Here is a 55,295-nt window from a genome sequence, read left to right as displayed (position 1 = left end):
ACTCCTGGCCCTGGAACTCGGGCTGGATCTCGTCTTCGAGGATCGACGAGAGTCCGGTCACCGACCAGACCGGCTCGCTCGCTCCTTCGCGGGCGATGTCGACGTATGCGTCGCGATCGATGACCCAGGCGAGCGCCTGGCGGAACGCCACGTCGTCGAACGGCTTCTGCTGCAGGTTCATGAACAGCGTCGCAGAGCCGGTGGTCGGGGCCACGAAGAACTTGTTGTGCTCGGGGTCGGCGTCGAGGAACTGCTCCTGGATCTGCGGGATGAACGCCTGAGCCCAGTCGGCCTCGCCCTGAGCGAGGGCCGTGGTGAGCGCGGTGTTGTCGCCGTACGAGACGTAGTGAAGCTCGGGAACCGCGAGGTCACCACCCCAGTAGTCGTCGCGGGCCTCGAGCGTGACCGATTCGGTCGACCAGTTCGAGAGCGCGTAGGGGCCGGTGCCGACCAGGTCGTCGCCCTTGACGGGGTCGGTGGCCGGCTCGTCGAGGTTCTCCCAGATGTGCTTCGGCACGATCGGCACGTGCAGCACCCGGGCCTGGTTCACGTACTTCGACTCACCGAAGTTCAGGGTGACGGCGTCACCCTCGACGGTCGCGCCCTCGAACTTGAGGCCGGCGGTGTCGAGCTCGGGAGTCGAGACGAGTTCGTAGGTGAAGACGATGTCGTCGGCGGTGAAGGGCTCGCCGTCGCTCCAGGTGACGTCCTTGCGAGGCACGACCGTGAGTGCTGTGTAGTCGTCGTTCCACTCGATGCTCTCGGCGAGCCAGGGGGTGACCCCGCGGTCGCCGGTCTGGTTCACGAGGCCGAGGGTCTCGAAGATGACCTTGCCGTAGCCGTACTTCGACGCCGACGAGTCGCCGACGTAGGGGTTGTTCGACTCGGTGGTGATCGCGCCGTCGGGCTTGGCGATCGTCAGGGCCGCACCACCGGCTCCGCTGTCTGCGTCGTTCGATCCACCGGCTGCGCAGCCGGCGAGGGCCGAGACGCTGAGGGCGGAGATCGCCGCGACAGCGATCATGGACTTTCTGAGCTTCATTGCTTCTCCTTGGGCACGGGTCGTTGTGCTGTGTGGCTGTCGGTGCTCGGGCATCCGACCTCATTCGCTTACTGGCGAGAAAGTAAGCTGGTGCGAGGTTACTCGTTGGTAAGTAGAGTTGGCAAGTACGATCCAGTGCAGGCTTCCGTGCAGAAGAGGATGGACCATGTCGAAGGATGCTGTCGCCCACACGTCCGTCCGGCCTGCCACCCGCGAGAAGCGGGAGCAGATCCTCAAAGCCGCCGTCGAGATCTTCGGCAACAAGGGTTCGACGAACGGCACGCTCGCCGACGTCGCAGAGCAGGTGGGCATCACCCACGCCGGCGTGCTGCATCACTTCGGCTCGAAGCAGAAGCTGCTTCTCGAGGTGCTCGCCTACCGCGATCAGGCTGACGTCGCAGAGCTCGCCGAGAAGCACATCCCCGGAGGGCCGGAGCTCTTCCTGCACCTCGTGCGCACAGCAGTCGCGAACGAGCGACGCCCCGGCATCGTGCAGGCCTACACCGTGCTGTCGTCGGAGTCGGTGACCGACAACCACCCCGGTCGCGACTACTTCGAAGACCGCTACACGACCCTGCGGCGCGAGGTCACCGATGCGTTCCACCTGCTGTGCGCTCAGGAGGGCGTGACAGAGCCCGACACCGTGGCCACCGCCGCAGCCAGCATCCTCGCCGTGATGGACGGACTGCAGCTGCAATGGCTGCTGCACCGCGATGTCTTCGACCTGGGCGAGGCGAGCGAGTTCGCGATCCGCTCGATCGTCAACGGCGTGCTGCACCCCGGACCGGCACTGGAGTCGTACCGCCACGACTAGGCTCGGGGCCATGACGATCGACCTCGAAGCGCTGTACACAGACCTGCACCAGCACCCTGAACTGTCGTTCCAGGAGACGCGCACCGCCGGCATCGCCGCCGGTCATCTGCGGGATCTCGGCCTCGAGGTGCACGAGGGCATCGGCGTCACCGGCGTGGTCGGCATCCTGCGCAACGGCGAGGGCCCGGTCGTCTGGGCACGCGCCGACATGGACGCGCTGCCCGTCGGAGAAGAGACCGGCCTCGCCTATGCCAGCACCGCGACCGGCATCGATCCCTCCGGCAACACCGTGCCCGTCATGCACGCCTGCGGTCACGACATGCACGTCACCGCCATGATCGGGGCCGTCGAGAAGCTCGTCGCCGAGAAGGCCGACTGGTCGGGCACCGTGGTCGTGCTGATCCAACCCGCCGAGGAGTACGGAGCAGGATCCCGCGCCATGCTCGACGCCGGCCTCCGCGACCTCGTGCCGCACCCCGACGTCGTGCTCGGTCAGCACGTCACTCCCCTGCCCGCCGGCACGATCGGCGTGCGCCCCGGCACGCAGATGGCGGCATCCGATGGACTGACCGTCGTGCTGCACGGACGCGGCGGACACGGCTCGCGTCCGCACTCGACGATCGACCCCGTCGTCATGGCCGCGGCGACCGTCATGCGGCTGCAGACCATCACCTCGCGAGAGGTCGACCCGCGCGACGTCGCCGTGGTGACAGTCGGCTCGATCCACGCAGGCCTCAAGAACAACATCATTCCCGCAGAGGCGAAGCTCGAGCTGAGCCTGCGCTACCCGAACGACGAGATGCGCGACAAGGTGCTCTCGAGCGTCGAGCGCATCGTGCGCGCCGAGGCTGCGGCATCGGGAGCAGAGCGCGAGCCCGAGATCCGCACCGACCACACGCTGCCCCCGACGATCAACGATGCGGATGCCACCGCGCGCGTCACGTCGGCGCTGCAGCGCGCGCTCGGCGAGGCGTCGGTCATCGACCCCGGCATGTTCACCGGCAGTGAGGACGTCTCGTGGTTCGCCCGCGACACCGGGGCGCCCCTGGTGTTCTGGTTCTGGGGCGGAATCGACGCCGCGAAGTTCGCTGAGTCAGCGGCGGCCGGCACCCTCGACAAGGACATCCCGACCAACCACTCGCCGTTCTTCGCGCCCGAGATCCACCCGACGATCGAGGTCGGCGTCACCGCGCTGTCGGCGGCTGCGCGCGAGTTCCTCGACTGAGCCGGCAGGAGGTGGCCGTCCGTCAGCGCCGGTACGGCGGCAGCGTACCGACGAGCCGCGCCGAGAGGTCGATCATCAGGCCTGCCGCAGCGGCGGCCGCGTCGACGTCATCCGCTGTGATCTCCGGCGTATCGAAATCCGGATACTCGCTGTCGTTCCTCATTCGCCGCATCCAGTCGAACGGTTTGATCTTCGCCCCCAGCGGCGGGTCGAACTGCGCCATGGCAGCCTCGTAGACCGCCAGGTGCCCGCCCCGGGACGTAGGCCTGAGCCCCTGCACGGCGAGGCACGCGGTGAGCGACTTGCGTGCAGCGTCGTATGCCGACGTAAAAGCCTGGTCGGGATCATCGTCTCGAAGCGTCGCCGCCGACGCGACATGCCTCCGGGCACGCTCGATGAGCAGTTCGGCGTGCTCGACATTCGCCGCGACCTGCTCGAGGTGCTTCTTCTCCAGAAGAGCATCGATGGCGAGTCGACCCGTCTCCCGCCTCAGTAATCGATTCACGGAGCCTCCGACTCACTCTCGACCCGCAGCCTCACGAGCGGTCGATCCTTGACCGTGCGGAGGAAGGGCTCGTCTGCGTTCTGCCAACGCTCGGAGCTGACCACCCGCATGTTGACCTCTCGACCGAGTCGCGCCTCTGCTGCCGATGCTGCTTCTTGGATCTCGACCCGATCGGGACTGCCCACGACCAGAACGTCGATGTCTTGGGGGTCGGCGCCAGCCTCTCCACTCATGCGCGCAGCCCAAGAACCATAGACATAAGCTTCCTCGACCCCACCGACATCGGCGAGGAGCTCCGGAAGCACCACGCGGGGACCATACGCATACTCGATGATCTCTCGAACGGGGCGATAGAGCGGATGCTCGCGGTTCGCTCGGATGTAGCGATTGCGACCCGACCTGCGCTGGGTCAGAAACTCCGCCGTGACGAGCCGTTCGATCTCGCGATGCACAGTGGGCATCGATCCCCCGACCTCGGCCGCGATCTCCGTCACAGTGCGCTCTCGATCGGGCGCGAGCAGAAGGAGCGCGAGAAGGTGGCCTTGAAGATCAGATCGCAGCAGGGGCGAGATCACCGGCACGGATGCTTTCACATTTTGTATTAAAACAAACATTTTGTGAAAACATAAGGGCCGAGTTCACTGTCGCCGAGCGCTGCCTCAGCCGCCGATCGCGTTCATGCCGCGGGCGGGCTGCAGGAATGACGGGTCGTTGATCGCGTGCCCCGGCAGCTTGCCGTGCACGCATGAGCGGAGCATGTCGGCGATCCCGCCGGCACGCCGGTCGGGCTCGGATGCTCCTTCGCCGCGCAACACCCCGATCAGGTCGTATTCGGCGTTGGAGAACAGGCAGTTGCGCAGCTGACCGTCGGCGGTCAGCCGCAGTCGGTCGCACGCGCCGCAGAACGGTGCGGTGACCGAGGCGATCACGCCGACCTCGTGCGGCCCGCCGTCGATCCGCCACTTCTCGGCCGGCGCACCGCCGCGACCGGGAACGGGCTCCAGGCTCCACCGTGCGCTGAGCTTCTCGAGGATCTCCTCGCGCGTGACCATCGAGTTGCGATCCCACGTGTGCCCGGCGTCGAGCGGCATCTGCTCGATGAAGCGCAGCTGCGCACCGACCTCCATCGCGAACGCCACCAGTTCGGGAAGCTCATCGTCATTCACGCCGCGCATCGCGACGGTGTTGAGCTTGAGCGGACGGAGCTCGGATGCCGCCGCTGCCGCGATGCCCTCGAACACGTCGTCGATGCGATCGCGCCGAGTGAGGTCGGCGAAGCGCTGTCGATCGACCGTGTCGATGCTGATGTTCAGGCGCGTGAGTCCGGCGTCGATCAGATCCGGGAGCTTCTTCGCGAGGCTGATGCCGTTGGTGGTCATCGCGACCTCGACGGGGCCGTCCTCGCCCTCGATCGCGGAGACCCGACGCACGACCTCGACGATATCGGCGCGCAGCAGCGGCTCACCGCCGGTGAGGCGGAAGGTGCGGATGCCGAGGGATGCGGCGACCTGTGCCACCTCGACGATCTCGTCGGTCGACAGGATGCTGGTGCGCGCGAGCCATTCGTTGCCCTGCTCGGGCATGCAGTACGTGCAGCGCAGCGAGCAGCGATCGGTCAGCGAGATGCGCAGGTCGCGGTGCACCCGGCCGTGCGTGTCGATGAGGCCCTGCGATGCGGGCGCTGCATCAGCTGCGATCGCGGGATTCGGCGAGCGCACACCGATCACGACCGGCACGGCCGTCATCGCAGTCTCCCTCTCCCCGACATGTTCCGAGACTACCCGCGCGTGCGGCACGGGGGTCCGCACCGCCGGGAGCACCGGCATATTGCCAGGTCTCCACGGGGTGCCAGACGGTGCTGACTTCTCTGGTCGCCCGCGTCACCGGCGTCTCACTTAGGCACGCTCTACCGAAATGTATTGCGAACACCCCATCTGAGACGCCCAACACGGCGTGATGAGTTCGTGAGATGGGCCGAGGGAAGCGTCTCACGAACCGATCCCCAAACGGACAACCAGAACACCGCCTCGGCATGTCCCCCGAAGGGCCTACAGACAGCTGAGTTCGGCGCCCGCGATGCTGAGGGGACCTAGTCGATTGGAGAACCAACATGAGGTTTCGAACTCTCGCCAGCGGAATCGCCACGGCAGTCATTACCGTCGGCCTGCTCAGCGGGCCGACGGCTGCAACGGCAGAGGTTGATCCCTCGCCGACACCGGGCAGCGAGTCTTATCCTACTGAGCCGTACGTGAACGAGTACGGATTTACGTTCGATCCGTCGAACCCATTCGTAGATTCCAACAGCACTGGCCTGTCATCGACGCCGGCTTCCGGAACGGCCGCTCGAGGGGCGATTCAGGCGAACCCCTACGGTTGCCTGGGGCTGACTGAGAACGTCCACAAGAGCAACGGTATGGTCTCGCTTCATGCGCGTACTCATTCATGCTCGGCTGCCCCTGCGGAGATCGTCGTCTCGCCGGAGATCGTGAAACTCGGCCTATTCGGTGTGTGGCACAGCCTCGGTTCAACCCCGACGAGCTCCGCAGGAAAGGGTAAGAAGTCCCTCGATGGGAACAAGAAAATCGTCTGCGCCGACTACGGCTTCCAGACCTATCGCGGTAACGCATACCACCGCGTGCTCATCTCGGGGACGAACTATGTCGCTCAGACGTCGAGCCTGAATGAGTCTCGACTGGGATGCAACGCAAACTAGTTGTGCTGCTGGTTGGTCTGGGGCTCGTCGCTGTAGCCTGCGCAGCGTGCGCCCCCGACCAACCACAGCCCACGCCGTCGCCGACCCCCGGAGAAGACATGTCGTTTCAGGCCCTGCGAGACCTGCCCGAACATCCCCCTGCGCTCCTCGTCGAGGGCGAAACAATCGACCCGTACATGGTTGACTGGCGAACCGGTCAAGAACAGCGAGTTACGCCGGCAGAGAGCATCAATGGAGTGCCACAAATCAAAGCCGCTAACGCGGAAGAGATCCGCGCGGACCTCATCAACACCGCAACTCCATCAGGACTCACAATCGGCGTCTACCCCGGCAGCCTCATCGAGATCGATCCGACGGTTCCGCCTGAGATTACCTACGACTGTTTGGCGGCTGAACCCTGCCCCCTCACGATGGCAGCAGAAACGGGAACGGTACCCCTCCAGTCACTGATTCCCGACACACAGAGCCCGGCCGTGTTCGTAATAACCGCGACCTACTTCGCTGAGAGCGCCGGCACACCTTTTGCGAACACACTGGCATGGGTCTTCGAGCTCACCCCATGACCCAACAGTCCATCCGACCGGCTTGGAGACGCTAGTCATCCCTCCGAGCCGATCCCTTTACGGTCATCTACTTCGTCGACTCTTCCCTTCCCTCTTGCTCGCCCCCCGAGACCTGGATAGCTTGAACCCATATTCAGTGTTGAGGCTCAGGGGGAAACATGACCAGATTTCGGTCAGCTCTAATCGGGACTGGAGCTCTGGCACTGGTCGCAGCGACATTGGCGCCACTATCGGCTGATCATGCAGGGGCCGCACCTGGCGCTGCTTCGGGTGTCGCAGCCCAGGCAACACGCACACCGACTGCTGAGGAGATCGCGGCCCTCGACCAAGCTGCGGCGAAGAGTGGTGAGATGCCGTGGGCAGTTGAGTTCTCCTATGCCGTCGATCGTGTCAAGGAGGCGTTCCCGGACGATTTCGGTGCCGCTGAAGTGCACGCGGATCAGGCCTCTGGATGGATCGCCTTCGAAGGTGCTATCCCCGGCGACGCAAGGGAGGTAGTCGCGAACCTGCCTGGGGTCGAACTGCGGGGTGACCTCGGGATGAGCGAAAAGGACATATCCACGGCGGTAGATCTGATCTTCAATTCACTTCTGCAGACGCACGGCAGCGACTTCTATATCGCGGTCGTTCCGATGCCGGGGGACCATGAGATCGTCGTCGAGTACGCACAGTCGGAGACGGCGCGTGCGTCCACAGACAGCATCGAAGAGTCGATGCGGTCTGCCACGAAGGCGATCGAGCTCGGCGGATTCACCCTTCGTGCCGAAGCTGTCAACGAGGGCATGACGGAATAGCTTCTTCAGCACGGCGGGGTGCTTGAATACGAAGCTGGCTGCAGCTCAGAGCACCGAGACGAACCTCACCAGCGCCGGGTGGATCCACAGACGGATCCCGTCGCCGACGGCTAGGCCCCCGACAGCATCGAGCGACAGGTCGAATGCGCCGGCATCGGTGTGCACGCGCGCACCTCCCAGCGTGGGCTCGATCCGCGTCACCACAGCCGGCCACGACTCCTGGCCAGCCTCGGCGACCCGCACATCTCCGGGGCGGAACACCGCGGCGAGCGCGGCGCCGTCCGTCGCGGCGAGAGCCCGAGACGCGGCATCGGCACTCGTCAGCAGCACCTCGCCGCTGCGCCACCCTCCCCCGCTCGCGACCCCGACGAGGCGGTTGACCCCGGCGATGGAGGCGACGAAACCGGATGCCGGGGCGGCGAGCACGTCTCGCACCAGCCCCGACTGGGTGACGCGGCCCGACTCGACGACGATCAACCGGTCGGCCAGCGCGACGGCATCCGCCGCATCGTGCGTGACCGCGACGGTCGCGGTCGAGGCGAGCTGGTCGCGCAGCATCCGTCTGATGTCGCCTGCCGTCTCGGGGTCGAGAGCGACGAGCGGCTCGTCGAGCAGGACGACGCGAGGGGATGCGGCGAGCGCACGAGCGACGGCGACCCGCTGCTGTTCGCCGCCGGAGAGCTCGTGCGGCATCCGCGCTCCGGCGCCGGGGAGCCCGACCCGTGCGAGCCACTCGTCGGCGCCCGTCCGCGCCGCTCGTGCGTCGACACCCGCCGCACGCGGCCCGAAGGCGACGTTCTCACCCACCGAGAGGTGCGGGAACAGCCTCGGCTTCTGACCCAGCAGCACGATGCCGCGGGCCATGGGCTCGGTGCGCACCCGCGGCTTCTCGACGCGATCGACGACGCGTCCTTCGACCGTGATCTCTCCGGCATCGAGCGGCTGGAGTCCGGCGATCGCCTGCAGCAGCGTCGACTTTCCTGCGCCGCTCGGCCCCATCACGGCCACGGTCGCTCCGACGGGCACCTGCAGCGAGACGTCGACGACGAAGTGCTCACGCTGCACGACGACGTGGGCGCGAAGGCCCTCGGCGCCGGTCATCGCGCCGCCCCCGGCCGCCAGCCGCGCACCAGCAGCAGCACCGCGATCGCCGTGGCGAGCAGCAGCAGCGCGAGGGCGACTGCGGCCCCCTGCGTCACTCCGGCGCCGTTGAACGCGGTGTAGATCGCCAGCGGCATGGTCTGCGTGACGCCGGGGCGATTGCCGGCGAAGAGCGCAGTGGCTCCGAACTCGCCGATGGCGCGGGCGAAGCACAGCACTACGCCGGCGACGATGCCGGGGGCCGCGAGCGGCAGCGTGATGCGGCGCAGGATCGTCCAGCGTCCGGCCCCCAGAGCCGCCGCTGTGCGCTCGTACTCGACACCGGAGGTGCGCACGGCACCCTCGACGGCCAGCACGAGGAACGGCAGCGCCACGAAGGTCTGCGCGAGAACGACGGCCGGAGTGCTGAACGAGAGGCCCAGGCCGCCGAACCACCCCGCTCGCCCGAACAGGTAGAGCAGGGCGACGCCGCCGACCATGGGCGGCAGCACGAGGGGAACCGTGACGGCTGCCCGCAGCGCGGCGGCGAGACGGGGGCTCGAGCGGGCGATCGTCAGTGCCAACGGCACGCCGATCACGATGCACAGCAGCGTCGCGATGAGACCCGTGCCGAGCGAGAGGAGCAGTGCTGAGCGTGCGGCCTCCGACGTCACGTCGGCGATGAAGGTCGACCATTCGACGCGGGCGACGAGCGCCGCGAGCGGCAGGATGAGGAAGGCGAGCCCGATCAGCGCCGGGATCGCGAGTGAGCGCGGCGCGTATCCCTGAGCGCCCGCAGCGCTCACGGTGCCCCGAAACCGTGGTCGGCGAGGATCCGCTGGCCCTCGTCGGAGAGCACGAACGCGACGAACGCCTCAGCCCCGGCGGCGTTCGATGCCTCAGACAGCGCAGCGATCGGATAGTGGTTGACGACCTCGTCTGCGCCGTCGGGCACGATCACCTCGACATCGTCGCGGCCGACCACGTCGGTCGCGTAGACGAGTCCAGCGTCTGCTTCGCCTGCTGCGACCTTGGTGAGCACCGCGGTGACGTTCTGTTCGAGGCTCGCTGCATCGACATCGACTCCGGCCGACGACAGCAGCGCCGCGGATGCCGCGCCGCACGGCACCTCGGGCGCGCACAGCACCGTCGTGACGTCGGCCAGGTCATCGAGGGTGTCGACGCCGCCGGGGTTGCCCACAGGAACGGCGATCACGAGGGTGTTGGACGCGAACAGCGCGGGGTCGACCGCAGCATCCTCCAGCTTGTCCATGGTGGCCTCGTCTGCGGAGGCGAACACATCGGCCGGCGCACCCTCGAGAAGCTGCGTGACCAGCGTCGACGAGCCGTCGTACACGCCGCTGACCTTCACGTCGGGGTTCTTCTGCTCGAAGGCATCGCCGATCTCGTCGAAGGCTCCAGACAGAGACGCAGCGGCGTAGATCGTGAGCTCGCCACTCACCGAGCTCTCGGGCGCACCGCCTCCTCCAGCGGGCGTCGGCGAATCGGCTGCGCACCCGGTCAGCGCCAGGGCGGCGGCAGCCAGTGCGATCGCGATGGCTCGGCGCGGCGTGCGGGTCATGTCAGCCCTTCGGCACTTCGACGACGACCTGCGTCGCCTTGACGGATGCGGTTGCGAGGGAACCGACCTCGAGGTTCAGATCGCGTGCCGCTTCGGCCGACATGAGGGAGACGACGCGATGGGGGCCGGACTGCAGGTCGACCTGCGCCATCACCCCGTCGATCTGCACACGGGTCACGATGCCGACGAAGCGGTTGCGGGCGCTCGAGTGGGCGTCGCCCGACTCGTGCGCCTCGTCGGCCAGCTCGACCGCTCGTGCCGCGAGCGCATCGCCGGGGATCTCGGCGGGCACCGCATCGGTCGTCGGCAGCAGGCCCTGATCGACCCAGCGCCTCACGGTGTCATCGCTCACGCCGAGCAGCTGTGCGGCACGGGCGATTCGGAAGGTCTGCATGCGTGAACACTACCGCGAATGCGGATGCTAGAGGCAGGATTGCCCGCATCTGCGGAGTAACGATCGGTCCGGCGCAGCCGTTCGTTCCCGAACAGCGACGAATCTCTCTCACCTCACCGCAACGTCGCGCCCCGGGCATAGCCTGGTGCCATGCAGCCGCTCGTCACCCCCGTACCCGCCCTCGATCCGGCTGAACTCGTCCGCACCGCCCGGCACGCAGTGCTCGCGGGCATAGGAGAAGAGGGGCAGCGCCGACTCTCGGCCGCCCACGTCGCGGTCGTCGGGGCCGGCGGCATCGGCTCCCCCGTGCTGCTCGCGCTGGCCGCGGCAGGCATCGGCACCATCACCGTGATCGATGACGACGTGGTCGAGCTCACGAACCTGCAGCGCCAGCTCGCGCACCGGGTCGAAGACATCGGCCGATCCAAGACCGCGTCCGCCGCCCGCGCGATCTCCGCCCTGTCGCCCGACGCCGAGGTGCTGCTGGCCACCGAGCGACTCGACTCCGAGAACGCCGAGCGCCTGTTCGCCGGCGCCGACATCGTCGTCGACACGAGCGATTCCTTCCCGACCCGCCGCGATGTCGCCGCCGCGACCGAGGCCCTCGGCATCCCTCTCGTCTGGGGAGCCGTGCAGGAGTGGCACGCGCAGGCCACCGTGTTCTGGTCGAACCCACCCGAGCACGATCCGGTCGTGCTGACCGACCTCTTCCCGCTCGGCACCGAGGGCGAGCCGCCGAGCTGCGCGCAGGTCGGTGTGCTCGGAGCGCTCTGCGTGCAGGTCGGCGGGATGCTGGCGGGCGAGGTCGTGAAGCTCGTCACCGGCGCGGGCGAACCGCTGCTCGGGCGCCTCGCCATGATCGACGCCCTCACCTCGAGACAACACGAGATCGCGATCCGTTCGGCGGTGTCGGCATGAGCGCCGCAGGCGGCCGCCGGTCGGTCGAAGAGCAGCTCGCCCGCGTGCTCGACGCCGTGCGCCCGCTGCCCGCCGAGACACGGGCGATCCGCGACGCCGCCCAGCGTACGCTCGCAGCGGCCGCGTCGGCCGCCCACGACATCCCTCTCTTCGACAACTCCGCGATGGACGGCTTCGCGGTGCGAGCGGCCGACGTCGCCGCGGCATCCGAAGAGAACCCCGTCACGCTCCGTGTCGTCGCAGACCTGCCTGCCGGGGTGTCGGACGACCCGCCCCTCGAGGCAGGCGAGGCCGCGCGCATCATGACCGGCTCCCCGGCGCCGAGCGCGGCGGACGCGATCGTGCCCTTCGAAGACACTGCGGGCGGCCTCGCCGACTCTCTGGGCGAGGTGCGGGTGCTGCGCGCACCGGCCGCTCCCGGTGCCTTCGTGCGGCGTCGCGGTGCAGACCTGCGGGCCGGGGATGCCGTGGTGCTCGCCGGCGAGCGTCTGGGCGCGTTCCAGCTCTCCGCCGCGGTCGCCGCCGGAGTCGAGAGCGTGTCGGTGACCCGAGCGCCGCGGGTGGCCGTCGTGTCGACCGGCAGCGAGCTGCTGGCGCCCGGCGAGCCCGCGACCCGCGGCCGCATTCCCGATTCCAACGGCCCTCTGCTCGAGCTTCTCATCGCCGATGCCGATGCCGAGGTCGTGCTCGTCGCGCGGGTCGCTGACGACGCCGAGGCCGTGCGCACCGTCACGGCGACGGCGGTCGAGCGCGGTGCCGACGTGATCGTGTTCACAGGAGGCGTGAGCGCCGGCGCCTACGAGCCCGTCCGCGGAGCGTTCGACGGCCGCGGCCAGGTCGAGTTCGCGAGCGTCGCGATGCAGCCGGGCAAGCCGCAGGCGTTCGGCGTGCTCGACTCCGGCACGCTCGTGTTCGGGCTGCCGGGCAACCCGGTGAGCGTCGCGGTGTCGTTCGAGGTCTTCGTGCGGCCGGCGCTGCTCGCGTTGCAGGGTCGCACCGAGATCCATCGCCCTCGCGCATCCTTCACCGCGGAGGCTGCCTGGACGCCGCCTGCCGGCCGTCGTCAGTACCTCCCCGCGGTCGTCGACCTGGCGAACCGGACGGTGCGCCCGGCGACCGCCGGCGGCTCGGGCTCGCACCTCGCCGGCGGCCTCGCCAGAGCGCACGCGTTCGCGATCGTGGCCGCAGAGGTCGAGGCCGTCGCCGTGGGCGATGCGATCGATGTCATGCTGGTCGAATGAGCTTCACGCATCTCGACTCGGCCGGCCACGCCCACATGGTCGACGTGACCGCCAAGCAGCCGACCGTTCGCACCGCCACCGCGCGCGGCTTCGTTCGGTGCAGCGCCGAGGTCATCGCCGCGCTGCGTGACGGCACCGCCCCCAAAGGTGACGTGCTCGCGGTCGCCCGCATCGCCGGCATCCAGGCCGCCAAGTCGACTCCGACCCTGCTGCCGCTCGCGCACGTGATCGGCGTGCACCGCGCCAACGTCGAGCTCGACATCGTCGACGACGGCGTGCACGTCGAGGCGACCGTCGGCACGGCTGACCGCACGGGCGTCGAGATGGAGGCGCTCACAGCCGTCTCGGTGAGCGCGCTCGCGATCGTCGACATGATCAAGGGCCTCGATCGGTCAGTGGTCATCGAAGACGTGCGCATCGTCGCGAAGTCGGGCGGACGCTCGGGCGACTGGGTGCGCGAGGGAGAATCGCGATGACCCCGCCGACGACCCGCGTCCGCTACTTCGCCGCCGCCGCTGAGGCTGCAGGCGTCGACGCCGAGGAACGCGGCGAGAGCTCGCTCGAACAGCTCCGCGCCGGGGTCGTCGCCGATCACCCGGCACTCGCCGACATCCTTCCGCGCTGCGCGGTCATGGTCGACGGCGTGCGCAGCGACGACGACCGGTCGCTCGACGACGCCCAGCTGATCGACGTGCTGCCGCCCTTCGCCGGGGGATGACCGCTTCGCGTCAGCCGCCGATGCCCTTCCACGACGTGGAGCCGTCGGACTCGACCTGACGCTTCCACACGGGCAGCGACTTCTTGATGTCCTCGATCACTGCTCGGCACACCTCGAAGGCCTCGGCACGGTGCTCTGCGGCGACCGCGATGACCACGGCCGCATCTCCGACGTCGAGGCGGCCGATGCGGTGACTCACGGCCACCACCACCCTGGCGTCGCCGACGGCATCCGCTGCCGCCTCCTCCGCTATACGTCGCAGAGTCGACTCGGCGTCGGGGTGCGAGCTGTATTCGAGCCCGACCACCGCAGTCGTCGCGTCGGGGTCGTTGTCGCGCACACGGCCGATGAAGGTCGTGACCCCGCCCAGGGCAGGGTCATCGACGGCCGCGAGATGGGCGTCGACGTCGAGCCGCTCTTCGGAGATCGCGGCGATCCGCACCTCGTTCACGAGTGGTCACCGCCCGCGACCTGATCGACCACGTGTCTGGCGACGGTCAGCACGACGGGAACTCCGGATGCCACGGCCCGCGGGGATCCGGGAAGATTCACCACGAGGACTCCGGCGGGGTCGACGATGCCGGCCACTCCGCGAGAGATCACCGACAGCGGGGTGTCGGCCAGACCGCTGCGGCGCAGCTCTTCGGCGAGGCCGGGCACCTCGCGGGTGATCGCCCGGCGGGTTCCCTCCGGGGTCTCATCGCGCGGGCCCAGGCCGGTGCCCCCGGTCGTCACGATCAGTTTCACGCCGCGGGCGACCGCCCGGCGCAGTGCGTCGGCGACGGATGCCGCGCCATCGGCGATGACCTCGGCATCCGGGCAGTGCCACCCGGCGTCCCTCAGCAGGCCGACGGCTATCGGCCCGCCTCGGTCTTCTCGTTCACCCGCGAAAGAGCGGTCGGAGACGGTGATCACGCAGGCGGGGAGCGACGTCATGGCTCCCACCCTAGGGCGAGATCCAGACGGACGCACCGGCATCAGGCGACGCGGATCAGCGAACGCTGCCAGCCCGCCGAGCCGTTCGGCGCGATCGGCGCACGCTCTTCGATCTGCAGGTCGCCGTTCTTGTTGATCGCCCGCACGGCCACGTAGTGCGTGCCGGGAGTGGCATCCCACTCCATGAACCACTGCACCCAGGTGTCTTCGTTGATCGGCGCAGACAGCGTCGCCGCCACCCAGTCGCCCTCGTCGATGCGCACCTCGACGCGCTCGATGCCGACCGACTGCGCCCAGGCGACGCCCGCGATCGGGATGCGGCCCGCCTTGACGGCCTCGCCGACCTTGGGAGTGTCGACGCGCGAGGCGAACTTGATCGGCGCCTCGGCGCTGTAACCGCGGGGCGTCCAGTAGGCCTCGTCCTTGTCGAACGTCGTGACCTTCAGCTCGGTCAGCCACTTCGTCGCCGACACATAGCCATACAGACCGGGCACGACCATGCGCACCGGGAACCCGTGCTCGAGCGGCAGCGGCTCGCCGTTCATGCCCACAGCGAGGATCGCATCGAGGTTGTCGTCGGTCAGGGCCGACAGCGGCGTGCTGGCGGTGTAGCCGTCGACGCTCTTCGACAGCACCATGTCGGCACCGGACTTCACCCCGGCCTTCTTGAGCACATCGCGCAGCGGCACCCCGAGCCACTTCGCGTTGCCGACGAGGTCGCCGCCGACCTCGTTCGAGACGCAGGTGAGGGTGATCGCGTATTCGTCGAGGCCCATGTCGAGGATGTCCTGGAAGCTCATCTCGACCCGCTGATCGACCATGCCGTCGATCACGAGGCGCCAGGTGCTGGGGTCGATCGTGGGGACGGTCAGCGCCGTGTCGACGCGGTAGAAGTCCTTGTTGGGGGTGAACAGCTTGCTGAGGCCGGGGATGTCGAGCTCGGCGCCCTGCGGCACGGTCACGGTCGACTTCGGCGAGGGCAGCTTGAGTGCGTCACGGATCGTCGCGACAGAGCCGACGGTCATGCTCACCGCTCGCGAGGCGATGCCGACCACGACGGCGGAGGCGCTGGCGATGCCCGCGAGGATGAAGAACTGACGGCGCCCCAGAGCCTTCGGAGGCTGCTCGGCATCCGAGTCTGACATGCCGGGGCGATCCGCACCGAGGCTCTCGCCCTTGCGATCGACCATCGCGGCGGGAACGGCTGACGCCTTCCAGACCTTCAGACGGCGGATGAGGAGAACGATGAGGATGGAGCCCGCGATGGTTCCGAGAACGGGGGGCAGGAATGCGAGGGGGGTCACGCCTGCCCTGGTCACGATCGCCGCGGTGGAGAGCGCGCCCGCGACCACCAGGGCGATCACGCCGAGCGGGGGACGGAGCAGCTGAAGGATTCCGGCGATCGCAGACGCGATCACCACCGCGAGACCGAGTCCGGCCAGAAGGGCGATCTTGTCGTACTCGCCGAAGGTCGCGATCGCGAACTCCTTGAACGGCTGCGGCACGATGTCGATCACGAACCCGCCGACCGCGAGGATCGGGCTGGCGGATCGCGCGAAGATCAGGGCGAACAGCTCGGCGGTTGCGAGGAAGACGGCTCCGCTGATGACACCCGAGAGCGCCGCCCAGAAGATGAATCTTCTGCCCTTGCTGCCCTGTGTGTCTTTGCTGCGCTGTGCCATGGTCTGCTCCTTCGCACCGCCGACGGTAGTGGTCAGCGTTTGTTCGGAGCGGAGACGCGAACGGATGGTCGCGTCGTGGCCGCGGTCGTCAGAGGCGGCGCGCGGTGATGGTGTCGCGGTCCTGCAGCTGACGCAGGGTGCGCAGGCATCTGGAGCACAGGATCTCGACGCGACGAGGGTGGTTCTCGCCGCAGACGCAGTCGACCGTCACGCGCCACTTGGCCTTGCGGCCGCAGGCGGCGTACGCCTCGTCGTCACCGTGATCGCACTCGCAGAGCTGGCGGCCGCGGTCGAGACCCGGGAGTTCCACGACGGTTCGCTCGACATCGGCGACCGGGGGCTGCTGCGTTTTCACCACCTGCCCATGTTCCAGTGTCGTGGAGCCGGGCGCAACATCAGGGTCAGACCTGCACGACGTGCGGCGGGGGCGGCGGCGCGAGCTGACGCTGCGGCACCCCGTGAGCCTCGCGGTGCAAGCGCTCCATGCGACTGTCGAGCTCGGCGGCGGCCTCGGCCGCGTCGGTCAGGCTCTCGACCAGGTGCGACGGCACCTGGTTCGAGAACTTGTAGTAGATCTTGTGCTCGAGGCTGGCCCAGAAGTCCATCGCGATCGTGCGGAACTGCACCTCGACCGGCACCGACAGGGCTCCGGTCGACAGGAACACCGGCACCTCGATGATCGCGTGCAGGCTCTTGTATCCGTTGTCCTTCGGGTTCGCGATGTAGTCCTTGACCGTGACGACGGTCACGTCGTCCTGAGCGGTGAGCAGATCGAACAGGCGATACACGTCGGCGACGAAGCTGCAGGTCACCCGCACGCCGGCGATGTCGGTGATCTCCGAGCGGATGCGCTCGAAGTCGGGCTCGGCGATCCCCTTGCGGGCGATCTTCTCGACGATGCTGTCGGGAGTCTTCAGCCGGCTCTTGACGTGCTCGATCGGGTTGTATGCGTGGTGGTGGGTGAACTCGTCGCGCAGGATCCCGATCTTCGTCTCGACCTCCCGCATGCCGAACTCGTACTCGCGCAGGAAGCGCTGGAACTCGTCGCGGAGCTCCCGAGTCTGCTGGATCGCGTCGTCGGTGACCTGAAGGGACGTCATGCCTTCGACGTTATCCGTCCGTGATCGGAAGTGGCTGTGCATCTTCGATGGAGTCGAGAACCTTGACGACGTCGGAGGCCGGGTCTAGAACGGAGGACATGACCAGCGCAGGAGAGAAGTGGACCGAGGCGTACGTCGAGGCATGGAAGTCGAACGATCCCCAGCAGATCGCCGCGCTCTTCAGTGAAGACGCGATCTACCTCACCAGCCCGGACGCCGAGCCGCGCGTCGGCCGAGCGGACATCGTCGCCGGCTGGCTCGAGGATCTCGACGATCCGGGGACGTGGTCGTTCGACTGGTGGATAGTGCGCGAAGACGACGAGTTCGTCGTGATCGAGGGGCGCACGAAGTATCCGGCGGAACGCGACTACGTGAATCTCTGGATCGTGCGACTGGATTCGGAGGGGCGGGCGACCGCCTTCACCGAGTGGTACATGCCTCGCCCCCACGAGGCATGACGGAGCCCGGTCGTTGCCGTGAGGATTCCGTTAGGGACCCGTGAGCACCCGTAGGGATTCCGTGAGGAACCCGTGAGGGAAGCGTTCGGGAGCGTAATGTCGCCCGACGTGTCAGATGAAACCCGCGGCAATACCGACGCTCCTCCTCGCGTGAAGCGCATCCTGATCGGCGACCCGCTGACGAGCGCTCAGATCGAAGGCCAGCTGCTCCCCAAGAAGATGGCGCTGCCGATCTTCGCGTCGGATGCGCTGAGCTCGGTCGCCTATGCACCGCAGGAGCTCGTGATGATCCTGCTGATCGGCGGACTCACTTTCCTGTCGTTCACCCCGCTCGTCGCGGTGGCCGTCGTGGTGCTGCTGATCGTCGTGGTGCTCAGCTACCGCCAGCTCATCAAGGCCTACCCGTCGGGTGGTGGCGACTACGAGGTCGCCTCGAAGAACCTCGGCGAGATCCCCGGCGTCATCGTGGCGGCGGCCCTGCTGGTCGACTACGTGCTGACCGTCGCCGTGTCGGTTGCTTCCGGCGTCGACAACATCATCTCGGCCGTGCCGGGGCTCGACCCGGCGCGGGTCGAGCTCGCGGTCGGCTTCGTGATCCTCATCATCATCGTGAACCTGCGTGGTGTGCGCGAGGCCTCGCTCGTCTTCGCCATCCCCACGTACGTGTTCATCGGCTCGGTCGGCTTCATGATCGTGACCGGGCTCATCCGCACGTTCCTCGGCGATGCACCGGTGGCGTCGAGCGCCGAGTTCGCCGTGCACTCCGAAGACCTCGGCCAGGCCGCGGTCATCCTCCTGATCCTGCGAGCGTTCTCGAGCGGATGCTCGGCCCTCACCGGCGTCGAGGCCGTGTCGAACGGCGTGCCCGCCTTCCGCACGCCCAAGGTGCGCAACGCGCAGACCACGCTCGTGCTGATGGGCTCGATCGCGGCCTGTCTGTTCGCCGGTCTCACCGCGCTCGCGCTGATCACCGGAGTGCACTACGCCGAGAACCCGTGCGACCTGATCGGCTTCGACTGCTCGAACCCGCAGCCGAGCCTGATGGCGCAGATCGCTTCTGCCACGTTCGGGGGCGGCAGCATCCTGTTCTTCATCATCCAGGCGGCCACCGCCTGTGTGCTGCTGCTCGCCGCCAACACCGCGTTCAACGGATTCCCGCTGCTCGGCTCGGTGCTCGCCCGTGACGGCTACGCGCCCAAGGCGCTGAACACCCGCGGCGACCGTCTGGTGTTCTCGAACGGCATGATCCTGCTCGGCATCGCGGCGATGGTCGTGCTCGTGGTTTTCCAGGCGAAGCTCACCACGCTGATCCAGCTCTACATCATCGGCGTCTTCGTCTCGTTCTCGCTCGGGCAGATCGGCATGGTGCGTCACTGGAGGCGCGTGCTGCGCGGCCCGGCCGAGAAGACGCCGGGTTCGGGGGTCGACGGCGCCTCGGCATCCGATCGCCGCTCGGCCAAGATCGGACTGGTCATCAACTCGGTGGGCGCCGCGATGACCGTCGCCGTGCTGCTGATCGTGACGATCACGAAGTTCACGCACGGCGCGTATCTGGTGTTCTTCGCGATCCCGGTGCTGGCTTTCTTGATGATGGGCGTGAAGCGGTACTACCGCGACGTCGAGCATGAGATCGCGATCGACGACACCACGAAGTTCGGCGCCACGGGCGATCTCGCGATCGTGCTCGTCAACCGCCTACAGAAGCCCGTCATCAAGGCCATCGACTATGCGGTCGCCGCCAAGCACGGCAAGACCCTGGCAGTGCACGTCGCCGTGGCATCCGACGATGCCGCGCAGCTGCAGAAGGAATGGGCCGACCACCTCGTGCCGATCCCGCTGGTGATCGTCGAATCGCCCTTCCGGTCGTTCGCGCAGCCGGTGACGCAGTTCATCACGCAGTACCGCGAGAAGCACGGTTCATCCGTGGTCACCGTCTACCTGCCGCAGTACATCGTGGGGCACTGGTGGGAGACATTCCTGCACAACCGACGCTCACGTCGACTGGCCAACCAGCTGATGCTCGTGCACGGAGTGTCGATCACGCTCGTGCCGTGGCTGCTCGACTCGTCGGAGCTGATCTACGGTCGGCGCTCGCGGCCGCTGCCCGGGCAGGAGCGCGCGGGGCGCCCGGTTGTGGTGAGCGGTCGTCGCGCGCATCGGCCCGAGGGTCCGCCCGAGAGCTGACGAGAGTTCAGGATGCGGCGAGCACGCCCCCGAGTATCCTCGCCGCCTCCGGGAAGCGCGACGGGTCGGCGTGGGCGTAGTTGAGGCGCACATAGGCGCCCGAGGGTTCGGCCGGGAACCACTCGGACCCGGGAGAGATGATGAGACCGCGGGCCTCGCAGGCGCCGACCACGGAGACGACATCGGTGCCCTCCGGAAGCCGTACCCACAGGTTGAGACCGCCGGTGGGAACCACGTCGACGGTCGTGGTCGGAGCGTGCTCGGCGAGGCTCGAGAGCAGCAGGTCGCGTCGAGCCCTCAGCTGATCGCGGAACCCGCGCAGGTGGCTTTTCCATGCGGGCTGGGTCACCACGTCGAGAGCCGCCGCCTGCAGCAGCCCGCTCACGTACATCGACTCGGCTGCGCGGTCGGCCAGGATGCGCTCGCGCGCCGGCCCTCGGGCGATCACTGCTGCGATCCGCAGCGCCGGTGACACGCTCTTGGTCAGCGAACGGAGATAGACGACATGGCCGTCGTCGTCCATCGCCGCGATCGGCCGCGGATCGCCGTCGATCGCCAGGTCGTGCGCCCAGTCGTCTTCGATGAGGAAGGCACCGTGTCGTCGCACGCTCTCGAGAACGGCGAGGCCTGTCGACGCGGGCCACCTCGCACCGGACGGGTTCGCGAACGTGGGCTGCGCATAGAACGCGCGAGCCCCGGTCTCGGCGAAGGCGCGCTCGACGGCATCCGGATCGGGGCCGTGCGGACCTGAGGGGATCGGCACCAGAACGACCCCTGCCTGCTCCGCGGCGAGCAGCGCACCCCAATAGGTGGGCGACTCGATCAGCAGCGGCTGGCCTGCGCCGACCACGGCCCGGAAGATCGAGCTCAGCCCGCTCTGGCTGCCCGCGATCACGAGTGCATCCCTCGCGGATGCCGGAGTGACGTCTGCCGGTGCGGATGCTGCGAGCTCGGCGGCGAACCACGCCTGGAGTTCCGGCAGCCCGGCGGCGGGCGAACGGGTGAGCGCCGAGGAGGTGCGCGCCGCGCGGGTGATCGCCTGGCGGACGAGCCGCTCGGGAAGCAGATCGACGGCGGGGTACCCCGAGTGCATGCCGATCGCATCGGGGGCGACGGTGCGCTGCGTCGAGGTGAGGCCGGCGAGTCGAGCGGGAGGCGCGCCGAGGGCGGACGTCTGCCAGCCGTAGTCTGCAGCGCGGGGCGGTCGCTGCGCCCGCACGAACGTGCCCGCCCCCGGTCTCGACTCGACCAGCCCCAGTCGCGCCAGGCGTGCCATGGCCTTCTGCACCGTGACGGGGCTCGCACCGTACTCGGCGACGAGGGCTCGATTCGACGGCACGCGAGCACCCGGCGGGGCCGATGCGATCCATCGACCTAGTCCGGCCACGATCCGGTCACTGCTATCCTGGCTCATGAAAGAACAGAGTAGCGTTATCGCACACGCTTCCGCACCGCTATCTTCGCGCGCCGGACTCTGGTGGGGTCTCCTCGGCGTCACCGCCTTCTCCTTCACTCTCCCGTTCACACGCATCGCGGTCGGCGGCCTCTCGCCGCTGTTCATCGGATCCGGCCGCGCGGTCGTCGCCGCAGCTCTCGCCGCCCTGGCACTGGCGGCGACCCGTCAGCATCCGCCCACCAGGGCGCAGTGGTGGCGGCTCGCGATCGTCGCCGGCGGCGTGGTCGCAGGGTTCCCCCTGCTGACGTCGTTCGCCATGACCTCCGCACCCGCGAGCCACGGCGCGGTGGTGATCGGCCTGCTGCCCGCAGCGACCGCCGTGATGGTGGTGCTGCGCACCCGCGAGCGACCCGGACGAGCGTTCTGGTGTTTCGCTGCTGTGGGTGCCGCCGCGGCGGTCGTCTTCGCCTCACTGCAGAACGGCGGTCTCGGGAAACTCCACTGGGCCGATCTGCTGCTGTTCGGGGCGGTGCTCGCGGCGGCCATCGGCTACGCCGAGGGCGGGCTGCTCGCGCGGGAGATCGGATCGTGGCAGACCGTGTCGTGGGCGCTCGTGCTCGCGGCGCCGCTGATGCTCGTACTGACCCTGGCATCGGCGGTCACCGACCCGCCGACCGCCTCGCCGGTGCAGTGGCTCGCCTTCGCCTATCTCGCCGTGGTCAGCATGTTCCTCGGATTCTTCGCCTGGTATCGCGGGCTCGCCATCGGGCCCATGGCCCCTGTCAGCCAGATCCAGCTGCTTCAGCCCGTGATGAGCATCGCCTGGGCCGCACTGCTCCTTCACGAGCACATCGGCTGGCCCACCGCACTGGGTGGCATAGCCGTCATCCTCTGCGCCGCTCTCGCGGTGCGCACCCGCCTGTTCGCTCACCGTCCACCGACCGCCACCCCCTGAACGAGGAGTCCTGATGCGCCACACACCCCGCTACCTGATGACCGACCCGCTCGAGGTGAAGCGCCTCATCCGCGGCAATCCGTGGGCCACGTTCGTGTCGCCCGCGAGCACCGGGCTGGTCGCCTCGCACTATCCCGCTCTGCTTATCGAAGACGAGCACGAGATCGTGATCGCCAGTCACTTCGGCCGCCCCGACGAGCAGCTGCACGAGCTGGGGCGCCACGAGGTCCTGGTGATCATCCAGGGCCCTCACGACTACGTATCGCCGAGCCTCTACGCGCCGGGAGACCTGGTGCCGACCTGGAACCACGTCACGGCCCACCTCTACGGCACACCCGAGATCCTCAGCGAGGAGGAGAACTACGCCATGCTCGCGCAGCTCACCGACCACTTCGAGAACGGCATGCCGCACGGGCGCAGCCTGTCGGAGGACGAGGCCGACACGCGGCGCGCGGCGAAGGGCACGGTGGGCCTGAGAATGCGTGTCGACCACTTCGATGCGCGCGCCAAGCTGAGCCAGAACAAGTCTCCCGAGGTACGAGACAACATCACGGGGCGGTTCGAGCGGACGAACGCGCCGCTCGCAGCCGAGATGCGGCGCGTCTCCGGTGACTCGTCTCAATAGGCTGGAGCGATGACCGATTCGCACGCCGTCTGGCCCGTCCGCACCGATCGCCTGCAGATCCGGCCGATGACCGCACCCGACGTCGACGCGATGTGGCAGTGGCGGCGCCTGCCCGAGGTGAACCGCTGGCTCGGGCTCGCTCCTGATTCGATCGAGGCGTTCCGCGAGAGATACCTCGACCCCGACCGGCTCGCCTCGATGCACATCGTCGAGCTGCTGCCCGCAGGCGAGAACGCGGCGCCCGTGCCGATCGGCGACGTCATGATCAGACTCGGCGACGGGTGGGCGCAGCTCGAGGTCGCCGATCAGGCGAAGGGTGTCGAGGCCGAGCTCGGCTGGGTGCTCGACCCGGGATACACAGGTCGCGGCTATGCGACCGAGGCGGTCCGTGCAGTGATCGACGTCTGTTTCGGTCCGCTCGGGCTGCGCCGGGTTCATGCCGGATGCTTCGCCGACAACGAGCCCTCGTGGCGCCTGATGGAGCGTCTCGGCATGCGCCGAGAGGAGTTCAGTCGCAAGACCGCTCTGCACCGGTCGGGTGAGTGGCTCGACGGCCTGAACTACGGCATCCTCGCCGAGGAGTGGACGCCGACGGTCAGAGGGCTGTGACTCCGTCGACCACGAAGGTGTAGAGGTCTCTCACCAGGTCGGTCGCCTCGAGACGGTCGCGATCGCGTGCCGCGGCGACCAGCGCGTCGACGACCGATCGCAGCATCGCGGGGTTGCGAGGTCGGCTGAGCGAGCGGATGCCGAGCACCAGAGCGGGTCTCTTCGACGCGTGCAGGGCGCTCAGGTATCGATTGCGCGAGAACACCGCGAGCAGGTCGAGCAGCTCCCACAGCCCCTCTGCTCCGACGACCTGGTCGTTGTCGTCGGTCTCCCAGAGCTCTCTGACGGTCGCGGCCCTCGTCGCGAACTCGGCGATCTGCGCCTCGGTCGCCTGCGCGATGCCGAGGTCGGCCGCCGCGATCGACAGTCCGGAGCACTCGGCGGCGACGGCGACGAACCACGCGGGGGTCGGTGTCACGACGACCGACGCCCTGTTGAGCCGGTGGTCGATCAGGTGCATCGCCTCGAGTGCACCGAGGGCCGATCGCACGGTGCCGGCGGCGACGTTGAGGCGCTGCACGAGGGCCGTGACCGACAGGGGATCGCCGGGGGCCAGTTCGCCCGACTCGATCGAGTGCGCGAGCGAGTCGACGACGGCATCCGCTCTCGAGGTGATGAGAGGCAGTGGCTGCTCGACCCCTCCCAGCAGTCGCGTGGAGTTCAGCTTGTCGATCCGCCGGTCGGGCATGTCATTCCCCGGGTGATCGGCCGATGCGTGTCGGATCGCTGGATGCGGATGCGGCGGCGAGCGCAGCCGCCGCTCGGAGCGGCTCGATCGTCGATCTCAGGAACAGAGGTTCGATGACCTCGCGCACCCCCACGCCATCCCGTCGCTCGAGCAGCGCGCGCAGCTGTTCGAGACCCGTGCGCATGAAGTCGACGAGCTCGGCGGCGACCGGTTGCGCTGGCACGGTTCTGGTCAAGTGCAGGGCGAGCTGCCCGTCGAGGATGTCGATCATCGTCTGGTTGTGGGCGCTCAGCACGATCTCACCCCACAGCGCGTACCAGAGACTGAGGCCCTCACGGCTGGAGGCACCTGCCAGGCCGGCGGCGAGCAGACCGTCGATGCGCCCCTGCAGCGACGCGACCTGTTCGTCGGTGTAGGTCGGCACCGCTTTGATCGCGCAGTATCCGATCATCGCGACGGCGGTCTCGACGCGGTCGGCCTGCGCATCGAGGTCGACCGGGGCGACGCGCGTGAACCGGTTGGTGCTGACTTCGATGAGTCCGAGGTCGGCGAGGCGGTTCAACGCCTCGCGGATGGGCGTGCGGGAGACACCGTACTCGGCCTGCAGATCTTGGTCGCGGATCTCTTCGAGGGGCTGCATACGCCCAGAGATGATCTCTTCGGCGAGCGTGGCGAAGACCTGGTCGCGGATCAGCTGCCGCGGCCGAATCGGCAGAGATGCGCTGATGTCGCCCACGGGCACACTTTATGCCGGTGTCATGCCGTCGCACCATACATCAGGCACTGAAGTTTCACCGGATCCGGCGACATGTGCGTAGCGTTGAGGCGTAGGGCAGCGACCCTCACCCGGCACACACTCCCCATGTCGTGCTGCGGACCTCCCCCAGATCCCGTGACCTGAGTCGCTGCCCTTTTCCCTACCCCGGGGCCAGCGCTGGGATGAACGGTCTCAGCCGGCGACGAAGGCGAGCACAAGCGTTGCCACCAGCACCGTCGGCACGGCGACGATCGCGCCCCAGAGCATCAGGCTGCCCCAACGGATCTCGACACCCAGCGACACCACCCTGTGGTGCCAGAGCAGCGTGGCGAGCGACGCCCACGGTGTGATCAGCGGGCCGAGATTCACCCCGATCAGCAGCGCCATGAGCGCGACCGGATCGCCGGCGGTGGGTTCGAGGATCAGGTACGCGGGAAGGTTGTTGACCCCGTTCGCGGCGAGCGCGCCCGCCGCTGAGAGACGCAGCAGCTCTGCCGGCGCGTGTCCGCTGGTCGCGAGGACCGACAAAAAGTCGAGGATGCCGTTCGCGTGCGCGGTCTCGACCACGACGAACAGGGCCGCCGCCAGGCCGATCGCCTGCCACGGCACGAGCGACAGGCGCAGCACATGGCGACGCCGGATGCCGAACACGACGATGAGCACGAGCGCTGCGACCGTCGCGGGGATCCACACGTCGTGGGTCAGCGCGAGCAGGGGCATCAGGAGCAGCAGGATCCCGGACGCAGCCCAGAAGAGCACCCGGTCGGAAGGGTCGCCGCCTGCAGGAGTGCGATACCCGCCGAAGAGCGTGCGCCGATGTCGCAGTGTGAGGATCACGACGGGCACGAGCACCCCGACGAGTGTCGGCGCCCAGCTCAGCGCGAGGAACGCGAGCGGGTCGTCGCCGATCGACCGTGCCGCGAGCAGGTTCGTGAGGTTCGAGACGGGCAGGGCGAGGGATGCCGTGTTCGCCAGCCACACCGTGACGAGGGCGAACGGCAGCGGAGGGATGCCGACACTCTGCGCGAGCACGACCACGACCGGCGTCACGATCACCGCCGTGGTGTCGAGCGACAGGAACACCGTGCTGATGACGGCGAGCACGACGACAGACAGCCAGAGCAGGATGACCCGCCCGTGCCCCCATCGAGCCAGACGCTGCGCGACGACGTCGAACACCGCGGCATCCCGGGCAAGCTCGGCGACGATCGTGATCGCGATGACGAACCCGAGCACGGGTGCGATGCGGGCACCGAGCGCCCCGGCATCCGCTGATGGCAGGACGCCCGTGACGATGCAGACGAGTGCCACGGCGATGAGCGCCAGGACGACGATCGTCCCTGCTCCCAGCCGCCGTCGCGTCGCACTCACTCGCTGAGTGTAGATCCGGTGGGGATGTGATCCGGTGAGCGTCCGGCTCGCGGCTTGTCAGCCGTGTGTGGTCAGGCGTCCCAGGGGAGCTTCACCACCGGCAGGATGTAGACCCTCCCCATCACGGCGGTCGGATGCTTCGCCATGAAGCTCGCCGCCTCGGCTATCGTCTCAGCGGTGACGATGTCATAGCCCGCGAACCACTCCTTGAACTCCGGGAACGGGCCGTCGGTGACGAGCACCTTGCCGTCTCGCACAGCCACCGACTTCGCCTCCTCCGGTCCGGCGACCGGAGCGCCCTCGCCCAGGCTGCCGGCCGCCCTGCCCTCGTCAGCCCAGTCTTCGAGCAGGCGCTGATCCTCTCCCTGCGGCATCGTGCCGCCGGTCGGGTCGGTCATGTGGATCACGAGGTACTTGTTGCTCATCTGCTCTCTCCATTCGGCGTGCGCCCGGGCTCCCCGGGTGCGAAGGGGGCCGCGAGCTCGTCGCGGCCCCGGGTCAGGTGGATGATCTCCGCGCTGTTGTCGGCGAGGGCGATCGCGCGCTCATAGGCTGCCCGAGCATCGTCCGGCCGGTCCGCAGCGCGCAGCAGCTCTGCGCGCGTCACGTGGAAGGCATGGAACTGATCCAGCGCATCGCGCAGCGTCTCCACGATAAGCAGCGCTCGTTCGGGCGAGTCCCGTTCTGCGACGGCGACTGCCTTGCTGAGGGTCACGACCGGGCTGGCATCGATCCGCTCGAGCTGCTCGTACAGTCCGACGATGCCCGCCCAATCGGTGTGCTCGGCATCCGTCGCCCGCACATGCATCGCGTTGATCTCGGCCAGCAGCCGGTGACGACCGGGGGCCGCGGTGGGTGGCTCGTCGAGCAGTGCGAGGCCTCGACCGATGAGCTCGTCGTCCCACGCCCCACGGTCCTGTTCATCCAAGCGCACCAGCTCGCCGTCGTCGGTTACGCGTGCCGCGGCCCGCGCCTCGCTGAGCAGCATCAGCGCCAGCAGACCCGCGACCTCCTCGTCGTCGGGCAGCAGCTCGCGGAGCAGTCCGGTGAGCCGGATCGACTCGCCTGTCAGCTCGCGACGCAGTGCGGGCACTCCGGCCCCGGACGCGAAGTACCCTTCGTTGAAGATCAGATAGAGCACTGCGAGCACTCCGTCGATCCGGAGGCGGAGGTCGTCGGCAGCCGGCATCCGATACGGGATCCGGTCGGTCTTGATCTTCGCCTTGGCTCGGGTGATGCGCTGCCGCACAGTGGACTCCGGGATGAGGAACGCCCGCGCGATCTCTTCGACGGTGAGACCACCCACGATCCGCAGAGTCAGGGCGACGCGCGCTTCGAGCGACAGCGCCGGGTGGCAGCAGGTGAAGAGCAAACGGAGGCGATCGTCGTCGATGATGCCCGTCGACTCCGACGGTTCGGGATCGTGCAGCATGAGAGCCTCCCGCTGCTTGGTATCGCGGAACGACTCCCGACGCAGTCGATCGATGGCCTTGCGGTAGGCCGTGGTGGTGATCCAGCCGGCAGGGTTGGGCGGCACTCCCTCGTCCGGCCACCGCTCAGCGGCCGAGGCGAACGCCTCAGCAGCCATCTCCTCGGCCAGGTCGAGATCACCGCACCGTCGGGTGAGACCTCCCACGATGCGCGCCCACTCGTCGCGATAGACCTGCGTTACCCGCGCACCGACATCGGCGTTCACCGAGGCTCCTCGATTCGATTCCGGCGCTGCATCACTCAGACTCTCTCCGTCCGCACGATCAAGCAGGCTCTGCGCCGAGCCTGCCCTCCCGTCGATCATCCCGGTTCCCCACCCCTACGGAAAGAGCGCGCCCACAGGCGGCGAGCGCGGGTCAGGAGAGACGGTCGCCGAATCAGGCTCGGATGCTCGAGCGCCGCCCGACGTCGCACGATCTGCTCCTCGGCGTGCTCAGCCTCGAGCCGGTAGACGAGGTTCGCCACCATCGGGTCGTTGTACACAGTCACCACCGCACCTCTCGCGTCTGAGACCACCCGATCGGTGACCTCCTACCTGAACCACGAACGACGACGACCGGATGCGACAACGCGGCGCGAGAAAAGTCCGCACGACCCCGAGATGTGAGCAACTCGCATGCATCCCGCACGCCCCCGTAGGCAAAGCGTGAGGATCGCGATATTCCGGCCTGCACGGGAGTTGTATCGAGTCTCGTGCTCGACATCATCTACATCGCGCTGACTCTCGCGCTGTTCGCCCTCGTCTCCCTGGTTGCGAAGGGGGTGGAACGACTGTGATCGTCTTCGAGATCATCGCCGCCGCCCTCGCCGTGGCCGCCGTCGTCTACCTCGTGGTGGCTCTCGTCGCCCCGGAGAAGTTCTGATGGGCGCCGGCACCGAACTCTGGTTCGGCATCCTCCAGGCGGCCGTCCTCATCGTCGCCCTCGTGCTGCTCTACCGCCCGGTGGGCGACTACATGGCCCACGTCTTCAGCACGCCGCGTGATCTGAAGGCCGAGCGGGGCATCTTCCGCCTGATAGGCGTCGACCCGGCATCCGAGCAGACCTGGCGGGCCTACGCACGCAGCGTCCTCGCGTTCTCGGTCGTCGGGCTGCTGCTCGTCTACGGGCTGCAGCGTCTGCAGGGCTTCCTGCCCCAGTCACTCGGACTCCCGGCCGTGCCCGAGGGCCTCGCGTTCAACACCGCCGCGTCGTTCGTCGCGAACACCAACTGGCAGTCGTACTCGCCCGAGCAGACCATGGGCTACACCGTGCAGCTCGCGGGCCTCACGGTGCAGAACTTCGTCTCGGCCGCCGTCGGCCTGGCCGTCGCGGTGGCACTGATCCGCGGCCTCTCCCGCCGGGGCTCGACCACGATCGGCAACTTCTGGGTCGACCTGATCCGCGGACTCGGCCGCATCCTGCTGCCCATCGCGCTGATCGGCGCCATCGCCCTGATCGCGGGCGGCGTGGTGCAGAACTTCGCCGGCTTCACCGACGTGACCACGGTCTCGGGCGGCACGCAGACCATCCCCGGCGGACCGGTCGCCTCGCAGGAGGCCATCAAGCTGCTCGGCACCAACGGCGGCGGCTTCTTCAACGCCAACTCGGCGCACCCCTTCGAGAACCCGACCGGCTGGACCAACCTGCTGCAGATCCTGCTGATCCTGGTGATCCCGTTCGCACTCCCCCGCACGTTCGGCCGCATGATCGGCGACAACCGCCAGGGCTACGCGATCGCCGCCGTGATGGGAACGATCTTCCTGATCTCGACCTTCGCCCTCTCGGCACTCGAGCTGGCCGGCCGCGGCAGCGCCCCCGAACTCGCGGGTGCGGCCATGGAGGGCAAGGAGGCGCGCTTCGGCATCCTCGGATCCACGCTCTTCGGCGGCGCGAGCACTCTGACGTCGACCGGTGCCGTCAACTCGATGCACGACTCGTACACGGCGCTCGGCGGCATGATGCCGATGCTCAACATGATGCTCGGCGAGGTCGCCCCCGGCGGCGTCGGATCGGGCCTCTACGGCATGCTCGTGCTCGCGATCATCGCGGTGTTCGTCGGCGGACTGCTCGTCGGCCGCACTCCCGAATACCTCGGCAAGCGCATCGGCCCGAAGGAGATCAAGCTCGCGAGCCTCTACATCCTCGTGACGCCCACTCTCGTGCTGGTCGGCACCGCGCTGAGCTTCGCGATTCCCGGCATCCGAGCGGATGTCGAGGCGACCAGCATCCTCAACCCCGGCGTGCACGGCATGAGCGAAGTGCTCTACGCCTTCACCTCGGCGTCGAACAACAACGGCTCGGCCTTCGCCGGTCTCACCGCGAACACTCCGTGGTTCAACACCGCACTGGGTATCGCGATGCTGCTCGGCCGGTTCCTGCCGATCGTGCTCGTGCTGGCCCTGGCCGGATCCTTCGCGGCGCAGCAGCGCGTGCCGGAGAACACCGGAACGCTGCCCACGCACCGGCCGCAGTTCGTCGGCCTCCTCGCCGCCGTCACGGTCATCATCACGGCACTCACCTACTTCCCCGTGCTGGCACTGGGACCCCTCGCTGAAGGACTCGTCTGACATGACCATCATCACCACGCCATCGGAACAGCAGGATGCTGCGGCATCCGAATCCACCCCCGCCGAACCGCCCCGCTCGTTCGGCTGGGCGCAGCTGACCCAGGCTCTGCCCGGCGCGCTGCGCAAGCTCAACCCCGCATCCCTCGTGCGCAATCCCGTGATGCTGCTCGTCTGGGTCGGCGCCGCGTTCACCACCGTGCTCGCGATCGCCGAGCCCTTCCTCGGCGGGCCTGCCGACTCGGGCGGAACACCGGTTCCCGCGCCGTTCACCTGGGGCATCGCGATCTGGCTGTGGCTGACCGTGCTGTTCGCCAACGTCGCAGAATCGGTGGCCGAGGGCCGCGGCAAGGCGCAGGCCGCGAGCCTGCGCAAAACCCGCACGAGCACCATGGCCCGCAAGGTCGTCGGGTACGACGCCGGTGCGGATGCCACGGCAGAGCGCACCGAGGCGGTCGACGTCTCGTCGGCCGAGCTGCAGCGCGACGACATCGTGATCGTCACGGCGGGCGAGCTGATCCCCGGCGACGGCGACATCATCGCGGGCATCGCGACCGTCGACGAGTCGGCGATCACGGGCGAGAGCGCCCCGGTCATCCGCGAATCCGGCGGCGACCGCAGCGCCGTCACCGGTGGCACACGGGTGCTGTCTGACCGCATCGTCGTGCGCATCACCTCGAAGCCCGGCGAGACGTTCGTCGACCGCATGATCGCCCTCGTCGAGGGCGCGAGCCGTCAGCGCACCCCCAACGAGATCGCGCTGAACATCCTGCTCGCGAGCCTGTCGATCGTGTTCGTCGTGGTGGTGCTGGCGCTCAACCCGATCGCCTCGTATGCGGCATCGCCCGTCAGCATCCCGGTGCTGATCGCCCTGCTCGTCTGCCTGATCCCGACCACGATCGGCGCCCTGCTCTCGGCCATCGGCATCGCCGGAATGGACCGCCTCGTGCAGCGCAACGTGCTCGCCATGTCGGGCCGCGCGGTCGAGGCCGCGGGAGACGTCACCACCCTGCTGCTCGACAAGACCGGAACCATCACCTACGGCAACCGCCAGGCGCACGAGGTGCTGCCGCTCGCGGGGGTCGACCCCGAGGAGCTGCTCTACCTCGCCGCGCAGTCGTCACTCGCCGACCCGACCCCGGAAGGCGCGTCGATCGTCGAGCTGGCGAAGTCGCGCGGCATCCAGGTCGACGAACCCGCAGGCGCTGTGACCGTGCCGTTCACCGCGCAGACCCGTATGTCGGGACTCGACCTGCCCGATGGCACCGAGATCCGCAAGGGCGCCGGCTCGGCCGTCAGCGCCTGGGTCGGACTCGAGTCGAACGCCGAGTTGACCGAGCTCACCGACCGCGTCGCGTCGAGCGGCGGCACCCCGCTGGTCGTCGCCGTGAAGCCCGCCAAGGGCACCGTCCGCGTGCTGGGGGTCGTGCACCTCAAGGACATCGTGAAAGACGGCCTGCGCGAGCGGTTCGAAGAGCTGCGCAGCATGGGCATCCGCACGGTGATGATCACGGGTGACAACCCGCTGACGGCCGCCGCGATCGCGAAGGAGGCCGGCGTCGACGACTTCCTCGCCGAGGCGACTCCCGAGCAGAAGCTCGAGCTGATCAAGCGCGAACAGGAGGGCGGCCGACTCGTCGCCATGACCGGTGACGGCACGAACGACGCCCCTGCGCTGGCCCAGGCCGACGTCGGCGTCGCCATGAACACCGGCACGTCGGCGGCGAAGGAGGCCGGCAACATGGTCGACCTCGATTCGGATCCGACCAAGCTCATCGACATCGTGCGCATCGGCAAGCAGCTGCTCATCACGCGAGGCGCGCTCACGACGTTCTCGCTCGCGAACGACATCGCCAAGTACTTCGCCATCATCCCGGCGATGTTCATGGGTGTCTTCCCTGGGCTCGCGGCGCTCAACATCATGCAGCTGCACTCACCGGCATCCGCCGTGACCAGCGCGATCATCTTCAACGCGATCGTGATCGTGTTCCTGATCCCCCTGGCGCTCCGAGGAGTGAAGTACCGGCCGGCGAGCGCCTCGCAGATCCTGCAGCGCAACCTGCTCGTCTACGGCCTGGGCGGCGTGATCGCACCGTTCATCGGCATCAAGCTGATCGACCTCGTCATCACCCTCATCCCCGGCTTCTGAGCGCGTCTCGTCTAGTTCCGCTCGCTCAACGATCGATCCAGAAAGTAAGGCACCCCATGTCCTCCTCTCGCACCGTGGCCCGCACCACCGGCGTCGCCATCCGCGCGATGCTCGTGCTCACCCTCGTGCTCGGCGTCGGCTACACACTCGTCGTCACCGGCATCGGTCAGCTGCTGATGCCGTTCCAGGCGAATGGCTCGCCGCTCGCCGACGGCAAGGGCAGCTCGCTGATCGGGCAGTCCTTCACGGATGCCGACGGCGAGGCGCTGCCCGAGTACTTCCAATCGCGTCCGTCGGCCGCCGGCGACGGCTACGACGGGGCGGGCTCGAGCGGCAGCAACCTCGGCCCCGAGAACCCCGACCTCGTCACGGCGATCGGCGACCGCCAGGCGGCCATCGCCGAACGCGAGGGCGTGAGCGTCAGCGCCGTGCCGGCCGACGCCGTGACGGCATCCGGCTCGGGCCTCGACCCGCACATCAGCGTCGCCTACGCCCTGCTGCAGGTGCCGCGCGTGGCTGAGGAGCGCGGCCTGCCCGAGCAGCAGGTGCGCGACCTCGTGGAGTCTAGGATTCAAGGGCGGGATCTGGGATTCCTCGGCGAAGAGCGCATCAACGTCGCCGAACTCAATCTCGCGCTCGATGAGCAGGAGGGCTGATGACGGCAGAGCGGATGCCGCGGCGCGGCCGACTCCGCGTGCTGCTCGGCGCAGCACCCGGTGTCGGCAAGACCTACGAGATGCTCGTCGAAGGTCGCCGACTGCTCGATGAGGGCCGAGACGTCGTGATCGCGATCGTCGAGACGCATGACCGCGCGGCGACGGCGGCGCAGACGATCGGCATCCCCGAGGTTCCTCGTCGCACCGATCTGCACCGGGGCGTGCCGCTGAGCGAGATGGACCTCGATGCAGTGCTCGCCCGGCGTCCCGAGATCGCCCTCGTCGACGAACTCGCCCACACCAACACCCCCGGTTCGCAGAACACGAAGCGCTGGCAGGACGTCAACGCGCTGCTCGATGCGGGCATCGACGTCGTCACGACCGTGAACGTGCAGCACATCGAATCACTGAACGCCGTGGTCGAGAAGATCACCGGCATCGCGCAGCAGGAGACGATCCCGGATGCCGTGGTGCGCGCCGCCGACGAGATCGAGGTCGTCGACCTGGCACCGCAGTCGCTGCGCGACCGGCTGTCGGCCGGCCTCGTATATCCGGCCGAACGGATCGACGCGGCGCTGTCGAACTACTTCCGCCTCGGCAACCTCACGGCGCTGCGCGAACTCGCGCTGCTGTGGCTGGCCGACGAGGTCGACAGCGCGCTGCGCAGCTATCGCGCCGACCACGGCATCGAGGGCACGTGGCAGGCGCGCGAGCGCGTGGTCGTCGCCCTCACCGGCGGCCCCGAGGGCGAGACCCTGCTGCGTCGAGGGGCCCGAATCGCCGCCCGCTCGGCCGGTGGCGAGCTGCTCGCGGTGCACATCGCCGCGCAGGACGGCCTCCGAGACGAGACCCCGGGGGCGTTGGCCGCTCAGCGTTCGCTGGTCGAGTCGCTCGGCGGCAGCTTTCACCAGATCATCGGCGACGACATCCCCGGCACGCTCGTCGAGTTCGCGCACGGGGCCGACGCCACCCAGCTCGTCATCGGCGTGAGCCGCCGCGGTCGCCTCGCGGCGGCGCTGACCGGGCCAGGCATCGGATCGGAAGTCATCCGTCGCTCCGGCGACATCGACGTGCACATCGTCACGCACGCCGCCGCGGGCGGACGCGCTGCGCTCCCCCGCATCACCGGCGGCGCGCTCGGGTGGCGCCGTCAGCTGCTGGGATTCGTCATCGCCCTCGTCTTCGGACCGCTGCTGTCATGGGCGATGTTCGCGTTCCGCAGCCCGGAGTCGATCACGGTCGAGGTGCTGGCCTTCCAACTGCTCGTGGTGATCGTCGCGCTCGTCGGCGGGCTTCGACCGGCCGTCTTCGCCGCGGTGCTCTCAGGCATCACGCTGGACTTCCTGTTCGTCTCGCCGATCTTCACCATCACGATCGCGCATCCGCTGCACGTGCTCGCCCTGGCGCTCTATGTGATCATCGCCATTCTCGTCAGCATCATCGTCGACCAGGCCGCCCGTCGAGCCCGCACGGCCCAGCGCGCCGCCGCCGAGGCCGAACTCCTCGCCGCGGTCGCCGGCAACGTGCTCCGCGGAGACAACGCAGTGCTCGCCATGGTCAGCCGCACTCGCGAGGCCTTCGGCCTCACGGGTGTGCGACTGCTCACCGCCGACGGCGAGGTGCTGGCAAGCGACGGCGAACCTGTGCCCGACGGCCGAGCCACCTCGATTCCGGTCGGGGCAGGCGGGTCGTCTCCCGCCGTGCTCGAACTGCACGGCGAACCCCTCGACACGCCGGCACGACGACTGCTCGACGCGATCGTCGCCCAGCTGGCGGCGGCGATCGAGCACACCGACCTGCGTGCCACGGCGCGCGAGGTCGCAGCTCTCGCCGAGACAGACCAGGTGCGCAGCGCCCTGCTCTCGGCCGTCAGCCACGACCTGCGCCGCCCGCTCGCCTCGGCCGTCGCCGCGATCGGCGGGCTGCGCGGAGCGCACGGCCTGTCGGCATCCGATCGGGAAGAACTGCTCGCCACGGCGGATGAGAGCCTCGCCACCCTGTCGTCACTGGTCACCGATCTGCTCGATGTCAGCCGCGTGCAGGCGGGTGTTCTGGCTGTCTCGAACATGCGCCTCGACGTCGCCGGCCCGGTGCTCGCGGCCGTCGACGAGCTCGGTCTCGGTCCGGCTGATGTCGAGCTCGCGCTGGATGCCGAGCTGCCGGCCGTGGCGGCCGATCCCGTGCTGCTGCAGCGGGTGCTGGTGAACGTCATCGCGAACGCGCACCGGCATGCTCCGACCGACAGTCGCGTGATCGTGTCGACGAGCACCATCGGCGACCACGCCGAGATCCGCATCATCGACCGCGGCAAGGGCGTGCCGGCCGAGAAGCGCGACCGCATCTTCCAGCCGTTCCAGCGCCTCGGCGACACCGACAACACCACCGGCCTCGGGCTCGGTCTCGCGCTGTCGCGCGGGTTCGCCGAGGGCATGGGCGGTACCCTGACACCCGAGGACACCCCCGGTGGTGGACTCACCATGGTCATCTCGCTGCCGCTGGCAGGAGAGCCCGATCTCACGCAGGAGGAGACGGAGTGAAGCTCCTCATCGCCGACGACGACCCGCAGATGGTGCGGGCGTTGCGCATCACCCTCGCGGCCCACGGCTACGAGGTGGTCGTGGCCGCTGATGGTGCCGCCGCCGTGGCCGCCGCCGCACAGACGCACCCCGACATCATCATGCTCGATCTCGGCATGCCACGGCTCGACGGCATCGAGGTGATCCAGGCACTGCGCGGCTGGACGACCGTGCCGATCATCGTCGTCTCCGGTCGCACCGGGTCGGCCGACAAGGTCGAGGCGTTGGATGCCGGAGCCGACGACTTCGTCACCAAGCCGTTCCAGGTCGACGAGCTGCTCGCGCGGCTGCGCGCCCTGTCGCGTCGATCGGTGCCCGCCGGCGGCGAGTCGACGGTCGGATTCGGCGACGTCGTCGTCGACCTCGCGACGAAGACCGTCACCAGAGCGGGAGCGCGGGTTCACCTCACGCCCACCGAGTGGCGCATGCTCGAGCACCTCGCCCGGCACCCCGGCGCCCTGGTCACCCGGCAGGATCTGCTGAAGGAGATCTGGGGCAGCGAGCAGGTCTCCGACTCCGGCTACCTGCGGCTGTACATGTCGCAGCTGCGCAAGAAGCTCGAAGCCGAACCCAGTGCCCCCGTGCATCTGCTCACCGAGTCGGGCATGGGCTACCGGCTCGTGCTCTGACACCTTCGGCGATCGCCGCGAGACCAGGCGAACCCTCTGAGATCAGGACGATCTTCGCCGGGTGCTCCTGATCTCAGGCGATCGTCCTGTTGTCGCCCCCAGAGTCAGAGCGCGATGTCGGCGCGAGGGCGGCGCAGCACGCCCCATGCACCGGCGGCGACGAGGGCGACCGCCACGACGATCGCGGCGATCGCGGTGACGGTGCTCTCGGGCTCACCGGTCAGACGACCGACGGCCAGCCAGCCGAGGCCCCACGCCGTTGCGAGGGCCGGGGCGGCGCGCCTGGTCACGATGGCGCTGGCGGTGCCGATCACGAGCACGACGGCGAGCACGGCGACGGCCCAGATCTCGGCCTGGTCGGCCCAGGCTGCGGGGGCGATCTGCGTGAACCAGGCCGTCGTGTTGGCCACGGTCGCGATGGTGACCCAGCCGAAGTGCAGGCCGTTCGCACCGTCGACCACGATGCGTTCGGGCCAGGTGCGGGCGCGGCTGCGGCCGAGGATCACGATGATCCGAGCGAGGGTGGCGAGCAGCAGCGCGATCATGAGCACCGTCAGCGGAAGCGTCAGGAACTGCGCCGTCACGAGCCACAGTCCGTTCAGGATCATCGACGCGGCGATCCATCCGCCGACCGCGCGCTGACGTTCATCCGCCCGCTGCGGCGGAAGCGCCTGCCACACGGTGTAGGCGATCAGGCCGAGGTAGATCAGCGACCAGATCGAGAAGGCGGGGCCGGCCGGAGCGAGATACGACCCCTGGGCCGAGAGCGCACCATCTTGCAGCTCGCTCACCGACGTGCCCCCGAAGGCACCGGATCCGACGGCCGCGGCTATCAGCATGAAGGTCGCCGAGGCGATGATGATCGTCTGACGGGCGATGTCCTGCGTCCGGGATTCCATGCTCGCACCATACGCGCGTGAGCGCGGGAACACACCAGCCTTGACACCGGCATCCGAGAAGGCTAGCCAGGCTAGCTAAATCCCTCGAGTGCGCCGCGGTCAGGCGGCGACGGCGGCGTCGATCAGCACTTCGGCCGCATTGCGCGCCTGCACGGCGACCTGCGGATCGGCGGCGATGGCCGCGGTGCTCTGCGCCCCTTCCGCGAGGATCGACAGCTGCGCGGCGAGCGATGCCGGCGCTCCGGCCGCGACCACGAGCCCCGCCATATACGCCTGGAAAGAGGCCTTGTGGTCGCGCACGATCTTCGCCACCTCGGGGTTCGTGCCGCCGAGCTCGCCGAACGCGTTGATGAAGGCGCAGCCGCGGAAATCGTCGGTGCAGAACCAGTCCTCGAGATACCCGTAGACGGCGAGCAGTCTGTCGCGCGGATCAGCCCCGGCATCCGCCACCGCCCCCGCGAGTCCCGACTCCCACTCCCCGTGCTTGCGGGCGAGGACAGCCGTGACGATGTCGGTCTTCGACGGGAACAGCGCATAGAGGCGGCGCAGCGACACGCCGGCCGCGGCCCTCAACTCGTCCATGCCGACAGCCGCGTATCCCTTGCGGTAGTAGAGCTCGTCAGCAGCCGCAAGGATCTGTTCACGCACCGTTTGCTCGGTCATTCTCCCAGTGTACTTGACATGAGAACGAGCGTTCTCTACAGTGGGGAACATCAGCGAGAACGACCGTTCTCACAGGATCGAAAAGGATCAGGATCATGGGTTACATCACCGTCGGAAACGAGAACAGCACCCCGATCGAGCTCTACTACGAAGACCAGGGATCGGGCCAGCCCGTCGTCCTGATCCACGGCTACCCGCTCGACGGACACAGCTGGGAGCGCCAGACCCGCGAGCTCCTCGCTCAGGGCTACCGCGTCATCACCTACGACCGCCGCGGATTCGGTCAGTCGTCGAAGGTCGGCACCGGATACGACTACGACACCTTCGCCGCCGATCTCAACACGGTGCTCGAGACCCTCGACCTGCGCGACGTCGTGCTCGTCGGCTTCTCGATGGGCACCGGCGAGCTCGCCCGCTACGTCGGCACCTACGGCCACGACCGCGTCGCCAAGCTCGCCTTCCTCGCCTCGCTCGAGCCCTTCCTGGTGCAGCGCGACGACAACCCCGAGGGTGTGCCGCAGGAGGTCTTCGACGGCATCGAGGCAGCCGCCAAGGGCGACCGCTACGCCTGGTTCACCGACTTCTACAGCAACTTCTACAACCTCGACGAGAACCTCGGTTCGCGCATCAGCCAGGAGGCCGTCACCGGCAGCTGGAACGTCGCGATCGGCAGCGCTCCTGTCGCCGCCTACGCCGTGGTCTCGTCGTGGATCGAGGACTTCCGCGGCGACGTGGATGCGGTGCGCGATGCCGGCAAGCCCACGCTGATCCTCCACGGCACCAAGGACAACATCTTGCCGATCGACGCCACCGCCCGCCGGTTCCACCAGGCAGTGCCCGCGGCGACCTACGTCGAGGTCGAGGGCGCCCCGCACGGCCTGCTCTGGACCCACGCCGACGAGGTCAACGCCGCGCTGACGGACTTCCTCAGCAAGTAATCCGCGACGCGACGAGAGACCGGCATCCGCCCCAGGATGCCGGTCTCTCGTCGTGTCCCCTGCCCTTCACACGGGAAGACCCAGACCGATGCGAGCGTGAGCGGCGCGTCGCATCCGAACACGCCGCTCGCCGATCGGATGCTCTGGGTTTCCCTCCGAGGCGATGCCGTCAGCGCTTGACGGTCACGGTCAGGGTCTTGCTGGCTGTGCTGCCGGCGGCGTTCACGAACTCGACGCGGTAGGTATGCTTCCCCGCCGCACGGTCGGCGACCGCCACAGTGACCCGCTGCGCGGCGGGACTGCTCGCGGCGAGCGCCCCCTCGGTCAGCAGCACCCCGTCTTCATAGAGACGGTACGAAGTCGCGTTCGTGCCCCACCACATGTCGGCGGTGAGCGTGTACGACCCGTCGCCGTCCCAGTTGTCTGCCGAGAGCACGGGCGTGCCGGGGGCCGCATCCTTCACCTTCACCGTCACGGGCTTCACCGCCGTCACGCCTTGCGAGTTGACGAGCTCGCCGGTGTAGACCCAGCTGCCGTTCGCCTTGCCGGTCACGGCGATCTGCGCAGTCTGCGCGGCGGTGCCTCCGAACGTCAGTGGCACCGTCTCGATCAGCACGCCGTTCTCGAACACTCGCAGCTGCGTGGCGTTCTGCCCCCACCACAGGTTCATGGTGAGCGTGAAGTCGCCGTCGAGCAGGCCGGTGTCGTGGCCGTTGTCGTGCGACAGCACGCCGCGAGCCGGCGCAGCCGTCGCAGCATCCTTCAGCACCAGCGCGGCAACCGCGGCATCCAGTGCCGCCACGGCTCCCGCCACGGCATCCGCACGGGGGCTGGTCGCCGCGAGCACGATGTCGGCTCGCGCGATCGCCCCGGGCAGGGCGGTCGTCGACGACTCGACATACGTCGAGAGATCGAGCGCACCAGCGGCGTCGCGCCGCGCACGTAGGGCCGTGGTGTCGGCGCCCGGCGCCGGTTCGCGCACGAGCTCGAGATCGTCGATCGTGCCCCACGCCCCCGCCGGCAGAGCAGCTGTGATGCGCACGACGGCCGTGCCCTCGGCCCCCACCTGCAGCGCCTCGGTCGTCGGCGTCGACCACACACGCCAGCCGTCGAGCCCGAAGGCCGCGGCGGCACCAGCGGTCGACGGCGACGACAGCGACAGTGAGGCGCGCCCATCGGCACCCTCACCGTCGCCCTGCAGCGATGCCCGTGCGACGTACGATCCAGCCGGCAGCCCGGTCACCGTCTGCGAAAGTTCGAACGAGTACGCGGATGCCGCGTAGAAGTGCGCCGAGTGCGTGCCGGTGCGCGGGTCGTCCCATGCGCGCAGGGTGAGACCCGACCCGGCCACGCCCCACATGCTCGTGTCGGCATCCTCGAACCCGGGGTTGCGCAAGAAGTTCCGCGCGGCGACCGTCACAGTGGCCGAGGCCGCGAGACCCGCTTCAGTCTCGCCCGCGATCGTGTACTCGCCGACGCTCTCGATGTACTCTGCTCCGGCCGACCACGTGACCGCCTGCTGCTCCGATGACCCGTCGTTGTAAAGCACGGTGACTTCGCCCGGCAGCTCGACGGCATCGCCCTCGACCAGCTGCAGCGCCACGGGCTGCACCGATTCGACCGCGCGCGGAGCCTGCGCCCCGGTGCGCACGTAAGAGAAGATGTTCAGCGCGTCGGATGCCGTGCCGTCAAACCCGAACAGGGCCTGGTTGTCCCACGCGGATCCGCCGAACCACTGACCGGCATCATGGGGTTCGTACTCACCGGCGAAGCTCGACGCCCACCCCGAGCCGTCGCGCTCCCACAGCACCTTGTTCTGCTCGATCTGTGCGGGCGTGCCGACCGGCAGCCATGCGGGCTCCCAGTAGTACACGCCGATGCCCGCCTCGCCCACATCTGCGACGGCCTGCACGACCGCGCGCACTGCGTCGGCCTGGCCCTGCACGCTCACGGGATACTGCGTCGCCTCGGACGGCAGGTCGACCACGTTGCCGTGGCCGTCTCCGTCGTCGAGCGTGAACGCCCACGAGGTCTCGGCGACCATGACCTTCTTGCCGTAGGTCTCGGCGACATGCGAGAGCACCGCCGTGAGGTTCTCGGGTGTGCCGTGCCAGAACGGGTAGTACGACGACGCGAACACGTCGTAGTCGACGTCGCGCCGGTCGAGCTGCGCGGCGACGTCGGCATAGAACCCGGCGCGCTCGGGGTTCGTGAAGTGCACGGCGACGAGAGTGTCAGGCGCCTCGGCGCGCACAGCGGCGGAACCTGCCGAGAACACCTTCGCCATGTCATCCCAGCCGCGCACCCCGGCGATGCCGCCGTTGGTCTCGTTGCCGACCTGCACCATGCGCAGATCGACTCCGGCTGCGACGAGGCGTCGCACGGCATCGCGGGTGAACGCGCCGACCTCGGTGGCGACCTGGTCGGCCGTCATCCCCTCCCAGGCCTTGGGCACCTGCTGCTTCGCGGGGTCGGCCCAGAAGTCCGAGTAGTGGAAGTCGACGAGCACGCCGAGTCCGGCATCCGTCGCGCGCTGTGAGATCTCGATCGCGCGATCGACGTCGACGTCACCTCCCCCGTAGCCGTTGCCGTTCGCGTCGAACGGGTCGTTCCACACGCGCACCCGCACGTCGGTGACCCCGGCGTCGGCGAGGATCTCGAACAGATCACCCGGCGTGCCGTCGGAGTCTCGGAACACGACGCCCGACTCTTCGAGTGACAGCACCGACGACACGTCGACGCCGCCGATGAAGTCGGCGGGCAGATTCTCGACCCGAGGGACGGTGATGGTGGCATCCACCGGCTCGGGTGCAGCGACGGCCGAAGGCACGAGAGGCGGGGCCGAGGCGGCCGACGCCGGCAACGCGACGCCGATCAGGGCGGCGGCGGTGACCGTGGCCAGGGCGGTGGAGAGAAGGGAACGCGTGCGACGGTGCATGACGGCCTTTCGAGTGGTGCAGGAAGAGAGGATCAGCCTTTGACGGATCCCTGGGTGAGCCCGCCGACGATGTACTTCTGCAGCGAGAAGAACAGCGCGAGCACGGGCACGGCGGCGACGACGACGCCGGCGGCGAACAGACCCCAGCGCGAGGTCAGCTGGTTCGAGACCCACTGGTACATGCCGACGGCGAGGGTCCAGTTGTCCTCGGAGGTGAGGATGATCTTCGACAGGATGAAGTCGCCGAACGCCGCGAGGAACGCGAGCAGTGCGACGACCGCGAGGATCGGCACGACCAGCGGCATGATGAGCCGCCAGAAGATCTGCGCATGGCTGGCGCCGTCGATCTTCGCCGACTCGTCGATCTCGACGGGGATCGTGTTGAAGAAGCCGTACATCAAGAAGGTGTTCGCGCCGAGTGCGCCACCGAGATACACGCAGATCAGAGCGATCTTCGAGTTGATGCCGAGTGCCGGAACCACGTCGCCGAGGGTCTGCAGCATCAGGAAGATCGCGATGAAGGCCAGCGCCTGCGGGAACATCTGCAGCACGAGCAGCGTGGTGAGGCTCGCGCGTCGCCCGCTGAAGCGGAAGCGCGAGAACGCGTAGGCACCGCAGGCGCCCATCAGCACCGAGCCGACCGCGGTCACGCCGCCGATCAGCAGGGTGTTGCCGAACCACACCCAGTAGCGGGATTCGCCGAGGGCGATGTAGTTCGCCGGGTCGAACGCACTGAACAGAGCGCTGGATGCCGCGAGGCTGCCGTTCGGGTTGAGCGATGCCGACAGCACGTAGACGAGGGGGAACGCGGCGAAGAACAGCACGCCCGCAGCCAGGATGTACTTCCAGCCGACCTCGCCCCACCACCGACGCCGTCTGGCGCCTGCGCGCGCGGCATCCGCTTCTTTCGATGAACCGGTCACGATGACTCTTGTCTCACTCATCACTGGTACTCCTCGAGCTTGCGGGTCTGTCGGAAGCTCAGCGCTGAGATGAGACCGACCACGATGAAGGCGATGATCGACAGTGCACTCGCGAGGCCGTAGTCGGCCGCACCACCCGAGACGCCAGAGACGTCGTAGATGGCCGAGACGAGGATGTCGGTCGAGCCCAGTGCATACGGAGCGCCGGCGATGGCCGGCCCGCCGTTGTTGAAGGTGTAGATCACGGTGAAGTTGTTGAACGCCACCGCGAACGAGGCGATCAGCAGGGGTGCGGTCGACACGAGCAGCAGCGGCAGCACGATCGCGCGGAAACGCTGCAGCTTGTTCGCGCCGTCGATCTCGGCGGCCTCGAGCGTCTCGCCCGGCAGCGACTGCAGCGCGCCCGTGCACACGAGGAACCAGTACGGGTAGCTCAGCCACACGTTCACGAAGATCACCGCGGCTCGGGTCAGCCACGGGTCGCCGAGCCAGTTGATCTGCGAGCCGAAGAAGAACAGGTCGTTGATCACGCCGAACTCGGCGTTGAACATGCCGCGGAACAGCAGCGCGGCCATGAACGCGGGGAACGCGTAGGGAAGGATGAACAGCGCCCGCAGGAACCGGCGACCCTTGACCCGGGGGTCGTTGTAGACGATCGCGAGGCCGAGTCCGACGGCGAAGCTGAGCACGACCGACAGGATCGCGAAGGCGAAGGTCCACACCGTGACGCTCAGCAGGGTGCCGGCGAGGTTCGCATCGGTGAACAGCTTCAGGAAGTTCGCGAAGCCGACGTTGACCGACCAGCCCGTGGGCAGCGCCGTGCCGTCTTCGGCGACGAAGGCGCCGAGATCCGTGGCCGTGTAGACCGTGCCCGACTGTGTGTCGGTGATCGTCTGCGCCTCGGCATCCCAGACCAGGGTCGGCTCGTAGACCGAGCCGGTCGACCCCTCCCGGGTGCGGATCGAGCCGTCGTTCGGGTCGTCCGAGACCGGAACCCTGAGGTCCTTGATCGTCGCTCCGAGTGTCGGGTCGGTCAGCACGGTCGCCCGGGGCACGACAGTCCATCCGGGCACCTCGCTCGGGGCGCCGGTGGTGCCGATCTCGGCATCGGATGCGGTGCTCAGCGGCTCGGTCGCGGATCCGACCTGCACGTCGCCGTCTTCATCGACGATCGCGAAGCCGAGCTCCTCGCCGCGCTGCACGATCGACAGCGGGTAGTCCGATGAGCCCTCGATGCGACGCTCGCCCTGGATCAGGGCGGCCTCGACCGCCTGCTCCTGCGTGCCGACGTGGCCGGTGCCGTAGTTCGTGAAGGCGATGTACGCCGTGTAGCCGAAGATGAAGACCTGGAAGACGAGCAGGAAGATCAGCCCGGGCAGCAGATACTTCAGCGGCAGCGCCTTGCGGGTGAAGTACACCCAGTCGGCGATGATCACAAGCAGCACGACGACGCCGAGGACGATCCACGACTCGGCGCTCCAGGCCGAGATCGCGGTCATGATACCGAAGGCGTTGACCAACGCCATCAGGGCGAGCTTGATGAGGAAGCCCCAGCCGAGGCCGCGGAAGCGGCGGGCATGGGATTCGCGCGAGGGCTTCACCACGGGGGTGGGGGCCTCGGCCGGAGGTGCCTGGATCGTCATGTGTGCGTCCTGTCTGCGGATCGCAGGATGGGGAGGGGTTCGGGCCCCTCCCCATCCGGCAGGATCAACCGGCGAGAGTCGTCTCGAGGTCGGTGACCATGGTGTTCCACGTCGACACGGGGTCGGCGCCGTTGATGATCTGCGCCTGCGCGGCGTTCCACAGATCCCAGACAGAGCCCATCTCGGGGATCGACGGCATCGGGACGCCGGACTGAGCGGATGCCACGAAACCGGCCGTGATCGGGTCGGAAGAGACCTCCTCGGCGAGAGTCGACCACGCGGGGATTCGCGGGTCGGCCTCGTACAGAGCGCGCTGCGCGTCTTCGGTGCCGAGGTAGTTCACGAGGAACTCCTGGGCGAGGAGAGCGTTCTTGCTCTTGCTCGAGAGGTAGAAGCCCTGCACGCCGACGAACGGCGCTGCGGCCTCACCACCCGCAGACGGGATCGGGTTCACGGCGACGTTGAGGCCCTCGAACGAGCTCATCGCCCAGGGACCCTGGATCGTGTACGGGGCCTTGCCCGACGCGAACAGTTCGTTGTTGATGTCGTAGTCGACGGTGGTCGAGATGTAGCCGGTGCCGTTCGAGCCGTTGGCGCCGAGCCAGCTGGCGAATGCCTCGCCGGGTGCTCCGCCCATGCCGACCTCGCTCGTGTACGAGCCGGTGTCGTCCTGCACGAAGACGGGGGCGCCGAACGAGGTCTGCAGTCCGTACATCGTGTATCCGTCGCCGGTCTCGCCGCCGGTGTTGATGACGAACGGGCGCTCGGTGCCGGCAGCGACACCCTTCGCGATCATGTCGTCCCAGGTGGCCGGAGCCTCTGCACCGACGAGGTCGACGTTCTGCACGAGGGCGATGGTCTCGAGCGAGTACGGCATCGCGTAGAGCTGGCCGTCGTAGGTCATCGCGTCGAGGGCTACCTGCTCGAACTCCGACGCCTTGTCGCCGAGGTCGATCGTGTCGACGACGCCGGCCGCGACCAGCGCGCCCAGCCAGTCGTGGGCGCCGACCGTGATGTCGGGGCCCTCGCCGGTCGGGACCTGCGCGATGAAGTCGTTGCGGAGGTCTTCGAAGTTCTTCTGAACGAGGGTGACCTTGGCTCCGGTCTCCTCTTCGAACGCCTCGGCGGCTGCGGTGATCGCCGCTTCGCGCTCCGCATCCGTCCAGATGACGAGTTCAGCGCCGTCGCCCGATGCGGCGTCGTCGCCGCCTTCGGGTGCGCCGGCGGAGCAGCCCGCGAGGACCACGGCCGCGGCCAGAGCGAGTGCGCCGACTCCGATGTGCTTGCGCATGCGTTTTCCTATCTGTCGTGGCCGACGATGCGCTGCGCGTCATCGCGACCGGGTGAATGGTGGTGCAGGGTGGTGCGAGGTGGTGCGGGTCGTGCTGGTCGTGCGGTCAGTGGGAGGTGCGGATGACGGCGACGCCGCCCGCCGCGATCGTCAGGGCGCCCGAGATCTCGGCGCCGCTGAGGAGCTCGACGCCTGCGGCTTCGAGCTCGACGTCGTCATCACGGTGGTTCACGGCGATGCGGTAGACCGCGTCTGCGCCGTGACGGGTGATGACCTCGAGACCTTCGGCGACGCCCGACGGGGTGACCTCGGCATCCGCGTAGACCTCGTGCAGGAGTGCGCGCATTCCGGCCGCGTCCAGCCGGGTGCCGACGTACCAGCCGGTGCCCGCTCCGTGGCGGTGGCGCGTGATGGCCGGCTCGCCCTCGCCGGGTCCGCCCGAGAAGTTGGCGACGACCTCGGCTCCTTCGAGCGCGATGTCCTCCTGCCAGACGTCGGCGACGATGCCCTCGTGATCGACCCAGTCGAGTCCGTGGCTCTCGCCCTCGCGCAGCGGCAGGAACTCTTCGACCGTGAGGCCGAGCGCGTCACGCAGCGGGGCGACGAAGCCACCGGCGTGCACGGCGTCGTTCTCGTCGACGATCGCCGAGAAGAACGACACGAGCAGCGTGCCACCGTCCTTGACGTAGGCGGTGAGATTCGCGGCATCCGCGGTGCTGAGCAGGTACTGCGCCGGAGCGACCACCAGGCGGTAGCCCGAGAGATCCTGCCCGGGCAGAGCGAAGTCGACCGTGATGCCGTCGCGCCACAGCTGCTCGTAGAAGCGGCGCACCTGGGCGGCGTGCGTGACGTCTTCGGAGGGGCGCCACTCGAGGTCCTGTGCCCAGAACGACTCGAAGTCCCAGAGGATCGCGACATCGGCCTTGACCGTGGTGCCCTGCACCTCGTCGAGGCGACCGAGCGCTGCGCCCAGATCGACGACTTCGCGGAAGACCCGCGACTCGGTGCCGGCGTGCGGCAGCATCGCGGAGTGGAACTTCTCGGCGCCCGAACGGCCCGCGCGCCACTGGAAGAACAGGATGCCGTCGGCCCCGCGGCCGAGGTGCGTGAACGAGTTGCGCTTCATCTCGCCGCGGCGCTTGGCGATGTTGCGCGGCTGCCAGTTCACGGCCGAGGTCGAGTGCTCCATGAGGATCCACGGCTTGCCGCCGCCGACCGAGCGGCTGAGGTCGGCTGCGATCGCGAGCCCGATGTGCGCGTCTTCATCGGCGGCCCACAGGTAGTGGTCGTCAGAGACGATGTCGACCTCGCGGCCCCAGGCCCACAGGTCTGTGGTCCAGCTCTGGTTGGCCATGAAGTTCGTCGTGACCGGCTGATCGGTGTGGGCGCGGATCGCGTCGCGCTCGGCGATGAAGCAGGCGCGCAGCTGGTGATCGGTGAAGCGCGCGAAGTCGAGGCGCTGGGCCGGGTTCACGACGCTCGGAGCGATCGCGGGGGCGCCGATGTGCTCCCACGTCGAGTAGTGCTGACCCCAGAAGGCGGTGCCCCACGCGCTGTTCAACGCGTCGAGCGAGCCGTACTTCTCCTGGAGCCAGAGCCTGAAGGCGGCGACCGCGTTCGGCGAGTAGTCCTCGCCGACGGGAACGCCGTACTCGTTGTGCACGTGCCACAGCACGACGGCCGGATGCTGCGCATAGCGCGCCGCGAGAGCATCCGCGATCCGGACGATCGCCTCGCGGTAGGCGGGGGACGAGTGCGACGCCATGCCGCGCGAGCCGAAGCCCATGGTGCGACCCTCGCGATCGATCACGTGAGCGTCGGGGTGGTTCGCGAAGAACCACGCCGGCGGGGATGCCGTGGGAGTGCCCAGGTCGACCTTGATGTCGTTCGCGTGCAGCAGGTCGAGCAGCTCGTCGAGCCAGGCGAAGTCGAACTCGCCCTCGGCGACCTCGATGAGTGCCCACGAGAAGATGCCGACGCTGACCAGGTTGACCCCGGCCTGGCGCATCAGGATGACGTCTTCGCGCCACGTCTCAGGTGACCACTGCTCGGGGTTGTAGTCGCCGCCATAGGCGATTCCGCGCAGCTCAGGCCAGGCGTGGGGCGAGGTCATCGGCACTCCATCGGGTCGGTGTGGTCGTGGTGCGGGTCCCGCCGTGCTGTCGCTCATTCGACTGGGACCGGTCTCAGCCTGACTCATGAGACTGACTCATGAGACTGACTGGGACCGGTCTCAGTTCTACCCCAGGTTCGCCGTCGATTACAACCGCCGTTACCGAACTGAGACCGGTCCCAGGTTGGACTACCGCTGGACGGGATGCTGTGGGTAGAGTCACAGGCGATGAGTGATGTCAGCGCGAAGCGCAAGCCGACGATCCGCCAGATCGCGGCGCAGGCGGGGGTATCCCGCAGCACGGTCTCGCGTGTGATCAACGGCGGGCACTGGGTGTCCCCCGATGCCAGACAGGCCGTCGAAGAGGCGATCCTCGCCACCGGCTACACCGCCAACCATCACGCGCGCAGTCTCGCGACGGGCCGCGCCGGTTCACTGGCCTTTCTGCTGACCGAGCCGCAGCAGCTGCTGTTCGACGACCCGACCTTCGCCCTGCTGCTGCGCGGAGCGGCCGAAGCCCTCGCCCAGCGGTCGATGACCCTGGTGCTGCTGGTCGCCGGAACGCCCGCCGAGCGCGAGAGCGTCGCCCAGTTCCTCAGCGCCGGTCACGTCGACGGCGTCATGCTGATCTCATCGCATGAGTCCGACCCGCTGCTCGATCAGCTGATCGACGTCGGCATCCCCACCGTCTGCTGCGGTCTCCCCCTCGGACACGAACGAGAGCTCTCGACGATCTCGGTCGACGAGGTCGCCTCGGCCCGCACGATGGCCGCGCACCTCGTGGCGCAGGGCCACCGCCGCATCGGCATGATCACCGGCCCCGACGACACCCCCGGCGGGCGCTACCGCCTGGTCGGCTTCCGCGAAGAGCTCGGTGAGCAGTTCGACGAGACCCTGGTCGAGGTGGGCGACTATTCGTACGAATCAGGGCAGGCCGCCATGACCAGGCTGCTCGAGCACGACGTCGACGCCGTGTTCGCGGCATCCGACCGGATGGCCGCCGGGGCGATCGCCGCCGCCCGCCGTGCCGGCCGCCGCGTGCCCGAGGACATCGCGATCGCCGGGTTCGACGACTCGGGCCTCGCGGCGACCCATGAGCCGCCGATCACGACCATGCGCCAGCCGTGGGATCAGATCAGCGCGAAGATGGTCGCCGTGCTGCTCGAGGTCATCGCCGGGGCATCCCCCCGCTCGGTCATCCTCGACACCGAGCTCGTGGTGCGCGAGAGCGCGTGAGTATTGGTTGAACCCGCGTTCAGTTGACACCTCACGGCGGAATTCGTGCTCTGTTCCGGCATCCGGTGCCAGGTGGAGCAGCGTCGTCTGCGTTCGTCTGGCACCGCCACTCCGGGTCTACGCCTGGTCCAGCACTTCACGGAGCTTGGCAGCGAAGGCCTCGGGCTGGCCGGCGTAGCCGAACTCGCCGCCCATGAAGCCGCCGTGATGGCTGGGGAAGACCGTCGCCTGCTGGCCGAGCTGCTCGGCCAGGGCGATCGCGGTGCGACCGGTGTAGACCTTCAGTGACTCCTCCCCGACCGCCACGACGATCCGCGTAGGCGCGGCCCTCAGCGCCTCTATGTCCGGAACGTAGAGGGGCACAGCCCACGACAGTTCCGACAGCAGCGGGTCGTCGCGCTTACCGTCATCGTCAGTCGGCATTCCGAATGCCGCGGGGTCGGGCACCGGCTGCGCGAGGAACTCATCGGTGACTTCGCCCTCCCACGAGGTCATCGCGATGAACGCCGCCATTCCGGCTCCCGAGCCCCTGTCTTGATACACCTGCGTGTAGGCAACCCGCGCACGATGAACAGCGTCGGCATCCGGCAGCACACTGTCGATCGGCGGCTCGTGTGCGACCAGAGTCGCGACGTCGTGCGGGTGGGCCGTGACCAGGGCGAGTGCGGTCACCGCACCGCCGCTGCTCGCGAGCATGTCGACGGGGCCTGCGCCGAGCGCCTCGATGACCGCGTGGACATCCTCGGCCTGGGTTTCCGGCTCGTTCGTGACGCCGCCGTCCTTGCGCGCGCTCGGGCCCAACCCTCGTGGGTCATAGGTCACGACGGTGCGATCGTCGAACAGCGCCACCTGGGCCTGGAATCCGCTCGCGTCCATCGGCTGACCGATCATCATCAGCGGAGGGCGACCGTCCGCAGTCGGCAGCGGCCCGTGCACGTCATAGACCAGATCGACCTCCGGTAGCTCGAGCGTGTGCTGCGTCATGGACGGCCTCCTCGTCGTCGAACGATTCCACTGGGATGCTACGACGCGGCACGCTCGTGCGCCACCAGGTCAATCCGTCGCGATGCGAAAGGCCCGTCTGAGGGTTCGACTCACTGAAAGGTCGTGACGGCAAGGTCGATCAGGGGCAGGCTGTCGCGGGGCACGACGACAGTGCAGACCACGTGCTCGTCGACGCGGAACCCGACCGCGTAGACGAAGGGATCGGTGTCGATCTGCACGCCCGATCGATTCTGGCCGTCGACCGTGACAACGGCATCCCTCGCCGTCGATGTCTTCGCCTCCCAGCCGCCGTCGTCGCCCTCGCTCGGCAGGTCGGGGAGTCCGAGATCCTCACGGAATCTGTTGCGCAATACGTGATTGGCGTGGTCGACCAGCTGCTGCGAGAGCGAATGCCGCTCGGGATCGGGCGACGCCTGCCAGCTGGTGCGCACCGCCTCCCAGAGCATCGGGTACTTGAGCAGCTGAGCCCGCTCGATCAGCCACGCCGGACGACCCCACGGCGGTTCCTCGTCGATCGACCGCCGAAGGCCGGGGTCCAACTCGATCTCGTTTCGAGGGTCGGAATGGTCGTCGGGATGCCTCCACAGCGTGTAGTTGAGCGACACCGACGACTCGGCCACTCCCATTGGCGCGCCCGTTCCCGCCCGCACGCCCGTTCCCATCTCCATGAAACCGGCGCCCGGTATCCGCGTGAGCGACGGCTGCGGTCGCAGCTGGAACACCGGGAAGGAGAGCGCGCGCACGCGAGCTTCGGACTCGATGCTCGGGTCGGGGCGTCCATCGGCACTACTCCGGCGTACTCCATGCGCTCAGTCTGACCTCTGCCGAGACGGATCTCCAGGACTCGGAGTGCGATTGCTCACGCGCGCGAGCGGAGTCGCCAGCAACAGACCCCAGCGTCAGCGCTGCGAGCTGATCGGCACGAGACAGTCGACTTCGCCCTCGCGGCGGTAGGCCTCGATGTGCGGCCTTTCGGCGTCATGGTTTGCGCGCGCGAACAGCACATCGAAAGCATCCGAGATCTGCCCATAGACATCCGGCGCCTCACCGCGCAGTCGCAACCGCAGGTAGTCCCCGCCGGGGATCGTCGTCTCGTCCAGGCCGAGTGCGTTCTCGGCGTCTCTCGCCAGGCGCACGCATGCCAGGCGATATACCGCGTTGCCTCCGTAGACGAGCCCCAGCATCCTGCGCCCCTGCAGCGAATCGAAGGCCCGCTCGAACGCAGGCCACGCCGATTGCACCGCCTCGATATCGAGGGCGACGTCTCGGCTGAGCGCAGGAGCGTCGACGAGCGTGACGACGTCGATGCGACCGAGTTCATGTGTGACCGGATAGTCGTCCATGCCCTCGTGTCTAGCACTTTTCCGCCGTTCGGCGACTCAGCCGCGCATGGCGACGCCGCGACGCCAGTAGCCCATGAAGGCGACCTGCGAGCGGTCGATGCCGAGATCCTTGACCAGGTGGCGCCGCAGCGTCGTGACGACGCCGCTCTCGCCGGCGATCCAGAAGTAGCGCTCGGCGGGAGCATCCGCCGCCGCGATCTCCTCGCCGAGGCCCGAGTAGTCGGGGGTCTCCCAGAGCAGGTCCTCGGACTCGATGTCCTTCACGTCGATCTCGTCGGCGGCGTCGGCATCGCCGAGGTATTCGAGCACGGCGGGGATGAGCCGAACGCCATGGGGCTCGCCCGCATCTCGGGGCAGCCAGTGCACCTCGACGCCAGCGGGAGCGTCGATGCGCAGGATGTCGGCGGGCGACGGCACTTCGATGAACGCGCAGCCTCGGAGGTCGCTCGGGGCGTCTTCGAGGATGCGGGCGATCGCGGGAGCCGCGGTCTCGTCACCGGCGAGAACAACCGACGCAGCAGTGCCGGGTTCGTACTCGGCACCGCCGTGCGCCGCCGCAGCGACCCCGCGACGCGGTCCGACGATGAACAGCTCCTGGCCGGCGGCGGCCGCATCGGCCCACCTCGACGCGGGGCCCGTGAGCCCGGGCGCAAGGTGCAGCACGAAGTCGACGTCGAGCTCGGTGCCGGCATCGGTCACCCGCAGCGCGCGCACCGAGTAGGTGCGCATGGATCCACGCTCGCCCTCTGGCACCGCGAGGTACGAACCCCACCAGTCGTCAGTCTCGCGATCGAGTTCGGGAAGGATGCCGGATGCCGGCGGGAACACGATCTTGATCCGAGAGTCGAAGGTGTCGCCCGGTGTGCCGAACTCGAAGAGGTCGTCACCGCCGAAGGTGACGCGCACGAAGTTCGGCGACACCCGTTCGACCGCGCGCACCTCGGCGCGGGCCAGCACGTAGGTGGGGCGTTCGGTCGTCGTCTCAGCGGACATGATGCCTTCCGATCGGGGTGACCATCGGCTTTCCCGAGACCGGGTCGATGGTGATCTGGTTCGCGAGGTCGAAGACCTCTTCGACGAGCTGGGCGGTCACGACATCCTGCGGAGCGCCGGTGGCGTGCACCCTGCCTTCCTTCATCGCGACGAGCTCGTCGGAATACCGCGCGGCGAGGTTGAGGTCGTGCAGCACCATGACGATCGTGGTGCTGCGCGAGACGCTCAGGTCCGTGAGCAGGTCGAGCACCTCGACCTGGTGCGCGACGTCGAGGAACGTGGTCGGCTCGTCGAGCAGCAGGATGTCGGTCTCCTGCGCGAGCGCCATCGCGATCCACACGCGCTGACGCTGGCCGCCCGAGAGCTCGTCGACGCTGCGGTCGGCGAGGTCGGTGGTGCCGGTCGCTTCGAGGGCATCCGCCACGATCTCGTAATCGTGGGCGCTCCAGCGCGCCAGCATCTTCTGATGCGGATGCCGTCCGCGACCGACGAGGTCGGCGACGGCGATGCCCTCCGGCGCGACGGGCGACTGCGGCAGCAGACCGAGGATGCGCGCGACCTCCTTGGTGGGGCGCGCATGCACCGACTTGCCGTCGAGCACGATCTGACCGGCTGTCGGAGAGAGCAGACGCGCGAGCGAGCGCAGCAGCGTCGACTTGCCGCATCCGTTTGCTCCGACGATCGTGGTGATCTTGCCGGGGGCGATCGCCAGGTCGAGGCCGTCGATGATCGTGCGGTCGCCGTAGGCCAGAGTCACGGCCTCGGCCGTGAGAGTGTGCGCCTCGGTCACAGTGAGCCTCCCGAGCGATTGGTGCGGATGAGCAGGAAGATGAGATACGGAGCGCCGAGCACGCCGGTGATCACGCCGACCGGGTAGCGATCCCCGAACGCGAACTGGCCGAGCAGGTCGCCGCCGAGCACCAGCACGGCTCCGACGAACGCGCTGGGGACCAGCAGGTTCGCGCCGGGTCCGGTGATGCGGGCGGCGATCGGACCCGCCATGAACGCCACGAACGCGATGGGGCCGGTGGCGGCGGTCGCGAAGGCGAGCAGAGCGACGGCGCCCAGGATGATCAGCAGGCGCGTCACGTTGACGCGCACCCCGAGACCGGATGCCGAGTCGTCGCCGAGCTGCAGCGCCCCCAGCGACCTGCCCTGCGAGAGCATCAGCGGCAGGATGATGGCCGCGGCGATGGCGAGCGGCATCACCCGCTCCCAGGAGGCGTTGTTCAGGCTGCCGGTGAGCCACTGCATGGCGGTCTGGATGTCCCAGCTCGCCGCCCGCGACAGCATGTACGAGATGACGCTCTGCAGCATCGCGGCAACGCCGATGCCGATCAGGATCAGTCGTGTGCCTGCGAAGCCGTTCTTGATCGACAGCAGGTAGATGACTCCGGCGGTCACGACCGCACCGCCCAGCGCGAGAAGCGACACGACGGGTCCGTTGACGGAGAGCACGATGATTCCGAAGACCGCCGCAGCACCGGCGCCGTTCGAGATGCCGATGATGTCGGGTGACGCGAGCGGGTTGCGCAGCAGCGTCTGGAATGAGACGCCCGCGATGCCGAACGCGAAGCCCGAGAGGATGGCGAGCACCGCTCGCGGCAGCCGCAGCTCGCCGACCGTGAACGACGCCCCCGGCACGGTCTCGCCCAGGATGACGCGGATCACCTCGTCGAGCGGATAGAACGTGTTGCCGATCATCAGGGCGACGGCGAAAAGCACCACGAGCATCGCGCCGAGCACGATGGTAGCCACCGCGTGACGGCGGTGTCGCGAACGGCGTCCTGCGACGATCGTGGCGACCTGATCGCGGCGTGCGTCGGATGCCGTCAGGGTCTGGGAGGCGCCGCGGTGGATGGTGCTCACAATTCACGCACCTTCTGGCGGCGGACGATCCAGATGAAGAACGGGGCGCCGATGATCGCGGTGATGATTCCGACCTGGATCTCCTCCGAGGACGGAGCGATCACACGGCCCACGATGTCGCTCGCCAGCAGCAGCGCTGCGCCGGCCACGGCCGAGAACGGGAGCAGCCAGCGGTGATCGGTGCCGACCAGCATCCGGCACATGTGCGGGATGACGAGTCCGACGAAGCCGATCGGGCCGGCGATCGCGGTGGCGGCACCGGCCAGGATCACGGCGCCGAGCGCCGACATGAGGCGCGTGCGGAAGACGTGCTCGCCGAGCCCCTTGGCCATGTCGTCGCCCAGGGCGAGGGAGTTCATGCCGCGGGCGCTGACGAAGCAGATGAGCGCTCCGAGCGCGAGCACGGGAGCGGTGATCGCGATGCGCGGCCATTCGGCGCCGCCGACACCACCGATCTGCCACGACTGGAACGCCTGCAGCAGGTCGACGCGCGGCAGCATGATGGCGCTGATGAGCGAGGCGAATGCTGCGGAAGTCGCTGCACCCGCAAGCGCGAGCTTGAGAGGGGTGGCACCGCCGCGGCCGAGCGAGCCGACCGTATAGACGAAGGCTGCGGCGAGTGCGGCGCCGATGATCGCGAGTGCCATCTGGCTGTAGGCGTCGGTGAGGCCGATGAACGCGAGGCCGATGACGACGGCGAGCGAGGCGCCGTTCGAGACACCGAGGATGCCGGGGTCGGCGATCGGGTTGCGGGTGACCGCCTGCATCGTCGCGCCGGAAAGGGCGAGAGCGGCGCCGACCAGGATCGCGAGCACGGTGCGCGGAAGGCGCTTGATGATCGCGGCCTGGGCGAGCGTGTCATCCTGCCCGCTGAGCGCGGCGAAGATGTCGTCGATGCTCACGGCGCGCACGCCGAAGCAGATCGACAGGATGCAGAGCACGAGCAGCACTCCGAGACCGACGAGCAGCCAGAGTGAGCGCGCCCATGCCGGGCGCCGCAGGTCTGCGGTGCCCGGCATGGAAAGGGTGACAGCGGTCACGGGAA

At 68.4% G+C, this 55,295-nt stretch carries 56 protein-coding genes (1 of these 56 running past the window's edge); 22 read left to right on the top strand and 34 right to left on the bottom strand.

The annotated features are described in order from the left end of the window. Window positions 1–1,042 carry the 5' portion of an ABC transporter substrate-binding protein gene (locus tag RQG82_RS15535; protein WP_311259896.1) on the bottom strand. 626 nt of this gene lie to the left of the window's left edge, so the window shows 1,042 of its 1,668 coding nt (coding positions 1–1,042); it begins with the start codon at window positions 1,040–1,042; its stop codon lies off the left edge, out of view. Between the two features lie 166 nt (window positions 1,043–1,208). Between RQG82_RS15535 and RQG82_RS15530 the strand changes: the two genes are divergently transcribed. Together RQG82_RS15530 and RQG82_RS15525 are read left to right on the top strand one after the other, a co-directional pair. Then, the gene (locus RQG82_RS15530; protein ID WP_311259895.1) at window positions 1,209–1,856 is read left to right on the top strand and encodes a TetR/AcrR family transcriptional regulator; all 648 of its coding nucleotides are present in this window, start codon (window positions 1,209–1,211) and stop codon (window positions 1,854–1,856) included. 10 nt (window positions 1,857–1,866) lie between these two features. Continuing rightward, window positions 1,867–3,081: an amidohydrolase gene (locus RQG82_RS15525; protein ID WP_311259894.1), complete on the top strand. Its 1,215-nt coding sequence runs from the start codon at window positions 1,867–1,869 to the stop codon at window positions 3,079–3,081. 22 nt (window positions 3,082–3,103) lie between these two features. Here the strand turns inward: RQG82_RS15525 and RQG82_RS15520 are convergent, their stop codons facing one another. The 3 genes from RQG82_RS15520 to moaA form a co-directional block, all read right to left on the bottom strand. After that, window positions 3,104–3,586, bottom strand: coding sequence for a HEPN domain-containing protein (locus RQG82_RS15520; RefSeq protein WP_311259893.1), 483 nt, complete (start codon window positions 3,584–3,586; stop codon window positions 3,104–3,106). Then, on the bottom strand, window positions 3,583–4,179 hold the full coding sequence (locus RQG82_RS15515; protein ID WP_311259892.1) for a helix-turn-helix domain-containing protein: 597 nt from the start codon (window positions 4,177–4,179) through the stop codon (window positions 3,583–3,585). The genes RQG82_RS15520 and RQG82_RS15515 overlap by 4 nt, the downstream gene beginning before the upstream one ends. A gap of 66 nt (window positions 4,180–4,245) precedes the next feature. Next, window positions 4,246–5,331 (bottom strand): GTP 3',8-cyclase MoaA, encoded by a 1,086-nt coding sequence (moaA, locus tag RQG82_RS15510; protein WP_311259891.1) that lies wholly within the window; start codon window positions 5,329–5,331, stop codon window positions 4,246–4,248. 365 nt (window positions 5,332–5,696) lie between these two features. Between moaA and RQG82_RS15505 the strand changes: the two genes are divergently transcribed. From RQG82_RS15505 to RQG82_RS15495, 3 genes are all read left to right on the top strand, one after another. Beyond that, entirely contained in the window at window positions 5,697–6,299 is a 603-nt protein-coding gene (locus RQG82_RS15505) for a hypothetical protein (protein ID WP_311259890.1), read from the top strand. 98 nt (window positions 6,300–6,397) lie between these two features. Continuing rightward, window positions 6,398–6,862 carry a hypothetical protein gene (locus tag RQG82_RS15500; protein WP_311259889.1) on the top strand — a complete coding sequence of 155 codons (465 nt, stop codon included), beginning with the start codon at window positions 6,398–6,400 and terminating at the stop codon, window positions 6,860–6,862. 350 nt (window positions 6,863–7,212) lie between these two features. After that, on the top strand, window positions 7,213–7,656 hold the full coding sequence (locus RQG82_RS15495) for a hypothetical protein (RefSeq protein ID WP_311259888.1): 444 nt from the start codon (window positions 7,213–7,215) through the stop codon (window positions 7,654–7,656). A 45-nt stretch (window positions 7,657–7,701) separates the two neighbouring features. Here the strand turns inward: RQG82_RS15495 and RQG82_RS15490 are convergent, their stop codons facing one another. From RQG82_RS15490 to RQG82_RS15475, 4 genes are read right to left on the bottom strand one after another with little or no spacing between them, the layout of a single operon-like run. After that, window positions 7,702–8,757 carry an ATP-binding cassette domain-containing protein gene (locus tag RQG82_RS15490; RefSeq protein ID WP_311259887.1) on the bottom strand — a complete coding sequence of 352 codons (1,056 nt, stop codon included), beginning with the start codon at window positions 8,755–8,757 and terminating at the stop codon, window positions 7,702–7,704. After that, on the bottom strand, window positions 8,754–9,542 hold the full coding sequence (gene modB, locus RQG82_RS15485) for a molybdate ABC transporter permease subunit (RefSeq protein ID WP_311259886.1): 789 nt from the start codon (window positions 9,540–9,542) through the stop codon (window positions 8,754–8,756). The genes RQG82_RS15490 and modB overlap by 4 nt, the downstream gene beginning before the upstream one ends. Next, window positions 9,539–10,318, bottom strand: coding sequence for a molybdate ABC transporter substrate-binding protein (modA, locus tag RQG82_RS15480; RefSeq protein WP_311259885.1), 780 nt, complete (start codon window positions 10,316–10,318; stop codon window positions 9,539–9,541). The genes modB and modA overlap by 4 nt, the downstream gene beginning before the upstream one ends. Before the next feature lies 1 nt (window position 10,319). Further along, window positions 10,320–10,712 (bottom strand): TOBE domain-containing protein, encoded by a 393-nt coding sequence (locus RQG82_RS15475; RefSeq protein WP_311259884.1) that lies wholly within the window; start codon window positions 10,710–10,712, stop codon window positions 10,320–10,322. A 150-nt stretch (window positions 10,713–10,862) separates the two neighbouring features. Between RQG82_RS15475 and RQG82_RS15470 the strand changes: the two genes are divergently transcribed. Genes RQG82_RS15470 through RQG82_RS15455 form a run of 4 tightly spaced genes read left to right on the top strand, consistent with a single transcriptional unit; the run spans window position 10,863 to window position 13,589 of the window. Then, window positions 10,863–11,630: a HesA/MoeB/ThiF family protein gene (locus RQG82_RS15470; protein ID WP_311259883.1), complete on the top strand. Its 768-nt coding sequence runs from the start codon at window positions 10,863–10,865 to the stop codon at window positions 11,628–11,630. Then, the gene (gene glp, locus RQG82_RS15465; RefSeq protein WP_311259882.1) at window positions 11,627–12,871 is read left to right on the top strand and encodes a gephyrin-like molybdotransferase Glp; all 1,245 of its coding nucleotides are present in this window, start codon (window positions 11,627–11,629) and stop codon (window positions 12,869–12,871) included. The genes RQG82_RS15470 and glp overlap by 4 nt, the downstream gene beginning before the upstream one ends. Then, window positions 12,868–13,347, top strand: a complete 480-nt coding sequence (gene moaC / locus RQG82_RS15460; RefSeq protein ID WP_290161114.1) for a cyclic pyranopterin monophosphate synthase MoaC — start codon at window positions 12,868–12,870, stop codon at window positions 13,345–13,347. Before glp ends, moaC begins: the two co-directional genes overlap by 4 nt. Beyond that, a complete protein-coding gene (locus RQG82_RS15455) occupies window positions 13,344–13,589 on the top strand; it encodes a MoaD/ThiS family protein (RefSeq protein WP_311259881.1) in 246 nt (81 codons plus the stop codon). The genes moaC and RQG82_RS15455 overlap by 4 nt, the downstream gene beginning before the upstream one ends. A 10-nt stretch (window positions 13,590–13,599) precedes the next feature. Here RQG82_RS15455 and RQG82_RS15450 read toward each other — a convergent pair whose 3' ends face one another. The 5 genes from RQG82_RS15450 to RQG82_RS15430 form a co-directional block, all read right to left on the bottom strand. Further along, window positions 13,600–14,040 (bottom strand): molybdenum cofactor biosynthesis protein MoaE, encoded by a 441-nt coding sequence (locus RQG82_RS15450; RefSeq protein ID WP_311259880.1) that lies wholly within the window; start codon window positions 14,038–14,040, stop codon window positions 13,600–13,602. Then, window positions 14,037–14,525 (bottom strand): MogA/MoaB family molybdenum cofactor biosynthesis protein, encoded by a 489-nt coding sequence (locus RQG82_RS15445; RefSeq protein ID WP_311259879.1) that lies wholly within the window; start codon window positions 14,523–14,525, stop codon window positions 14,037–14,039. Before RQG82_RS15445 ends, RQG82_RS15450 begins: the two co-directional genes overlap by 4 nt. A 41-nt stretch (window positions 14,526–14,566) precedes the next feature. Then, window positions 14,567–16,207: a molybdopterin-dependent oxidoreductase gene (locus RQG82_RS15440; protein ID WP_311259878.1), complete on the bottom strand. Its 1,641-nt coding sequence runs from the start codon at window positions 16,205–16,207 to the stop codon at window positions 14,567–14,569. 88 nt (window positions 16,208–16,295) lie between these two features. Beyond that, window positions 16,296–16,565, bottom strand: a complete 270-nt coding sequence (locus tag RQG82_RS15435; RefSeq protein ID WP_311259877.1) for a hypothetical protein — start codon at window positions 16,563–16,565, stop codon at window positions 16,296–16,298. Between the two features lie 43 nt (window positions 16,566–16,608). Further along, a complete protein-coding gene (locus RQG82_RS15430; RefSeq protein WP_309693328.1) occupies window positions 16,609–17,307 on the bottom strand; it encodes a GTP pyrophosphokinase family protein in 699 nt (232 codons plus the stop codon). Window positions 17,308–17,405: 98 nt separating this feature from the next. On the opposite strand from RQG82_RS15430, the gene RQG82_RS15425 reads away from it, so the two are divergent. Together RQG82_RS15425 and RQG82_RS15420 are read left to right on the top strand one after the other, a co-directional pair. Then, window positions 17,406–17,765, top strand: a complete 360-nt coding sequence (locus RQG82_RS15425) for a nuclear transport factor 2 family protein (protein ID WP_311259876.1) — start codon at window positions 17,406–17,408, stop codon at window positions 17,763–17,765. A gap of 96 nt (window positions 17,766–17,861) precedes the next feature. After that, window positions 17,862–19,949: an APC family permease gene (locus RQG82_RS15420; RefSeq protein WP_311259875.1), complete on the top strand. Its 2,088-nt coding sequence runs from the start codon at window positions 17,862–17,864 to the stop codon at window positions 19,947–19,949. A 7-nt stretch (window positions 19,950–19,956) separates the two neighbouring features. Here the strand turns inward: RQG82_RS15420 and RQG82_RS15415 are convergent, their stop codons facing one another. Further along, window positions 19,957–21,363 (bottom strand): PLP-dependent aminotransferase family protein, encoded by a 1,407-nt coding sequence (locus RQG82_RS15415; RefSeq protein ID WP_311259874.1) that lies wholly within the window; start codon window positions 21,361–21,363, stop codon window positions 19,957–19,959. On the opposite strand from RQG82_RS15415, the gene RQG82_RS15410 reads away from it, so the two are divergent. Genes RQG82_RS15410 through RQG82_RS15400 form a run of 3 tightly spaced genes read left to right on the top strand, consistent with a single transcriptional unit; the run spans window position 21,362 to window position 23,534 of the window. Further along, on the top strand, window positions 21,362–22,300 hold the full coding sequence (locus tag RQG82_RS15410) for a DMT family transporter (protein ID WP_311259873.1): 939 nt from the start codon (window positions 21,362–21,364) through the stop codon (window positions 22,298–22,300). The genes RQG82_RS15415 and RQG82_RS15410 overlap by 2 nt on opposite strands. A gap of 13 nt (window positions 22,301–22,313) precedes the next feature. Next, entirely contained in the window at window positions 22,314–22,925 is a 612-nt protein-coding gene (locus tag RQG82_RS15405; RefSeq protein ID WP_311259872.1) for an FMN-binding negative transcriptional regulator, read from the top strand. Between the two features lie 9 nt (window positions 22,926–22,934). Continuing rightward, window positions 22,935–23,534, top strand: coding sequence for a GNAT family protein (locus tag RQG82_RS15400; RefSeq protein ID WP_311259871.1), 600 nt, complete (start codon window positions 22,935–22,937; stop codon window positions 23,532–23,534). Here the strand turns inward: RQG82_RS15400 and RQG82_RS15395 are convergent. From RQG82_RS15395 to RQG82_RS15370, 6 genes are all read right to left on the bottom strand, one after another. After that, on the bottom strand, window positions 23,521–24,222 hold the full coding sequence (locus tag RQG82_RS15395) for a GntR family transcriptional regulator (protein ID WP_311259870.1): 702 nt from the start codon (window positions 24,220–24,222) through the stop codon (window positions 23,521–23,523). The two genes, RQG82_RS15400 and RQG82_RS15395, sit on opposite strands and share 14 nt — an antisense overlap. Before the next feature lies 1 nt (window position 24,223). Next, entirely contained in the window at window positions 24,224–24,958 is a 735-nt protein-coding gene (locus RQG82_RS15390) for a GntR family transcriptional regulator (protein WP_311259869.1), read from the bottom strand. 213 nt (window positions 24,959–25,171) lie between these two features. Beyond that, on the bottom strand, window positions 25,172–26,350 hold the full coding sequence (locus RQG82_RS15385; protein WP_311259868.1) for an SLC13 family permease: 1,179 nt from the start codon (window positions 26,348–26,350) through the stop codon (window positions 25,172–25,174). 71 nt (window positions 26,351–26,421) lie between these two features. Next, window positions 26,422–26,775 (bottom strand): YciI family protein, encoded by a 354-nt coding sequence (locus RQG82_RS15380; RefSeq protein ID WP_311259867.1) that lies wholly within the window; start codon window positions 26,773–26,775, stop codon window positions 26,422–26,424. Next, complete coding sequence (locus RQG82_RS15375) at window positions 26,772–28,046, bottom strand: sigma-70 family RNA polymerase sigma factor (protein ID WP_311259866.1); 1,275 nt, start codon at window positions 28,044–28,046, stop codon at window positions 26,772–26,774. The genes RQG82_RS15380 and RQG82_RS15375 overlap by 4 nt, the downstream gene beginning before the upstream one ends. Window positions 28,047–28,141: 95 nt before the next feature. Then, a complete protein-coding gene (locus RQG82_RS15370) occupies window positions 28,142–28,330 on the bottom strand; it encodes a hypothetical protein (protein WP_311259865.1) in 189 nt (62 codons plus the stop codon). Between the two features lie 284 nt (window positions 28,331–28,614). On the opposite strand from RQG82_RS15370, the gene RQG82_RS15365 reads away from it, so the two are divergent. From RQG82_RS15365 to RQG82_RS15340, 6 genes are read left to right on the top strand one after another with little or no spacing between them, the layout of a single operon-like run. Then, complete coding sequence (locus RQG82_RS15365) at window positions 28,615–28,704, top strand: potassium-transporting ATPase subunit F (RefSeq protein ID WP_056276367.1); 90 nt, start codon at window positions 28,615–28,617, stop codon at window positions 28,702–28,704. Beyond that, window positions 28,704–30,389 (top strand): potassium-transporting ATPase subunit KdpA, encoded by a 1,686-nt coding sequence (gene kdpA / locus RQG82_RS15360; protein WP_311259864.1) that lies wholly within the window; start codon window positions 28,704–28,706, stop codon window positions 30,387–30,389. The genes RQG82_RS15365 and kdpA overlap by 1 nt, the downstream gene beginning before the upstream one ends. Window position 30,390: 1 nt before the next feature. Next, window positions 30,391–32,535, top strand: a complete 2,145-nt coding sequence (gene kdpB / locus RQG82_RS15355) for a potassium-transporting ATPase subunit KdpB (RefSeq protein WP_311259863.1) — start codon at window positions 30,391–30,393, stop codon at window positions 32,533–32,535. Window positions 32,536–32,591: 56 nt separating this feature from the next. Then, entirely contained in the window at window positions 32,592–33,191 is a 600-nt protein-coding gene (gene kdpC / locus RQG82_RS15350) for a potassium-transporting ATPase subunit KdpC (protein ID WP_311259862.1), read from the top strand. A 14-nt stretch (window positions 33,192–33,205) separates the two neighbouring features. Further along, window positions 33,206–35,728 carry an ATP-binding protein gene (locus tag RQG82_RS15345; RefSeq protein ID WP_311259977.1) on the top strand — a complete coding sequence of 841 codons (2,523 nt, stop codon included), beginning with the start codon at window positions 33,206–33,208 and terminating at the stop codon, window positions 35,726–35,728. Further along, window positions 35,725–36,396 (top strand): response regulator, encoded by a 672-nt coding sequence (locus tag RQG82_RS15340; protein WP_311259861.1) that lies wholly within the window; start codon window positions 35,725–35,727, stop codon window positions 36,394–36,396. Before RQG82_RS15345 ends, RQG82_RS15340 begins: the two co-directional genes overlap by 4 nt. Before the next feature lie 104 nt (window positions 36,397–36,500). Here the strand turns inward: RQG82_RS15340 and RQG82_RS15335 are convergent, their stop codons facing one another. Both RQG82_RS15335 and RQG82_RS15330 read right to left on the bottom strand, forming a co-directional pair. Next, window positions 36,501–37,295 carry a tryptophan-rich sensory protein gene (locus RQG82_RS15335; RefSeq protein ID WP_311259860.1) on the bottom strand — a complete coding sequence of 265 codons (795 nt, stop codon included), beginning with the start codon at window positions 37,293–37,295 and terminating at the stop codon, window positions 36,501–36,503. Window positions 37,296–37,394: 99 nt separating this feature from the next. After that, a complete protein-coding gene (locus tag RQG82_RS15330; RefSeq protein ID WP_311259859.1) occupies window positions 37,395–37,958 on the bottom strand; it encodes a TetR/AcrR family transcriptional regulator in 564 nt (187 codons plus the stop codon). Between the two features lie 95 nt (window positions 37,959–38,053). Between RQG82_RS15330 and RQG82_RS15325 the strand changes: the two genes are divergently transcribed. After that, window positions 38,054–38,896, top strand: coding sequence for an alpha/beta hydrolase (locus RQG82_RS15325; protein WP_311259858.1), 843 nt, complete (start codon window positions 38,054–38,056; stop codon window positions 38,894–38,896). 169 nt (window positions 38,897–39,065) lie between these two features. Here RQG82_RS15325 and RQG82_RS15320 read toward each other — a convergent pair whose 3' ends face one another. The 5 genes from RQG82_RS15320 to RQG82_RS15300 form a co-directional block, all read right to left on the bottom strand. Beyond that, complete coding sequence (locus RQG82_RS15320; RefSeq protein ID WP_311259857.1) at window positions 39,066–41,834, bottom strand: glycosyl hydrolase 53 family protein; 2,769 nt, start codon at window positions 41,832–41,834, stop codon at window positions 39,066–39,068. A 32-nt stretch (window positions 41,835–41,866) separates the two neighbouring features. Next, a complete protein-coding gene (locus RQG82_RS15315) occupies window positions 41,867–42,778 on the bottom strand; it encodes a sugar ABC transporter permease (RefSeq protein WP_056510605.1) in 912 nt (303 codons plus the stop codon). Next, the gene (locus tag RQG82_RS15310; RefSeq protein WP_311259856.1) at window positions 42,778–44,400 is read right to left on the bottom strand and encodes an ABC transporter permease subunit; all 1,623 of its coding nucleotides are present in this window, start codon (window positions 44,398–44,400) and stop codon (window positions 42,778–42,780) included. Before RQG82_RS15310 ends, RQG82_RS15315 begins: the two co-directional genes overlap by 1 nt. Window positions 44,401–44,464: 64 nt before the next feature. After that, window positions 44,465–45,691: an extracellular solute-binding protein gene (locus RQG82_RS15305; protein WP_311259855.1), complete on the bottom strand. Its 1,227-nt coding sequence runs from the start codon at window positions 45,689–45,691 to the stop codon at window positions 44,465–44,467. A 106-nt stretch (window positions 45,692–45,797) separates the two neighbouring features. Next, complete coding sequence (locus tag RQG82_RS15300) at window positions 45,798–47,804, bottom strand: beta-galactosidase (protein ID WP_311259854.1); 2,007 nt, start codon at window positions 47,802–47,804, stop codon at window positions 45,798–45,800. A 228-nt stretch (window positions 47,805–48,032) separates the two neighbouring features. Here RQG82_RS15300 and RQG82_RS15295 point away from each other — a divergent pair, with 228 nt between their 5' ends. Continuing rightward, window positions 48,033–49,040 (top strand): LacI family DNA-binding transcriptional regulator, encoded by a 1,008-nt coding sequence (locus RQG82_RS15295; RefSeq protein WP_311259853.1) that lies wholly within the window; start codon window positions 48,033–48,035, stop codon window positions 49,038–49,040. Between the two features lie 117 nt (window positions 49,041–49,157). Here RQG82_RS15295 and RQG82_RS15290 read toward each other — a convergent pair whose 3' ends face one another. The 7 genes from RQG82_RS15290 to RQG82_RS15260 all read right to left on the bottom strand — a co-directional run bounded on the left by RQG82_RS15290 (window position 49,158) and on the right by RQG82_RS15260 (window position 55,269). Further along, on the bottom strand, window positions 49,158–50,024 hold the full coding sequence (locus RQG82_RS15290) for an alpha/beta hydrolase (RefSeq protein ID WP_311259852.1): 867 nt from the start codon (window positions 50,022–50,024) through the stop codon (window positions 49,158–49,160). 110 nt (window positions 50,025–50,134) lie between these two features. Beyond that, entirely contained in the window at window positions 50,135–50,788 is a 654-nt protein-coding gene (locus RQG82_RS15285) for a hypothetical protein (RefSeq protein ID WP_311259851.1), read from the bottom strand. Between the two features lie 156 nt (window positions 50,789–50,944). Then, a complete protein-coding gene (locus RQG82_RS15280; RefSeq protein WP_311259850.1) occupies window positions 50,945–51,388 on the bottom strand; it encodes a GyrI-like domain-containing protein in 444 nt (147 codons plus the stop codon). Window positions 51,389–51,424: 36 nt separating this feature from the next. Continuing rightward, the gene (locus RQG82_RS15275) at window positions 51,425–52,381 is read right to left on the bottom strand and encodes a siderophore-interacting protein (RefSeq protein ID WP_311259849.1); all 957 of its coding nucleotides are present in this window, start codon (window positions 52,379–52,381) and stop codon (window positions 51,425–51,427) included. Continuing rightward, window positions 52,371–53,171 (bottom strand): ABC transporter ATP-binding protein, encoded by an 801-nt coding sequence (locus RQG82_RS15270; RefSeq protein ID WP_311259848.1) that lies wholly within the window; start codon window positions 53,169–53,171, stop codon window positions 52,371–52,373. Before RQG82_RS15270 ends, RQG82_RS15275 begins: the two co-directional genes overlap by 11 nt. Then, the gene (locus RQG82_RS15265; RefSeq protein ID WP_396653630.1) at window positions 53,168–54,250 is read right to left on the bottom strand and encodes a FecCD family ABC transporter permease; all 1,083 of its coding nucleotides are present in this window, start codon (window positions 54,248–54,250) and stop codon (window positions 53,168–53,170) included. Before RQG82_RS15265 ends, RQG82_RS15270 begins: the two co-directional genes overlap by 4 nt. After that, window positions 54,247–55,269 (bottom strand): iron ABC transporter permease, encoded by a 1,023-nt coding sequence (locus RQG82_RS15260; protein ID WP_311259975.1) that lies wholly within the window; start codon window positions 55,267–55,269, stop codon window positions 54,247–54,249. Before RQG82_RS15260 ends, RQG82_RS15265 begins: the two co-directional genes overlap by 4 nt. Between the last annotated feature and the right edge of the window lie 26 nt (window positions 55,270–55,295).

Origin of the sequence: Microbacterium sp. WCS2018Hpa-9, from assembly GCF_031843745.1 — a bacterium.
Classification (GTDB): domain Bacteria; phylum Actinomycetota; class Actinomycetes; order Actinomycetales; family Microbacteriaceae; genus Microbacterium.
This window is presented reverse-complemented; position numbering and strand designations above follow the sequence as displayed.

Excerpts from the sequence above, each read along its gene's own strand:
- RQG82_RS15320 (WP_311259857.1), bottom strand. The coding sequence starts at position 41,834 with ATGCACCGTCGCACGCGTTCCCTTCTCTCCACCGCCCTGGCCACGGTC.
- RQG82_RS15425 (WP_311259876.1), top strand. The coding sequence starts at position 17,406 with ATGACCAGCGCAGGAGAGAAGTGGACCGAGGCGTACGTCGAGGCATGG.
- RQG82_RS15495 (WP_311259888.1), top strand. The coding sequence starts at position 7,213 with ATGCCGTGGGCAGTTGAGTTCTCCTATGCCGTCGATCGTGTCAAGGAG.
- RQG82_RS15440 (WP_311259878.1), bottom strand. The coding sequence starts at position 16,207 with ATGGCACAGCGCAGCAAAGACACACAGGGCAGCAAGGGCAGAAGATTC.
- RQG82_RS15445 (WP_311259879.1), bottom strand. The coding sequence starts at position 14,525 with ATGACGTCGCTCCCCGCCTGCGTGATCACCGTCTCCGACCGCTCTTTC.
- RQG82_RS15400 (WP_311259871.1), top strand. The coding sequence starts at position 22,935 with ATGACCGATTCGCACGCCGTCTGGCCCGTCCGCACCGATCGCCTGCAG.
- RQG82_RS15280 (WP_311259850.1), bottom strand. The coding sequence starts at position 51,388 with ATGGACGACTATCCGGTCACACATGAACTCGGTCGCATCGACGTCGTC.
- RQG82_RS15395 (WP_311259870.1), bottom strand. The coding sequence starts at position 24,222 with ATGCCCGACCGGCGGATCGACAAGCTGAACTCCACGCGACTGCTGGGA.
- kdpB (WP_311259863.1), top strand. The coding sequence starts at position 30,391 with ATGACCATCATCACCACGCCATCGGAACAGCAGGATGCTGCGGCATCC.
- RQG82_RS15505 (WP_311259890.1), top strand. The coding sequence starts at position 5,697 with ATGAGGTTTCGAACTCTCGCCAGCGGAATCGCCACGGCAGTCATTACC.
- RQG82_RS15310 (WP_311259856.1), bottom strand. The coding sequence starts at position 44,400 with ATGACGATCCAGGCACCTCCGGCCGAGGCCCCCACCCCCGTGGTGAAG.
- RQG82_RS15430 (WP_309693328.1), bottom strand. The coding sequence starts at position 17,307 with ATGACGTCCCTTCAGGTCACCGACGACGCGATCCAGCAGACTCGGGAG.
- RQG82_RS15380 (WP_311259867.1), bottom strand. The coding sequence starts at position 26,775 with ATGAGCAACAAGTACCTCGTGATCCACATGACCGACCCGACCGGCGGC.
- RQG82_RS15410 (WP_311259873.1), top strand. The coding sequence starts at position 21,362 with ATGAAAGAACAGAGTAGCGTTATCGCACACGCTTCCGCACCGCTATCT.
- moaC (WP_290161114.1), top strand. The coding sequence starts at position 12,868 with ATGAGCTTCACGCATCTCGACTCGGCCGGCCACGCCCACATGGTCGAC.
- RQG82_RS15335 (WP_311259860.1), bottom strand. The coding sequence starts at position 37,295 with ATGGAATCCCGGACGCAGGACATCGCCCGTCAGACGATCATCATCGCC.
- RQG82_RS15290 (WP_311259852.1), bottom strand. The coding sequence starts at position 50,024 with ATGACGCAGCACACGCTCGAGCTACCGGAGGTCGATCTGGTCTATGAC.
- RQG82_RS15530 (WP_311259895.1), top strand. The coding sequence starts at position 1,209 with ATGTCGAAGGATGCTGTCGCCCACACGTCCGTCCGGCCTGCCACCCGC.
- RQG82_RS15260 (WP_311259975.1), bottom strand. The coding sequence starts at position 55,269 with ATGCCGGGCACCGCAGACCTGCGGCGCCCGGCATGGGCGCGCTCACTC.
- RQG82_RS15305 (WP_311259855.1), bottom strand. The coding sequence starts at position 45,691 with ATGCGCAAGCACATCGGAGTCGGCGCACTCGCTCTGGCCGCGGCCGTG.
- RQG82_RS15525 (WP_311259894.1), top strand. The coding sequence starts at position 1,867 with ATGACGATCGACCTCGAAGCGCTGTACACAGACCTGCACCAGCACCCT.
- RQG82_RS15345 (WP_311259977.1), top strand. The coding sequence starts at position 33,206 with ATGCCGCGGCGCGGCCGACTCCGCGTGCTGCTCGGCGCAGCACCCGGT.
- RQG82_RS15330 (WP_311259859.1), bottom strand. The coding sequence starts at position 37,958 with ATGACCGAGCAAACGGTGCGTGAACAGATCCTTGCGGCTGCTGACGAG.
- RQG82_RS15295 (WP_311259853.1), top strand. The coding sequence starts at position 48,033 with ATGAGTGATGTCAGCGCGAAGCGCAAGCCGACGATCCGCCAGATCGCG.
- RQG82_RS15500 (WP_311259889.1), top strand. The coding sequence starts at position 6,398 with ATGTCGTTTCAGGCCCTGCGAGACCTGCCCGAACATCCCCCTGCGCTC.
- kdpC (WP_311259862.1), top strand. The coding sequence starts at position 32,592 with ATGTCCTCCTCTCGCACCGTGGCCCGCACCACCGGCGTCGCCATCCGC.
- modA (WP_311259885.1), bottom strand. The coding sequence starts at position 10,318 with ATGACCCGCACGCCGCGCCGAGCCATCGCGATCGCACTGGCTGCCGCC.
- RQG82_RS15490 (WP_311259887.1), bottom strand. The coding sequence starts at position 8,757 with ATGACCGGCGCCGAGGGCCTTCGCGCCCACGTCGTCGTGCAGCGTGAG.
- RQG82_RS15455 (WP_311259881.1), top strand. The coding sequence starts at position 13,344 with ATGACCCCGCCGACGACCCGCGTCCGCTACTTCGCCGCCGCCGCTGAG.
- RQG82_RS15325 (WP_311259858.1), top strand. The coding sequence starts at position 38,054 with ATGGGTTACATCACCGTCGGAAACGAGAACAGCACCCCGATCGAGCTC.
- RQG82_RS15275 (WP_311259849.1), bottom strand. The coding sequence starts at position 52,381 with ATGTCCGCTGAGACGACGACCGAACGCCCCACCTACGTGCTGGCCCGC.
- RQG82_RS15300 (WP_311259854.1), bottom strand. The coding sequence starts at position 47,804 with ATGACCTCGCCCCACGCCTGGCCTGAGCTGCGCGGAATCGCCTATGGC.
- RQG82_RS15470 (WP_311259883.1), top strand. The coding sequence starts at position 10,863 with ATGCAGCCGCTCGTCACCCCCGTACCCGCCCTCGATCCGGCTGAACTC.
- RQG82_RS15420 (WP_311259875.1), top strand. The coding sequence starts at position 17,862 with ATGTCGCCCGACGTGTCAGATGAAACCCGCGGCAATACCGACGCTCCT.
- RQG82_RS15475 (WP_311259884.1), bottom strand. The coding sequence starts at position 10,712 with ATGCAGACCTTCCGAATCGCCCGTGCCGCACAGCTGCTCGGCGTGAGC.
- RQG82_RS15415 (WP_311259874.1), bottom strand. The coding sequence starts at position 21,363 with ATGAGCCAGGATAGCAGTGACCGGATCGTGGCCGGACTAGGTCGATGG.
- kdpA (WP_311259864.1), top strand. The coding sequence starts at position 28,704 with ATGGGCGCCGGCACCGAACTCTGGTTCGGCATCCTCCAGGCGGCCGTC.
- RQG82_RS15315 (WP_056510605.1), bottom strand. The coding sequence starts at position 42,778 with ATGAGTGAGACAAGAGTCATCGTGACCGGTTCATCGAAAGAAGCGGAT.
- glp (WP_311259882.1), top strand. The coding sequence starts at position 11,627 with ATGAGCGCCGCAGGCGGCCGCCGGTCGGTCGAAGAGCAGCTCGCCCGC.
- RQG82_RS15405 (WP_311259872.1), top strand. The coding sequence starts at position 22,314 with ATGCGCCACACACCCCGCTACCTGATGACCGACCCGCTCGAGGTGAAG.
- moaA (WP_311259891.1), bottom strand. The coding sequence starts at position 5,331 with ATGACGGCCGTGCCGGTCGTGATCGGTGTGCGCTCGCCGAATCCCGCG.